The 56,926-nt window shown below is 71.3% G+C and carries 51 protein-coding genes (2 of these 51 running past the window's edge); 12 read left to right on the forward strand and 39 right to left on the reverse strand.

Annotated features, from left to right (window positions below):
- The 3 genes in view from ACFZBT_RS24145 to ACFZBT_RS24155 are tightly spaced (at most 59 nt apart) and all read right to left on the reverse strand, a layout consistent with a single transcriptional unit that may run on beyond the window.
- On the reverse strand, positions 1–452 hold the 5' portion of the coding sequence (locus ACFZBT_RS24145; RefSeq protein WP_391106779.1) for an SseB family protein. Its footprint begins 280 nt before the window's first position; 452 of the gene's 732 nt are visible here — the first part of the coding sequence; the start codon lies at positions 450–452; the stop codon falls past the left edge of the window.
- 59 nt (positions 453–511) lie between these two features.
- Positions 512–1,714: a type VII secretion-associated serine protease mycosin gene (mycP, locus tag ACFZBT_RS24150; RefSeq protein WP_391107052.1), complete on the reverse strand. Its 1,203-nt coding sequence runs from the start codon at positions 1,712–1,714 to the stop codon at positions 512–514.
- A gap of 32 nt (positions 1,715–1,746) precedes the next feature.
- Positions 1,747–3,387: a hypothetical protein gene (locus ACFZBT_RS24155; protein WP_391106782.1), complete on the reverse strand. Its 1,641-nt coding sequence runs from the start codon at positions 3,385–3,387 to the stop codon at positions 1,747–1,749.
- A gap of 794 nt (positions 3,388–4,181) precedes the next feature.
- Here ACFZBT_RS24155 and ACFZBT_RS24160 point away from each other — a divergent pair.
- Positions 4,182–5,384 carry an alanine racemase gene (locus ACFZBT_RS24160; RefSeq protein WP_391106785.1) on the forward strand — a complete coding sequence of 401 codons (1,203 nt, stop codon included), beginning with the start codon at positions 4,182–4,184 and terminating at the stop codon, positions 5,382–5,384.
- Positions 5,385–5,389: 5 nt separating this feature from the next.
- Here ACFZBT_RS24160 and ACFZBT_RS24165 read toward each other — a convergent pair whose 3' ends face one another.
- From ACFZBT_RS24165 to ACFZBT_RS24180, 4 genes are read right to left on the reverse strand one after another with little or no spacing between them, the layout of a single operon-like run.
- Entirely contained in the window at positions 5,390–6,298 is a 909-nt protein-coding gene (locus ACFZBT_RS24165) for a DUF2510 domain-containing protein (RefSeq protein ID WP_391107055.1), read from the reverse strand.
- Positions 6,299–6,327: 29 nt separating this feature from the next.
- Positions 6,328–7,116, reverse strand: a complete 789-nt coding sequence (locus ACFZBT_RS24170; RefSeq protein ID WP_391106788.1) for a 3-oxoacyl-ACP reductase — start codon at positions 7,114–7,116, stop codon at positions 6,328–6,330.
- Positions 7,113–8,486: an aldehyde dehydrogenase family protein gene (locus ACFZBT_RS24175; protein ID WP_391106791.1), complete on the reverse strand. Its 1,374-nt coding sequence runs from the start codon at positions 8,484–8,486 to the stop codon at positions 7,113–7,115. The genes ACFZBT_RS24170 and ACFZBT_RS24175 overlap by 4 nt, the downstream gene beginning before the upstream one ends.
- An 8-nt stretch (positions 8,487–8,494) precedes the next feature.
- Positions 8,495–9,859: a glutamine synthetase family protein gene (locus ACFZBT_RS24180; protein ID WP_391106793.1), complete on the reverse strand. Its 1,365-nt coding sequence runs from the start codon at positions 9,857–9,859 to the stop codon at positions 8,495–8,497.
- Positions 9,860–9,957: 98 nt separating this feature from the next.
- On the opposite strand from ACFZBT_RS24180, the gene ACFZBT_RS24185 reads away from it, so the two are divergent.
- The 3 genes from ACFZBT_RS24185 to ACFZBT_RS24195 all read left to right on the forward strand — a co-directional run bounded on the left by ACFZBT_RS24185 (position 9,958) and on the right by ACFZBT_RS24195 (position 12,986).
- Entirely contained in the window at positions 9,958–10,692 is a 735-nt protein-coding gene (locus tag ACFZBT_RS24185) for an FCD domain-containing protein (RefSeq protein ID WP_391106797.1), read from the forward strand.
- Positions 10,693–10,813: 121 nt separating this feature from the next.
- Complete coding sequence (gene eat / locus ACFZBT_RS24190; RefSeq protein WP_391106800.1) at positions 10,814–12,262, forward strand: ethanolamine permease; 1,449 nt, start codon at positions 10,814–10,816, stop codon at positions 12,260–12,262.
- Between the two features lie 46 nt (positions 12,263–12,308).
- On the forward strand, positions 12,309–12,986 hold the full coding sequence (locus ACFZBT_RS24195; protein ID WP_391107058.1) for a gamma-glutamyl-gamma-aminobutyrate hydrolase family protein: 678 nt from the start codon (positions 12,309–12,311) through the stop codon (positions 12,984–12,986).
- A gap of 205 nt (positions 12,987–13,191) precedes the next feature.
- On the opposite strand, the gene ACFZBT_RS24200 is transcribed toward ACFZBT_RS24195, so the two are convergent.
- On the reverse strand, positions 13,192–14,121 hold the full coding sequence (locus tag ACFZBT_RS24200; RefSeq protein ID WP_391106803.1) for a LysR substrate-binding domain-containing protein: 930 nt from the start codon (positions 14,119–14,121) through the stop codon (positions 13,192–13,194).
- A gap of 70 nt (positions 14,122–14,191) precedes the next feature.
- Between ACFZBT_RS24200 and ACFZBT_RS24205 the strand changes: the two genes are divergently transcribed.
- Positions 14,192–15,328, forward strand: a complete 1,137-nt coding sequence (locus tag ACFZBT_RS24205; protein ID WP_391106806.1) for a TDT family transporter — start codon at positions 14,192–14,194, stop codon at positions 15,326–15,328.
- On the opposite strand, the gene ACFZBT_RS24210 is transcribed toward ACFZBT_RS24205, so the two are convergent.
- The 4 genes from ACFZBT_RS24210 to ACFZBT_RS24225 all read right to left on the reverse strand — a co-directional run bounded on the left by ACFZBT_RS24210 (position 15,255) and on the right by ACFZBT_RS24225 (position 20,616).
- A complete protein-coding gene (locus ACFZBT_RS24210) occupies positions 15,255–15,974 on the reverse strand; it encodes a helical backbone metal receptor (protein WP_391106808.1) in 720 nt (239 codons plus the stop codon). The two genes, ACFZBT_RS24205 and ACFZBT_RS24210, sit on opposite strands and share 74 nt — an antisense overlap.
- Positions 15,975–15,982: 8 nt before the next feature.
- Positions 15,983–16,552, reverse strand: a complete 570-nt coding sequence (locus tag ACFZBT_RS24215) for a helix-turn-helix domain-containing protein (protein ID WP_391106810.1) — start codon at positions 16,550–16,552, stop codon at positions 15,983–15,985.
- A gap of 364 nt (positions 16,553–16,916) precedes the next feature.
- On the reverse strand, positions 16,917–19,532 hold the full coding sequence (locus ACFZBT_RS24220) for a glycine betaine ABC transporter substrate-binding protein (RefSeq protein WP_391106812.1): 2,616 nt from the start codon (positions 19,530–19,532) through the stop codon (positions 16,917–16,919).
- Entirely contained in the window at positions 19,525–20,616 is a 1,092-nt protein-coding gene (locus ACFZBT_RS24225; RefSeq protein ID WP_391106815.1) for a betaine/proline/choline family ABC transporter ATP-binding protein, read from the reverse strand. Before ACFZBT_RS24225 ends, ACFZBT_RS24220 begins: the two co-directional genes overlap by 8 nt.
- Before the next feature lie 198 nt (positions 20,617–20,814).
- Here ACFZBT_RS24225 and ACFZBT_RS24230 point away from each other — a divergent pair, with 198 nt between their 5' ends.
- The gene (locus ACFZBT_RS24230; RefSeq protein ID WP_391107061.1) at positions 20,815–21,744 is read left to right on the forward strand and encodes a 5'-3' exonuclease H3TH domain-containing protein; all 930 of its coding nucleotides are present in this window, start codon (positions 20,815–20,817) and stop codon (positions 21,742–21,744) included.
- A gap of 122 nt (positions 21,745–21,866) precedes the next feature.
- A complete protein-coding gene (locus tag ACFZBT_RS24235) occupies positions 21,867–22,709 on the forward strand; it encodes a siderophore-interacting protein (RefSeq protein WP_391106817.1) in 843 nt (280 codons plus the stop codon).
- A gap of 22 nt (positions 22,710–22,731) precedes the next feature.
- On the opposite strand, the gene ACFZBT_RS24240 is transcribed toward ACFZBT_RS24235, so the two are convergent.
- Positions 22,732–23,313 (reverse strand): GNAT family N-acetyltransferase, encoded by a 582-nt coding sequence (locus ACFZBT_RS24240; RefSeq protein WP_391106819.1) that lies wholly within the window; start codon positions 23,311–23,313, stop codon positions 22,732–22,734.
- Positions 23,314–23,394: 81 nt separating this feature from the next.
- On the opposite strand from ACFZBT_RS24240, the gene ACFZBT_RS24245 reads away from it, so the two are divergent.
- Positions 23,395–24,381 (forward strand): pseudouridine synthase, encoded by a 987-nt coding sequence (locus ACFZBT_RS24245; RefSeq protein ID WP_391106822.1) that lies wholly within the window; start codon positions 23,395–23,397, stop codon positions 24,379–24,381.
- On the opposite strand, the gene ACFZBT_RS24250 is transcribed toward ACFZBT_RS24245, so the two are convergent.
- The 17 genes from ACFZBT_RS24250 to ACFZBT_RS24330 all read right to left on the reverse strand — a co-directional run bounded on the left by ACFZBT_RS24250 (position 24,375) and on the right by ACFZBT_RS24330 (position 41,865).
- Positions 24,375–25,898, reverse strand: coding sequence for a cytochrome P450 (locus ACFZBT_RS24250; protein ID WP_391106825.1), 1,524 nt, complete (start codon positions 25,896–25,898; stop codon positions 24,375–24,377). The two genes, ACFZBT_RS24245 and ACFZBT_RS24250, sit on opposite strands and share 7 nt — an antisense overlap.
- Positions 25,899–25,988: 90 nt before the next feature.
- The gene (locus ACFZBT_RS24255; RefSeq protein WP_391106827.1) at positions 25,989–26,609 is read right to left on the reverse strand and encodes an ATP/GTP-binding protein; all 621 of its coding nucleotides are present in this window, start codon (positions 26,607–26,609) and stop codon (positions 25,989–25,991) included.
- On the reverse strand, positions 26,590–26,988 hold the full coding sequence (locus ACFZBT_RS24260; RefSeq protein WP_391106830.1) for a DUF742 domain-containing protein: 399 nt from the start codon (positions 26,986–26,988) through the stop codon (positions 26,590–26,592). The genes ACFZBT_RS24255 and ACFZBT_RS24260 overlap by 20 nt, the downstream gene beginning before the upstream one ends.
- The gene (locus tag ACFZBT_RS24265; RefSeq protein WP_391106833.1) at positions 26,985–27,392 is read right to left on the reverse strand and encodes a roadblock/LC7 domain-containing protein; all 408 of its coding nucleotides are present in this window, start codon (positions 27,390–27,392) and stop codon (positions 26,985–26,987) included. The genes ACFZBT_RS24260 and ACFZBT_RS24265 overlap by 4 nt, the downstream gene beginning before the upstream one ends.
- Positions 27,389–29,032, reverse strand: a complete 1,644-nt coding sequence (locus ACFZBT_RS24270; protein WP_391106836.1) for an ATP-binding protein — start codon at positions 29,030–29,032, stop codon at positions 27,389–27,391. Before ACFZBT_RS24270 ends, ACFZBT_RS24265 begins: the two co-directional genes overlap by 4 nt.
- Before the next feature lie 329 nt (positions 29,033–29,361).
- The gene (locus ACFZBT_RS24275; protein WP_391106839.1) at positions 29,362–32,211 is read right to left on the reverse strand and encodes a DEAD/DEAH box helicase; all 2,850 of its coding nucleotides are present in this window, start codon (positions 32,209–32,211) and stop codon (positions 29,362–29,364) included.
- A gap of 40 nt (positions 32,212–32,251) precedes the next feature.
- Entirely contained in the window at positions 32,252–33,142 is an 891-nt protein-coding gene (locus ACFZBT_RS24280) for a diacylglycerol kinase (protein WP_391106841.1), read from the reverse strand.
- 31 nt (positions 33,143–33,173) lie between these two features.
- Entirely contained in the window at positions 33,174–34,136 is a 963-nt protein-coding gene (tatC, locus tag ACFZBT_RS24285) for a twin-arginine translocase subunit TatC (RefSeq protein ID WP_391106843.1), read from the reverse strand.
- Positions 34,137–34,183: 47 nt separating this feature from the next.
- Entirely contained in the window at positions 34,184–34,468 is a 285-nt protein-coding gene (gene tatA / locus ACFZBT_RS24290) for a Sec-independent protein translocase subunit TatA (RefSeq protein ID WP_382833434.1), read from the reverse strand.
- Between the two features lie 259 nt (positions 34,469–34,727).
- A complete protein-coding gene (locus tag ACFZBT_RS24295; protein ID WP_184597413.1) occupies positions 34,728–34,922 on the reverse strand; it encodes a hypothetical protein in 195 nt (64 codons plus the stop codon).
- 44 nt (positions 34,923–34,966) lie between these two features.
- Positions 34,967–35,260, reverse strand: a complete 294-nt coding sequence (locus ACFZBT_RS24300) for a hypothetical protein (protein WP_391106848.1) — start codon at positions 35,258–35,260, stop codon at positions 34,967–34,969.
- Between the two features lie 211 nt (positions 35,261–35,471).
- Positions 35,472–36,539 (reverse strand): WYL domain-containing protein, encoded by a 1,068-nt coding sequence (locus ACFZBT_RS24305; protein WP_391106851.1) that lies wholly within the window; start codon positions 36,537–36,539, stop codon positions 35,472–35,474.
- A 19-nt stretch (positions 36,540–36,558) separates the two neighbouring features.
- Positions 36,559–37,536, reverse strand: a complete 978-nt coding sequence (locus tag ACFZBT_RS24310; RefSeq protein ID WP_391106853.1) for a WYL domain-containing protein — start codon at positions 37,534–37,536, stop codon at positions 36,559–36,561.
- 127 nt (positions 37,537–37,663) lie between these two features.
- Positions 37,664–38,035, reverse strand: coding sequence for an FKBP-type peptidyl-prolyl cis-trans isomerase (locus tag ACFZBT_RS24315; protein ID WP_003989113.1), 372 nt, complete (start codon positions 38,033–38,035; stop codon positions 37,664–37,666).
- Positions 38,036–38,096: 61 nt separating this feature from the next.
- Positions 38,097–39,104 carry an FKBP-type peptidyl-prolyl cis-trans isomerase gene (locus ACFZBT_RS24320; RefSeq protein WP_391106856.1) on the reverse strand — a complete coding sequence of 336 codons (1,008 nt, stop codon included), beginning with the start codon at positions 39,102–39,104 and terminating at the stop codon, positions 38,097–38,099.
- 130 nt (positions 39,105–39,234) lie between these two features.
- A complete protein-coding gene (gene pafA / locus ACFZBT_RS24325) occupies positions 39,235–40,596 on the reverse strand; it encodes a Pup--protein ligase (protein WP_391106859.1) in 1,362 nt (453 codons plus the stop codon).
- Positions 40,597–40,605: 9 nt separating this feature from the next.
- The gene (locus ACFZBT_RS24330) at positions 40,606–41,865 is read right to left on the reverse strand and encodes an MFS transporter (protein WP_391106862.1); all 1,260 of its coding nucleotides are present in this window, start codon (positions 41,863–41,865) and stop codon (positions 40,606–40,608) included.
- 89 nt (positions 41,866–41,954) lie between these two features.
- Here ACFZBT_RS24330 and ACFZBT_RS24335 point away from each other — a divergent pair, with 89 nt between their 5' ends.
- On the forward strand, positions 41,955–42,971 hold the full coding sequence (locus ACFZBT_RS24335) for a substrate-binding domain-containing protein (RefSeq protein ID WP_391106864.1): 1,017 nt from the start codon (positions 41,955–41,957) through the stop codon (positions 42,969–42,971).
- A 379-nt stretch (positions 42,972–43,350) separates the two neighbouring features.
- Here the strand turns inward: ACFZBT_RS24335 and prcA are convergent, their stop codons facing one another.
- The 5 genes from prcA to arc all read right to left on the reverse strand — a co-directional run bounded on the left by prcA (position 43,351) and on the right by arc (position 49,228).
- Positions 43,351–44,112: a proteasome subunit alpha gene (gene prcA / locus ACFZBT_RS24340; RefSeq protein ID WP_391106867.1), complete on the reverse strand. Its 762-nt coding sequence runs from the start codon at positions 44,110–44,112 to the stop codon at positions 43,351–43,353.
- A 60-nt stretch (positions 44,113–44,172) separates the two neighbouring features.
- Positions 44,173–45,018, reverse strand: coding sequence for a proteasome subunit beta (prcB, locus tag ACFZBT_RS24345; protein WP_391106869.1), 846 nt, complete (start codon positions 45,016–45,018; stop codon positions 44,173–44,175).
- Positions 45,019–45,318: 300 nt separating this feature from the next.
- Positions 45,319–45,537: a ubiquitin-like protein Pup gene (locus ACFZBT_RS24350; RefSeq protein WP_019757212.1), complete on the reverse strand. Its 219-nt coding sequence runs from the start codon at positions 45,535–45,537 to the stop codon at positions 45,319–45,321.
- Positions 45,538–45,715: 178 nt separating this feature from the next.
- Positions 45,716–47,227 (reverse strand): depupylase/deamidase Dop, encoded by a 1,512-nt coding sequence (dop, locus tag ACFZBT_RS24355; RefSeq protein WP_344985039.1) that lies wholly within the window; start codon positions 47,225–47,227, stop codon positions 45,716–45,718.
- A 234-nt stretch (positions 47,228–47,461) separates the two neighbouring features.
- Positions 47,462–49,228 carry a proteasome ATPase gene (gene arc, locus ACFZBT_RS24360; RefSeq protein ID WP_189726579.1) on the reverse strand — a complete coding sequence of 589 codons (1,767 nt, stop codon included), beginning with the start codon at positions 49,226–49,228 and terminating at the stop codon, positions 47,462–47,464.
- 246 nt (positions 49,229–49,474) lie between these two features.
- Between arc and ACFZBT_RS24365 the strand changes: the two genes are divergently transcribed.
- A complete protein-coding gene (locus ACFZBT_RS24365) occupies positions 49,475–49,780 on the forward strand; it encodes a ferredoxin (protein ID WP_391106872.1) in 306 nt (101 codons plus the stop codon).
- 59 nt (positions 49,781–49,839) lie between these two features.
- Here the strand turns inward: ACFZBT_RS24365 and ACFZBT_RS24370 are convergent, their stop codons facing one another.
- The 3 genes from ACFZBT_RS24370 to ACFZBT_RS24380 form a co-directional block, all read right to left on the reverse strand.
- Positions 49,840–50,418 carry a hypothetical protein gene (locus ACFZBT_RS24370; RefSeq protein WP_391106875.1) on the reverse strand — a complete coding sequence of 193 codons (579 nt, stop codon included), beginning with the start codon at positions 50,416–50,418 and terminating at the stop codon, positions 49,840–49,842.
- Positions 50,419–50,776: 358 nt separating this feature from the next.
- Positions 50,777–51,679: a tRNA (adenine-N1)-methyltransferase gene (locus ACFZBT_RS24375; RefSeq protein ID WP_391106878.1), complete on the reverse strand. Its 903-nt coding sequence runs from the start codon at positions 51,677–51,679 to the stop codon at positions 50,777–50,779.
- Between the two features lie 40 nt (positions 51,680–51,719).
- The gene (locus tag ACFZBT_RS24380; RefSeq protein WP_391106881.1) at positions 51,720–53,420 is read right to left on the reverse strand and encodes a site-2 protease family protein; all 1,701 of its coding nucleotides are present in this window, start codon (positions 53,418–53,420) and stop codon (positions 51,720–51,722) included.
- Positions 53,421–53,618: 198 nt separating this feature from the next.
- On the opposite strand from ACFZBT_RS24380, the gene ACFZBT_RS24385 reads away from it, so the two are divergent.
- Both ACFZBT_RS24385 and ACFZBT_RS24390 read left to right on the forward strand, forming a co-directional pair.
- Positions 53,619–54,605 carry a PD-(D/E)XK nuclease family protein gene (locus ACFZBT_RS24385; RefSeq protein WP_391106884.1) on the forward strand — a complete coding sequence of 329 codons (987 nt, stop codon included), beginning with the start codon at positions 53,619–53,621 and terminating at the stop codon, positions 54,603–54,605.
- A 14-nt stretch (positions 54,606–54,619) separates the two neighbouring features.
- Positions 54,620–55,291 (forward strand): response regulator transcription factor, encoded by a 672-nt coding sequence (locus ACFZBT_RS24390; protein ID WP_018570356.1) that lies wholly within the window; start codon positions 54,620–54,622, stop codon positions 55,289–55,291.
- A gap of 71 nt (positions 55,292–55,362) precedes the next feature.
- Here ACFZBT_RS24390 and ACFZBT_RS24395 read toward each other — a convergent pair whose 3' ends face one another.
- Positions 55,363–56,926 carry the 3' portion of an ABC transporter substrate-binding protein gene (locus ACFZBT_RS24395; protein ID WP_391106888.1) on the reverse strand. It continues 20 nt past the right edge of the window, so only the last 1,564 of its 1,584 coding nucleotides appear in the window; its start codon lies beyond the right edge, outside the window; its stop codon occupies positions 55,363–55,365.

Below are 56,926 nucleotides of genomic sequence, written 5' to 3' on the forward strand. Positions count from 1 at the left end.
GTGGTCCGGCCCTCGGCGAGCGACAGCAGGGCGGATCCCGTCAGCTCGAAGGGCACGGGCCCCGCCATGTCCAGTACGACCGTGTCCGCCTTCTCGTGGGCGGCGGCCTGGAGGGCCTGGTGCAGGGGGACGGCGACGGGGCGGGCCGCCGGGTCCCAGCGGGCGAGGGAGTCCGTGGACGTGAAGGCGGGGAGGGCTGTGCGGTTTCCGGCCTTCAGGGTCGGTACGGCCATGTCGCTGGTCTTCTCGTGGCGCAGTCCCCGCTCGTCCTCCTCGACCTCGCCGAGCACGGCCACGACGGGGACGAGAAGCCGGGCGCCCTTGAGGGCGTCGAGGACCGGGCCGACCGCGCCGCGGTCCTCCGACCAGGCGGCGAGTGCCGCGCTCAGCCGGGGGTCGGCGGAGCCGTCGTCGTCGGAGAAGCCGGAGTCGGGGATGTTCTTGTTCGCCACGGTCACCGACCCTATCGGCCGGGTGCCGCCGCTTCGGCAGCGGTTCTGACGGCGGGCTGCTAGAAGTCGTCGCGGTGCGTACGGCGGCCGCGCCACAGGACCACGGCCGCCACCAGCAGCACGCCGCCCGCGCTGCCCGCGAGCGGTGCGGCCCAGGCGGCGGTGTCGTCGCCGGAGGCCGCGTCGTCCGGGCCGCTGCCGAAGTACTTCTCGCCGTGCGACGCCGCGCGCAGGCCCTGCGGCTCGATCCCGTCGGCGGCCTTGATGGCGGCGGCCGGGTCGATGAAGCCGAAGCCCCGGGAGTCGTCGCGGCCCCCGACGGGGGCGTTGCGGGCGGTGTCCTCGAGGAGCGACTTGATCTGGGCGGGGGTGAGGTCGGGGTGGGCCGCCTTGACCAGGGCGGCGGCGCCGGAGACGAAGGCGGCGGCGGCACTGGTGCCCCAGCCCTCGTAGTACTTGTGGTCGGGGTCGGCGATGACGACGTCGACGCCGGGGGCGCTGACGGTGGCGTACCAGCGGCGGGTGGAGAAGGAGGCGCGGGTTCCGGCGCGGTCGACGGCGGTGGCCGCGATGACGCCCGGATAGGCGGCCGGGTAGGAGATGTGGTCGCCCTTCTCACCGCCGTTGCCCGAGGAGGCGACGACGACCACGCCCTTCTTCAGGGCGTACTGGATGGCCGAGTCCTCGGTGGGTTCCGGGTGCGCGGAGGCCGAGTCGTCGCCGAGGGAGAGGTTGATGACGTCGGCGCCGTGGTCGGCGGCCCAGCGGATGCCCTGGGCCAGGGCGTTGCCGCGGGTGCTGCGGGCCTTGGCGCGGGAGGGGTCGCCGTCCTCCAGGATCACGCGGACGGGGAGGATCTTCGCCTCGGGGGCGATGCCGAGGACGCCGTCGGCGTTGCCCGGGCCGTGTCCGTGGCCGGCGATGATGCCGGCCATGGCGGTGCCGTGCCGGGCCCAGGCGCGCTCGCCCGGCTCGGCTCCGAAGCCGACCAGGTCCTTGCCGGTGAGGACGTTGCCGGTCAGGTCGGGGTGGTCTGCCTCGACGCCGGTGTCCAGGACGGCGACGGTGACGCCGTCGCCCTTGGTGGTCTGCCAGGCCTCCTGGGTGTGCATGGCCTCCAGGGCCCACTGCTGGGCGCGGATGCTGTCGGCGTGGGCGGCGGGGGCGGGGAGCAGGACGAGGCCCGCGGCGAGCAGGACGCCGAGGGCTCCGGCCCGCCGGGGTGCGACAGCCCGCCTTGGCACGGAGGCCCGCCGGGGCACGAGGGCTCGCCCGGCCGGGCGGCGTGCGGCTTTCACGACGGCTGCTCCGTGGCCGAGCGGACGTTCTTGCGGAGGCCGCGTTCGACGCGGTCGGCGAGGCCCCGCGCCTCGTTGCCGAGGCCGGCCTGGGCCGGGGCGGTGGTGGCGTTCCGCTCCATGGCGTCCTCGGCGGGCTGCGGGTCGTCGACGGTGCGGCCGTCGGCCCAGCCGGAGACGGCGTAGACGACGACCGGGGCCTCGGTGAGCACGGAGACGGTCCAGGCGGCGCGCTGTCCCCTGCCGAAATCGGCGGCGGGGGTGTTCTTCGCGGCGTACGGCAGGGGCATCAGGTCGCTGCGGCGGTCCAGGCGCTCCTTGCGGAAACGGTTCGCGAGGGAGGTCATGCCCGGGGCGTCGGCCGTGGTGAAGAGCAGGCCGACGGTGGTCACGTAGCTCTGGGTGGCGTCGGTGTAGGTGGCGCGCAGGAGCCGCTCGCAGCCGACGGGGGCGAGGGCCTTGCGCAGCAGGGGGTCGAAGGCGTCCTCGCAGCCGCTGTCCGGGGCGACGGCGATACGGGTCCAGGTGCGGTCGGCGCCGCCTGGGCCGGCGCCCCGGCCCTGCACGGTGGGCGGGAACAGCTGGTCGACGGGGACGCTGTGCCAGAGGCTTCCGGCCGTGGCGAAGGTGCTGCGCGAGCCGTCCTCGCCGGAGTCCCCGACCAGCCAGCTGCCGGTGACGGCACCGGAGATGAGTCCCAGCCCGAGCACGAGACAGGCGGCGGCCGCGGCGGCCTGCGACGCGCCGCGCCGGCCGAGCAGGCGGGGCCGGGCGTCACCGTCGTATCCCTCCGGCTCACCGAACGACACGACAGGCCGGGCGCCGGTGAGTGTCCCGCCGGGGGTCAGGGGGGCGCTCGCGCTCCAGGAGAAGGCCGGGTCGGGAGAGACGCGGGCGGACTCCGGGGGCGGAGAGGCCGGGGTGGCGGGGCGGGGGCGCCGGGTGGGCGCGGGCGGCATGCGCATGGCGGGCATGGCGCCGGAACCGGCATCGGCTCCGGCGAGCGGGCCCGCGCCGGCCTGCGGCTCATGGGCGGGGCGCGGCGGGGTGCCGGGGCGTGCGGGACCGGGACGGCCGGAGGTTGCGGCGGTCTCGGCGGGTGGCGGGTCCGCGGGGATCGGCCGCAGGCGTCGGGTGGTCTCCGCCGTGTTCTCGGCGGGGGCGCCGGTGCGGCGTGGTGTGGGGAGCGGCCCGGGCCGGCCGGAGGAGCCCGGCAGGTGACGCGGTCGCGGAGGGGTGGCGGGCGGCGTGGGCCGCCTGTCGGACGCGGGCCGGGTCTCGGGGCGGACGCCGGGTGGCGTGTCCGGGAAGCGGGCGGAGGCGGGCGGCGGGGGCGGTGTCGTGGACTCGGTGCGCGCGGGCGCGGTGGCACCGAGGCTCGGAAAGCGGGGGTGCCCGTTCGACCCGCCGCCGGAACCGGAGCCGGAGGGCACGGGACCAGCCGGGCCGCCGCGCCGAGCCGTCGTTCCGGGGCCGGTGCCGTCCTCCGGCGACGAGCCACCCGTGCCGAAGCGCCCGCGGGACGAGTCCCGGTCCTCGGCGACAGAGCCGGTCGAGGTCGACTCGCGCGCCGAGGAGGGCCGCCGCGCATCGGTCGTCAGGTCACCGGCACCGAAGAATCCACGCCCGTCCGGCACCCCCCGTGCTCCGGCAACGGAAGACCCGGCCCGGTCGGCGCCCCGCTCGGCGGACGGCCACGACGACCCCGGCGTCGGACCACCGGCACCGGAGCGCCCGCGCCCGTCCGTCTGCGCCCCGGCCGACGCACGCGGCCCCGAAACACCGTCACCCGGCGATACACGCCCGTCGGGCGCACGCGTCCCGACGGCAGCAGCCCCGGCCCGGTCGGCGTCCCGCTCGGCGGACGGCCGCGACGCCGAGCCAACGGCGCCTCCGCCCCCCGGCGACACACGCCCGGTGGCGGGCCCGACCTGGTCGGTGTTCCGTGCCGGGGACGGCCGCGATGAAGCCGCCGTCGAGTCCTCGCGCCACGTCGTGGTCGACCGGCCGGTGTCAGAAGACTCGCGCCCGTCCGCACGCGGCGCGGCGTCGTCCGTGGCTGCGTCGGAGGGGGTGGCTGTCGTGTTCGCCGGGGGGTGCGGGGGACGCGGTGGGCTGGTGGGGCGTGGGGGGAAGGAGGCACGCCGCGCTTCCGTGCTCATGCACCCCCCGTTTCCTCGTGCCCGGGCCGCTGCGTTCCGCGCGGGCCGGTGGCGTCCTGCCCGAGGCCCGGCACCGAATCGTCCCGGGCACACATACCCGTACGGACGGAGCGTCATCCCGGCGCGGATCCCCGGCCGGCGCGTTCCGCCGTACGTGCGCGTCACTCTACGGCTTGTTCCTGCGCGAACGGGAACCAGTCCACGACCCCGGGGCATCTGCCCGGAACGTCCCCCTACCCTGCGGTAATCCAGTCTGGCAGGCTGCGTTCATGACTGCGCGCGCCGCCGACCGGGCCCGTTACGACCGGGCCACAGCCCATCTCGACGCCCCTCTCGCGATCGTGGACCTGGAGGCCTTCGACGCCAACGCCGCCGATCTGGTCCGCCGCGCCGGGGGCAAGCCCGTCCGGGTCGCCAGCAAGTCCGTGCGGTGCCGGGCGCTGCTGGAACGCGTTCTGGCCCGGGACGGTTTCGCCGGGATCATGTCCTTCACGCTCGCCGAGTCGCTGTGGCTGGCCAGGTCGGGGTTCGAGGACGTCCTGCTCGCCTACCCGTCGGCGGACCGTGCCGCGTTCGCCGAGCTCGCCGGTGATCCCAAGCTCGCCGCCGCCGTCACCGTCATGGTCGACGACGTGGCCCAGCTCGATCTGATCGACGCCTCGCGGGGCGGCGGTCGTGAAGTGGTGCGGGTGTGCCTGGAGTTGGACACGTCCCTGCGGCTGCTCGGCGGGCGCGTCCGGGTCGGGGCCCGGCGTTCGCCGCTGCACTCCCCCGCACAGGTCGCGGACGTGGCCAGGTCGGTGGCCCGGCGGCCCGGCTTCGAGGTCGTGGGGATCATGGCGTACGAGGGGCATGTCGCCGGTGTCGGGGACGCCGTGGCCGGGCGTCCGCTGCGGTCGCGTGCCATCCGGCTGATGCAGGCCGCCGCCAAGCGTGAACTCGCCGAGCGGCGTGCGGAGGTGGTGCGCGCGGTGCGGGCCGTCGTGCCGGGGCTGGAGTTCGTCAACGGCGGCGGCACCGGCTCGGTGCAGCACACGGCGGCGGAGGACTCGGTGACCGAGATCGCCGCCGGTTCCGGGCTGTACCAGCCGCGGTTGTTCGACAACTACACGTCGTTCAGCGGCCGTCCGGCGGCCCTGTTCGCCCAGCCGGTCGTGCGGCGGCCGGGGGTGGGCGTGGTGACCGTGCTCGGTGGCGGGTATCCCGCTTCCGGGGCCGCGGGGGCCGACCGGTCGCCCGTGCCGTACCTGCCCGAGGGGCTGCGTTACGACCCCCAGGAGGGGGCCGGTGAGGTGCAGACGCCGCTGCTGGGCTCGCCCGCCGACGATCTGCTGATCGGTGACAAGGTCTGGTTCCGGCACGCGAAGGCCGGTGAGCTGTGCGAGCGGTTCGACGCGCTGCAGCTGATCGAGGGCGACGCGGTGACGGCGACGGTGCCGACCTACCGCGGCGAGGGGCACACGTTCCTGTAACCGGGTCAGTCCGAGGGGCCGATGCTGCTGCCGACGCCGCCGCCCGTGTCCGCGTCGCCGACCGGGCGGATGCCCTTGGTGACGCGGTCCATGTCGGCGAGCGGCGGTCCGTCCTCGCCCGCGTCGAAGACGTACCGGACCAGGACGGGTGACTCCGTGCCGACGCTGGAGGGGAAGACCAGCGACTGGACGTAGCCGCCGGGTCCCTTGGCGGTGTGGACGCGCCAGCGCACGAAGTACCCGGCACGGCCCGCCACCGCGACCGGCCCGGACTCGACGACCTCGTGGGATTCCATGCCCCCGTGCGGCTTGCGGCCGATCCGGTCACGGTCGTAGGCCTCTTCGGCCGCCTCGGAGATGTCGGCCTTGGCCAGGGCCTCGGGGGACTTCTCGTCGTTGGCGGTGACCGTGCGGGAGATGACGAGGCCGTGGCGGCAGACAGTGCCGTCGCCGGGGCAGTCGTATGTGCCGTCGGTCGTCATCACCACGTCGTCCTCGGCGACGTGCTGCGGACGGACCCAGCCGTCGAGCAGCGGGAAGGTGACGCCGTTGAGCTGGTCCTCGACGACGGCCGGGTCGTCGGCGGAGGGCTCGGAGGAGGTCGTGTCGGGTGTCGGCTCCGAGGAATCCGACGCGATGGGGGCGGAGGGCGTCGGAGCCGTCCTCGTCTCAGCGCCGCTGTCGTCGCCGCCGGTGAGGACCAGGGCCCCGGTGACGATCGCCGCGACCAGGACCGCCCCGGCGGCGACGAGGGCGACCGCCTTCGCGCGCCCGGTGCCGCCGCCCGGGGGCGGGGGCACCGGGCCGGTGCCGCCCCCGGGCGCACGGCGGTGCTCGGTCCAGGCCGTGCCGTCCCACCAGCGTTCCAGATGGGGGCCGTGCGGGTCGGGATACCAGCCGGGCGGAGGCGTCATGCTCATCCCGGCACTCTAGAGCCAGGGGTCTACAGGGGTGTCACGTACGCCCCCGCGATCCCGCCGTCCACCAGGAAGTCGGTGGCGTTCACGAAGGAGGAGTCGTCGCTGGCCAGGAAGGCGACGGCGGCGGCGATCTCCTCGGCCTCGGCGAAGCGGCCGACCGGGACGTGCACCAGGCGGCGCGCGGCGCGCTCCGGGTCCTTGGCGAACAGCTCCTGGAGGAGGGGGGTGTTGACCGGGCCCGGGCAGAGGGCGTTGACCCGGATGCCCTCGCGGGCGAACTGGACGCCCAGTTCGCGGGACATGGCGAGGACGCCGCCCTTGGAGGCCGTGTACGAGATCTGGCTGGTGGCTGCGCCCAACCTGGCCACGAAGGACGCCGTGTTGATGATGGAACCCTTGCCCTGCTGCCGCATGTACGGGATGGCGGCCTTGCAGCACAGGTAGACGGAGGTGAGGTTGACCTCCTGGACGCGCTTCCATGCCTCCAGGCCGGTCTCCAGGATGGAGTCGTCGTCGGGCGGGGAGATGCCGGCGTTGTTGAAGGCGATGTCGACGCTGCCGTAGGTGTCGTAGGCGGCCTTGAAGAGGGCCTCGACCTGCTCGGGGTCGGTGACGTCGACCTTGACGAAGGTGCCGCCGGTCTCCTCGGCGGCGGCCTTGCCGCGTACCTCGTCGACGTCGCCGCAGACGACGTGGGCGCCCTCGGAGGCGAGCCGGAGTGCGGCGGCGAGGCCGATGCCGCTGCCGGCTCCGGTGACGACGGCCGTACGGCCGACCAGTCGGCGGCAGATGTTCTCCTGAGCCTGGGTCACTGTGCGGGGCCTTCCGTGCTGATGTAGACGTTCTTGGTTTCGGTGAAGGCGGCCAGGGCCTCGGGGCCGAGCTCGCGTCCCACGCCCGACTGCTTGTAACCGCCGAACGGGGTCCAGTAGCGGACGCTGGCATGGGAGTTGACGGACAGGTTGCCGGCGCGGACGGCCTGGGAGACGCGCAGGGCGCGGCCGACGTCACGGGTCCAGATGGAGCCGGAGAGGCCGTACGGGGTGTCGTTGGCCAGGCGGATGGCGTCCGCCTCGTCGGTGAAGGGAAGGAGTACGGCGACGGGACCGAAGATCTCCTCGCAGGCCGCGGGCGAGTCGGGGCTCTCGCCGGTGAGCACGGTCGGCGGGAACCAGAAGCCGGGCCCCCCGGGCGCGCTGCCGCGCAGGGCCGGGGCGTCGTCGCGCACGTAACCCCGGACGCGGTCGAGCTGCTGCCGGGAGATCAGCGGGCCCATCTGCGTCTTCTCGTCGGCCGGGTCGCCCACCACCACGGCCGCCAGGGCCTCGGCGAGCAGTGCCCGAACCTCGTCGTACACCGGCTCCTGGACCAGGATGCGGGTGCGGGCGCAGCAGTCCTGGCCGGAGTTGTCGAGGAAGGAGAAGGGGTCGACGGCGGTCTTGAGGTCGGCGTCGGCGAAGACGATGTTGGGGCTCTTGCCGCCGAGTTCGAGAGTGACCGGCTTGACCTGCTCGGCGCCGAGCGCGGCGACGCGCGTCCCGGTGCGGGTGGAGCCGGTGAAGACGACCTTGGCGACACCGGGGTGGCGGACGAGTGCCTCGCCCGCGACGGCGCCGTGCCCCGGCAGGACCTGGAAGAGGTGCTCCGGGAGGCCCGCCTCCAGGGCGAGTTCGGCGAGGCGCAGGGCGGTGAGGGGGGTGGTCTCGGCGGGCTTGAGGATGACCGCGTTGCCGGCCGCGAGGGCGGGGGCGGTGCCCCAGGCGGCGATCGGCATGGGGAAGTTCCAGGGCGCGATCACGCCGACGACGCCGAGCGGTTCGAGGATCGTCACGTTCAGGCCGCCGGGCACCGGGATCTGCCGGCCGGTGAGCCGCTCGACTCCCCCGGCCGCGTAGTCCAGCAGGTCACGGACGTTGCCGGCCTCCCAGCGGGCGTTGCCGATGAGGTGGCCGGCCTCGCGGACCTCCAGGCGGGCCAGTTCCTCCAGGTGCTCGTCGACGGTGGCCGCGAAGCGGCGCAGCAGCCGGGCGCGGTCACCGGGCGCGAGGGCGGACCAGACGGTCTGGGCCCGGGTGGCCAGGGTGACCGCCGCGTCGACGTCGGCCGGGCCGGCCGCCGCGATGGCGGCGACGACCTCCTCGGTCGCGGGGTTCAGTACTTCCAGGAGGGGCTCGGAAGACAAGAGGGGCCTCACATGCGTTCGAAGGAGCGGCGCAGCTCCCAGTCGGTCACCGCGGCGTCGAAGGCGTCCAGTTCGACCCGCGCCATGTTGCGGTAGTGCGCGACCACCTCGTCCCCGAAGGCGGCCTTGGCGATCGCGCTGTTCTCCCAGAGCTCGGCTGCCTCGCGCAGGGTGGTGGGGACGTGGGCGAAGTCGGCGGTGTAGGCGTTGCCGGGGCAGGGTTCGGGCAGCTCCAGCTTCTGCTCGATGCCGTGCAGCCCGGCCGCGACGAGTCCGGCGACGGCGAGGTAGGGGTTGACGTCGCCGCCGGGCAGCCGGTTCTCGAAGCGCAGGGAGCGGCCGTGGCCGACCACGCGCAGGGCGCAGGTCCGGTTGTCGTGGCCCCAGGCGACGGCGGTCGGGGCGAAGGAGCCGGGCTGGAACCGCTTGTAGGAGTTGATGTGGGGGGCGTAGAGCAGGGAGAAGTCGCGCAGGGCGGCGAGCTGCCCGGCGAGGAAGTGGCGCATGACGTCCGACATGCCGCCCTCGCCGTCACCGGCCATGGCGTTGCCGCCGTGCGCGTCCGCGAGCGAGAGGTGGATGTGGCAGGAGTTGCCCTCGCGCCCGTTGTACTTGGCCATGAAGGTGATCGACATGCCCTCCTGGGCGGCGATCTCCTTGGCGCCGGTCTTGTAGACGGAGTGCTGGTCGCAGGTGACCAGGGCCTCGTCGTAGCGGAAGGCGATCTCGTGCTGGCCGGGGTTGCACTCGCCCTTGGCGGACTCGACGGTGAGGCCGGCCGCCGCCATCTCGTTGCGGATCCGGCGCAGCAGCGGCTCGATGCGGCCGGTGCCGAGGACCGAGTAGTCGATGTTGTACTGGTTGGCCGGGGTCAGGTCTCTGTAGCCGGCGTCCCAGGCCTGTTCGTAGGTGTCCTTGAAGACGATGAACTCCAGCTCGGTGCCGACCTGGGCGGTGTAGCCGAGCTCGGCCAGGCGCTCCAGCTGGCGGCGCAGTATCTGGCGGGGCGCGGCGACCACCGGGGAGCCGTCGCTCCAGGCGAGGTCTGCGTGGAGCATGGCCGTGCCCTCGTTCCAGGGGACGCGGCGCAGGGTGCTCAGGTCCGGGTGCATCGCGAAGTCGCCGTAGCCGCGGTCCCAGGAGGACATCGCGTACCCGTCGACGGTGTTCATCTCGGTGTCGACGGCGAGCAGGTAGTTGCAGCCCTCGGTGCCGTGCTGGAGCACCTCGTCGAGGAAGAAGCGGGCGGCGAACCGCTTGCCCTGGAGCCGCCCCTGCATGTCGGGGAAGGCCAGGACGACAGTGTCGATCTCACCGCCCGCGACGAGGGCGTGCAGCTCCTCGACGCTGAGCGGGGGTGTGCGGTCTGCCACGGGAAGGCCTCCTAGGCTCCTTGGATCCGCTGCCTTGGATCCGCCGGGAGCCATAAGGTATTGCGGAGAACCATTGCTTGGGAAGGGGGTACGGCCACATGCCGGAGGAAGCTGGGGGCGAGGTGCGGGACGGGCTGACGCCGGTGCTGCGCCCGGTGCGCGCGGGCAACGGCTTCGAGGAGGCGCTGGAACAGATCCTCCAGGTCGTACGGCTTGGCCTGGTGGCGGGGGGCGAGCGGCTGCCGGCCGAGCGGGAGCTGGCGGAGCGGCTGGGGATCAGCCGGGTGACGCTGCGCGAGGTACTGAAGGTGCTCCAGGACCAGGGTCTCGTCGAGTCCCGGCGCGGCCGCTACGGCGGCACGTTCGTGCTGCCGCGCACGGACGCGGGCGGCGAGGACGAGTTGCGGCGGCGGATCGCCGAGGTCGACATAGAGGACGTGCTGCGCTTCCGGGAGGTGCTGGAGGTGGGCGCGGCCGGGCTGTGCGCGGCGCACGGGCTGGACGGGAAGCAGGCGGAGCGGCTCCGTGAGGCCTTGGCCCGCACGCACGACGCCCCGCTCTCCGACTACCGCCGCCTGGACACGCTGCTGCACCTCACGATCGCCGAGCTGTCCGGCTCCCCCACCCTCACGGCCCAGTACGCCGGGGTCCGAGCGAGCGTCAACGACCTGCTCGACTGCATCCCGCTCCTCGTGCGCAACCTTGAGCATTCCCAGCGGCAGCACACCGCCCTGGTGGAGGCCGTGATCGAGGGCGACGCGGACCAGGCACGGGAGATCATGCGCGAGCACTGCGGCGGCACGGCGGCGCTGCTGCGGGGGTTCCTCGGCTGAGCCAAGCCGTGTTCCGGCGCGGTGGCGCGGTGAGGATTTACGGGCGATTAACGCACGGGTCTTGCCATCACCCGTCCGTCCCCGCAATGGTATGGATCCTTTCCATTGAGGGAGTCGGCCCATGCCCCTGGAACCAACCAGCACACCACCCGCCGCCTCGGAGGCGGACGACTATCTGGAGCGCCGAGCGCTCCGCCGCGGCAGTGCCGGCTGGGTGCTGCTGACCGGCCTCGGCGTCGCCTACGTCGTCTCCGGCGACTACTCGGGCTGGAACTTCGGCCTGGCCGAGGGCGGCTTCGGCGGCCTGGCGATCGCCATGGTGCTCATGGGCGCCATGTACGCCTGCATGGTCTTCGCGCTCGCCGAGCTGTCCTCGATCCTGCCGACGGCGGGCGGCGGCTACGGCTTCGCCCGGCGGGCGCTGGGCCCCTGGGGCGGCTTCCTGACCGGTACGGCGATCCTCATCGAGTACGTCCTGGCGCCCGCCGCGATCGTCATCTTCATCGGGGACTACGTCGAGTCGCTCGGCCTGTTCGGCCTGGAGTCCGGCTGGCCGATGTACCTGGTCTGCTTCGCGATCTTCCTGGGCATCCATCTGTGGGGCGTGGGCGAGGCGCTGCGGTTCAGCTTCGTCGTCACCGGCATCGCGGTCGCCGCCCTGCTCGTGTTCGTGCTGGCGGCACTGCCCGACTTCTCCTTCGCGTCGCTGGACGACATCCCGGTCGACGCCTCGGCGGCGGGCTCGAACTCCTGGCTGCCGTTCGGTCTGCTCGGGATCTGGGCGGCGTTCCCGTTCGGTATGTGGTTCTTCCTCGGCGTCGAGGGCGTGCCGCTGGCGGCCGAGGAGACCAAGGACCCCGCCCGTACGCTGCCGAAGGCGATCCGCTGGTCGATGGGCATCCTGGTGGTGCTGGCGGTGGTCACGTTCTTCGCGGCGGCCGGAGCACGCGGTTCCGCCGCGATCCAGGAGGCGGGCAACCCGCTGGTGGAGGCGCTGCAGCCGGGCGGCGAGGCGACGACACTGAGCCGGATCGTGAACTACGCGGGCCTGGCCGGCCTGGTGGCCTCGTTCTTCTCCCTGATCTACGCGGGCTCGCGCCAGCTCTTCGCCCTGTCCCGCGCGGGTTACCTGCCCCGCTTCCTCTCCCTCACCAGCCGCCGCAAGGCGCCGTACCTCGGCCTGCTGGTGCCCGGCACGATCGGCTTCCTGCTGGCGGCGCTGTCGGGCAACGGCGCCCGCATGCTGAACATCGCCGTCTTCGGCGCGACCATCTCCTACGCGCTGATGTCCCTGTCGCACATCGTGCTGCGCCGCCGCGAGCCGGAGCTGCCGCGGCCGTACCGCACGCCGGGCGGGGTGCTGACCTCCTCGGTCGCCCTGGTGCTGGCCTGTGCGGCGCTGGTGGCCACGTTCCTGGTGGATGTGACGGCGGCGGTCATCGCGCTGGTGGTGTACGTCGTGGCCATCGGGTACTTCGGCCTGTACAGCAGGAAGCGGCTGGTGGCGAAGGCGCCGGAGGAGGAGTTCGCGGCACTGGCCGCGGCCGAGGCAGAGTTGTCACGGGACTGAGGTGGAGCGAGGCGTCGGCTGTGAGGGAGTTTCCGTGTCCAGGCCGTTGATCGGGGTCAGCACATATCTGGAGTCCGGTGCGCGCTGGGGAGTGTGGGAGCTGGAGGCGGCACTGCTGCCGGCCGGCTACCCGCGGCTGGTGCGTGAGGCCGGCGGCCTGGCCGCGATGCTTCCGCCGGACGACCCGCTGCACGCGGCCGATGTCGTGGCCCGGCTGGACGGGGTGGTCATCGCGGGCGGGCCGGACGTCGAGCCGGTCCGCTACGGAGCGGAGCGCGAGCCGCGGACCGGGCCGCCGGCGCGGGAGCGGGACGCGTGGGAGCTGGCTTTGATCGACGCGGCGCTGGCGGCGGGGGTGCCGTTGCTGGGCATCTGCCGGGGCATGCAGCTGCTGAACGTGGCTCTCGGCGGGACGCTGGTGCAGCACATCGACGGGCACGCGGAGCAGGTGGGCGTCTTCGGCGGCCACACCGTCAAGCCGGTGCCGGGGAGTCTCTACGGCGGTGTCGTACCGGAGGAGACGTTCGTACCGACGTATCACCACCAGGCCGTGGACCGGCTGGGCGAGGGCCTGGTCCCGTCGGCGTACGCGGCGGACGGGACGATCGAGGCGCTGGAACTGCCGACGCACCCGGGGTGGGTGCTGGGGGTGCAGTGGCATCCGGAGATGGGGGATGACGTGCGGGTGATGCGGGCGCTGGTGGAGGCGGCGACAACGAGCTGACCAGGGGGGCTCCGCCCCCTGGACCCCCGGCCTATGCCCACCCACCACCCGGATCGGTCGGCCGAGAAGCCGGACTCGACATACCGAGCCGAGCCCCACCCAGCCCGTCCGGCGTTTGAGGACGAGGCCGTTCAGGCCGAACGGGGGTTCAGGGGGCGGAGCCCCCTGAAGTATGGGACGGGTAGGGGCGGCGGGGGCGAAGAAACTACCCCCGCGTCAGCGACAGCAGATCCCGGGCCGGACCGGTCGGTCGATGCCCCGTCGGCCACACCGCCCGCAGATCCCGCGCCAGCGCCACCCCCTCCACCGGCACACTCACCAGCCGCCGCATCGCCAGCTCCTCCCCCACCGCCAGTTCACTCAGCACCGACGGCCCCGCCCCACTCACCGCCGCCGCCTTGACCGCCGTCGTCGAGGACAACTCGATCAGCGGCCGGGCCAGTCCCCCGAGCGCCGCGTCCAGCACCTGCCGCGTCCCGGAACCCTTCTCCCGCAGGATCAGCGGCGTGGACGCCAACTCCCCCGCGGCCAGCGGCCGTCGACGGCGGGCCCAGGGATGCCCCGGTGCCGTGACCACTATCAGCCGGTCATGGGCGATGACCACCGAGTCCAGCCCCGTCGGGACCGACAGCCCCTCCACGAAGCCCAGATCCGCCTCGTCCGACAGCAGGCGCTCCGCCACCACCGTCGAGTTCCCGGCGTGCAGCGACACCGCCGTGTCGGGCCGCTGGGCGCGCAGCGCGAGCAGCCACCCCGGCAGCAGGTACTCGGCGATCGTCATGCTCGCCGCCACCCGCAACCGCGAGTCACGGCGGTCGCGCAGCGCCTGCGCCCCCACGTCGAACGCCTCCGCCGCCTCGACGATCCGCCGCGCCCAGTCCGTCACCAGCGCACCGGCGTCCGTCAGCCGGGACCCGCGGGGCGATCGGTCCACCAGTGCCACGCCGAGCTGCCGCTCCATCGACCGGATGCGGCTGCTCGCCGCGGGCTGGGTGATGCCGAGTTCCCGCGCGGCCCCGCCGAGACTGCCGAGCCGCGCCACCGCCAACAGCAGCTCCAAGGCGCCGAGATCCGGCACCCGATGCGCCAGAGAACCGGCGATCGACGGACCGGCCTGCTCATCCATCCTGCTCATAAACCCAGCTTATGTCGCCATAGAGGCATACTCCCTGGTGGTACGGCCCCGGCGGCAGGACCGTTGGGTCATGGTCACCGCAGCCCAGCCCCTCGCGTACCCACTGTCGGTCCGTCATCTCGGGCCCAACTGGTACGCCACCGTCATGGGCACCGCCGTCGTCGCCACCGCCGGAGCCGCCCTGCCGTCGCACCTCCCCGGGCTGCGCCCCGTGCTCGCCGGTGTCTGGGCCCTCGCGTCGGTCCTGCTCCTGACCCTGCTCGGGGCCCGGGCGCTGCACTGGGCCCGCCACCGGGACCAGGCCCGCGCCCATCTCCTCGACGCGGCGACGGCCCCCTTCTACGGCTGTCTCGCCATGGCCCTGCTCGCCGTGGGCGGCGGTGCGCTCACCGTGGGCCGGGACGTGATCGGCGTACGGGCGGCCGTAGCGCTCGACGCCGTGCTGTTCGTCGCCGGTACGGCCCTCGGGCTGGCCGCCGCCGTCGCCGTGCCGTATCTGATGGCCGTACGGCACCGGGTCGAGCCGGGGCAGGCCACCCCCGTCTGGCTGCTGCCGCTGGTCGCGCCCATGGTGTCGGCCGCCGTCGGGCCGCCGCTGGTTCCCCATCTGCCTCCCGGGCAGGCCCGGGAGACGCTGCTGCTGGGCTGCTTCGCGCTGTTCGGGCTCAGTCTGCTCGCGACGCTCGTGATGCTGCCGCTGGTCTTCGGGCGGCTGCTCACCGGCGGGCCGCTGCCTCTCGCCCTCACCCCGACGCTGTTCCTGGTGCTGGGACCACTCGGCCAGTCGACGACCGCCGTCGGCGCGTTCGCGGACATCGCCCCCGGAGTCGTACCGGCGCCGTACAGCCAGGGCTTCGGTGTGCTGGCCGTGCTCTACGGCGTGCCCGTGATGGGGTTCGCGCTGCTGTGGTTCTGCCTGGCCACCGTCCATGTGCTGCGCGCCCGGCGGCACGGGATGCGGTTCGCGATGACGTGGTGGTCGTTCACCTTCCCGGTCGGCACCTGTGTCACGGGCGCCGAGGCCCTGGGGCGGCACACCGGGCTCGTGGCCTACGAAGGGCCGGCGGTCGTGCTGTACGCGGTGCTGGTCGTCGCGTGGGGCACCGCCGCCGCGGGCACCGTACGCGGGCTGCTCAGGGGCGAGCTGCTCGCAGGGCCCGCTCCAGCACCCGTGGCGCCTCGGCCAGTGACGGCCCGTACCACGTGAGGTGCCGTCCGCTGACGAGCGCGCAGGGCAGGCCGGGGAAGGCCTCGGGGCCGTCGTCGGCGGTGAAGCGGTAGGGCTCGTCCGGGAGGATCACGACGTCCGGCGCCGATGCCCGCAACTCCTCCAGCGGGACGCGGGGGTAGCGGTCGGGGTGCGCCGCGTACAGGTGGTCGATGCCGAGGCGGGCCAGGACGTCGCCCGCGAAGGTGTCACGGCCCAAGACCATCCACGGGCGGCGCCAGATCGGCACGACCGCCGTCACGCGGGTCTCCGGCCGCGGCAGGGACGACCAGGTCTGCTCCGCGTCGTCCAGCCAGCGCGGGCGCGCCGCCACCCCGCAGGCGTCCAGGACCCGGGCCAGTTCCCGGAAGGCCCCCGGCACATCGCGGATCTCCGTGACGAGGACCTCGGCCCCCGCCGCGCGCAGGGCCGCGAGGTCGGGCTCGCGGTTCTCCTCCTCGTTGGCGATCACCAGGTCGGGGGCGAGGGAGACGATCCGGTCGGGCTTCGGGTTCTTCGTGCCGCCGACGCGTAGGACGTCCAGGCCGGGCGGATGGGTGCACCAGTCGGTGGCTCCGACCAGGGCGCCGGGCGCGGACCGGGCGACGGCCTCGGTCAGCGAGGGGACCAGCGAGACGACCCTCATCGGAGCGCTCACCGGCGTGGCCGGTCCCGGACCGCCTCGATGTGCTCCGCCACGGCGACGACGATCACGCGGGTGTCCGACTCCGTGGCCCGCCAGCGGTGCCGTACACCGCCGGTGAGGTACAGCGTGTCGCCGCGGCCGAGGCGATAGGCGCGGCCCTCGGCCTCGATCTCCACCGCGCCGTCCGCGACGTACATCAACTGGTCGTTGCGGTACTGGAATTCACGGCCCGCGTCATGGTCGCCGAGGAACTCGGAGGCGTGCATCTGATGGTGGCCGCGCACCAGCGACCGGGTCCGGGGCCGGGGCAGCGGTTCGCCGTCCTCGGCGCGGACGACGTCCACGCTGCACGCCGGGTCGGCCGCGGCGAGGAGTTCCACGGCGGTGGTGCGCAGGGCGTCGGCGACCTTCTCCAGCGAGCTTCGGCTGGGGCGCGCCCGGTCGTTCTCGATCTGGCTCAGGAACGGGACCGACAGGCCGCTGCGCTCGGCCACGGCGGCGAGGGTGAGCTCCAGCGCGCGGCGCCGGCGGCGCACGGCCGCGCCCACCCGAAGGGACTGCTCTTTGTGGTCGCCCATCCGGCTCCCTCCTTCGCCCGTCGATCCGGTCCCCGTGCGCCGGTGTCCCGGCGCACCGCTCCTGTTGAGTTGTCTGCACCCTACGCATGTTCGGCAAACCGTTTCATGCGCCCGTCACATCGCCGTCATACAGGGCGATGCGCGACCTGTCACTTCGCGCCAGGGGATCCGCCGCCCCCGAGGGCGGCGTGTGGATTCCTCCTACGGGAGGAACAGGGAGTCGAGAGGGGCTCGGGGGCATGGCGTCGCGCTCTGTGGTTGTCCGGATCCCGCTCGTGGGCAGTGGTGCGGGGCGGGACGCGACACGGGCGCGGGGCGGGACGCTCGTACCGCGTCCCGCCCCGCATCCGGCCTCACCGCGACATCACTGCGGCGTCATGCGCCCCACCATGTCGGGGTGCTCCTTCAGCCACGCGGCGACGGCCTCTTCCTCATGGCCCTGACCGCGGTTCTTGATCTCGCTCTCCAGGGTGCCGAGCTCGTCCTCGGTCATCTTGAAGTTCTTGATCCACTTCGTGAGCTGCGGGTACTCCTCGGGGAACTTCTCGTTGGAGATGGTGCGGATCGTGTTGCCCTCACCGAAGGCCTTCTTCGGGTCCTTCAGCTTGGTCAGCTCGTAGTCGCTGTACGCCCAGTGCGGCGACCAGAGCGTGACGGCGATCGGCTCCTTCTTGGCGTACGCGCGCTTCAGCTCCGCCAGCATCGCGGGCGTGGAGCCGTCGACGACCTCGTACTCCTTGTCCAGGCCGTAGGCGGGCAGGACCTTGTTCTTCGCCAGGTCCATCTCGCCGGTGCCCGGCTCGATGCCGATGATCTTCCCCTTGAAGGTGCCGGACTTGCCCTTGAGGTCCTCCAGGGAGTCGACGCCCTTCACGTAGGACGGTACGGCGATCTCCAGAGAAGTCGGTTCGTACCAGGTGCCGAGGTCCTTGAGCCGGTCCTTGTTCTTGTCCCAGTAGTTCTTCTGGGCGTAGGGCAGCCAGGCGTCGAAGTTGAGGTCGATGTCGCCCGAGGCCAGGCCCGTGTAGACGGGGCCCACGTCCATCTGCTTCAGGTTCAGCTTGTAGCCGCGCCGCTCCAGGACGTTCTTCCACAGGTAGGTGACGGCGATGTCCTCGTCCCAGGGGAACCAGGCCACGTCCAGGGGCTGCTTCGCCTCGGCGGGCGTGCTGCCGCCGGCGTTCTCGACCGGGGCCATCTTGTCGGCGAAGCCCGGGTTCTGCTTCAGCCAGGCGCGCACGGCCTCCTGCTGGTTGCCCTTGCCCGCCTTGTTGATCTCGGCTTCGAGGCTGGTGAGCTGCTTCTCGTTCATCTTGAAGTTCTTCAGCCACTCGGCGACCGTCGGGTCGTCGTCCGCGAAGCCCTTGCGGGACAGGGTGTGCACGCCGTCGCCCTCGCCCCAGGCGCCCTTGGGGTCCTTGAGCTTCTTGAGGTCGTAGTCGTTGTACGCCCAGTGCGGCGACCAGAGCGTGGTGACGATCGGCTTCTTCTGGGCGTAGGCGCGCTTCAGCTCGGCCAGCATCGCCGGCGTGGAGCTGTCGACGACCTTGTACTCCTTGTCCAGGCCGTACTCCTTGAGGACCTTGCTCTTCAGCAGGGCCATCTCGCCGGCGCTGGACTCGATGCCGGTGATCTTGCCGCCGAACTCGGAGGCCTTGCCCTTGAGGTCCGCCAGGGAGTCGATGCCCTTCATGTAGGCGGGCACGGTGAGCTCCAGGGACGTCTTGTCGTACCAGGCGCCGAGGTCGTCGAGCTGCTTGCCGTACTTCTTCCAGTACTGGGCGTGGGTGGTGGGCAGCCAGGAGTCCGTCTGGAAGTCGACGTCGCCCTGGGAGAGCGACGTGTACAGCGGGCCCGCGTCGAACTGCTTGGCCTCGACCTCGTAGCCGCGCTGCTCCAGGACCTCCTTCCACAGGAAGGTGGAGGCGACGCCCTCGTCCCAGGGGATGTAGCCGATGCTGATCTTCTTGCCCTGGCCGACGTTCTCGCCGCCCGCCACGGTGGCGGAGTCGGTGCTCTTACCGAAGACACCCATGCCGCCCGCGGCGAGCGCGAGGACGACGACGCCGATCACGGCGACGACCGGGCGGGGCCGGTAGGACCAGATCTTCAGCCCCTGGGCGGCGCGCACCTTGGCGGCGGCGCGGCGGCCGAGCGGGGAGACCTGGGTGCCCAGGGCGCTGGTCATGCGGTCCAGGTAGATCGCGAGGATCACGATGGCCACACCGGCCTCGGAGCCCAGGCCCACGTTGAGCTGGCCGATGGCCTCGTTGACGTCGCCGCCGAGGCCGCCGGTGCCGACCATGCCGGCGATCGCGGCCATGGACAGGCCGAGCATGATGACCTGGTTGATGCCGGCCATGACGGTGGGCAGGGCGAGCGGAAGCTGGACGCGCAGCAGGATGCTGCGGGGCGTGGTGCCGAACGCGTCGGCGGCCTCGACCAGTTCCTTGTCGACCTGCCGGATGCCCAGCTCGGTCATGCGCACGCCCGGGGCGAGCGCGAAGATCAGCGTGGCGACGATACCGGCGGGGGCGCCGGTGCCGAAGAACAGGATCGCCGGGATGAGGTAGATCATCGCGGGCAGCGTCTGCATGAAGTCCAGGACGGGCCGGACCAGGCCGCTGACGCGGTCCGAGCGGGCCGCCCAGATGCCGACGGGTATGGAGATCACGAGCGCGATGACGGTCGCCACGAGGACGAGCGCCAGGGTGATCATCGCGTTCTCCCACAGTTCCAGGGAGTCGATGAACGCGAATCCGGCGAACGTGAGGACACCGGCGAGCGTGCCGCGCAGCCAGAAGGCGATCACGGCGAAGATGCCCGCGAGGAGCAGTGGTTCGGGGGCCTGGAGGACGGCGTTGATGCCGTCGTAGAGGCCGAGGAAGACGGTCTTGCAGAAGTCGAACAGCCACGCCATGTGCGTGGTGAGCCAGTCGACTCCGTCGTTGACCCAGCTGCCGAGCTCGATCCTAGGCACGGGCGGTCACCTTCTCTCCGCCCTTGTCCCGCGGGGAGTCGCAGGGCTGCGGGGTGGCGTCCTGCTCGTCTCCGAGGAAGCCGATCAGGCGCTGCCGGGGGACGACGCCGATCTGCTTGTTGTCCTGGTCCACGACCGAGACGGGGTGGGAGAGCCCGGCGCTGATCGCGCACAGCTCCGTGAAGGGGGTGTCGGCCGTGGCGGTCCGGCACCGGCAGCCGGGGGCGTCGGCGGTGACCGAGGCATCCATGAGCTCGCCCGCGGTCAGGACGCGGGAGCGGTCGACGTCCTGGGTGAAGGAGGCGACGTAGTCGTTCTCCGGCCGCAGCAGGATGTCCTGGGCGGTGCCGATCTGGACGATCCTGCCGTCGCGCATGACGGCGATGCGGTCACCCAGCCGCATGGCCTCGTTGAGGTCGTGGGTGATGAAGACGATCGTCTTCTTGAGCTTCTGCTGGAGCTCCAGGAGCTGGTCCTGCATGTCGCGGCGGATCAGCGGGTCCAGGGCGCTGAAGGACTCGTCCATCAGCAGCAGGTCGGCGTCGGTGGCGAGCGCGCGGGCGAGACCGACGCGCTGCTGCATGCCGCCGGACAGCTCGTCGGGCCAGGACTTCTCCCAGCCGGCCAGGCCGCACAGGGCGAGCGCCTCGTCGGCGCGGCGTACGCGCTCGGCGCGGGGCACGCCCTGCACTTCCAGGCCGTAGGCGGCGTTGTCGCGCACGCTGCGGTGCGGGAAGAGCGCGAAGTGCTGGAACACCATGCTGATCTTCTGCGAGCGGACCTTGCGCAGTTCCCGGTCGCCGAGTGTGGTCAGGTCCTGGCCGTCGAAGCGGACGTGCCCGGCGGTCGGCTCGAGCAGGCCGTTCAGCATGCGCAGCAGGGTGGACTTGCCGGATCCGGACAGCCCCATGACGACGAAGATCTGGCCGGGCTCCACGGTGAAGGACGCGTCGATCACGGCGGCGGTCGTGCCCTCGGCGCGCAGTTCCTCCCGGTCGGCTCCGTCACGGAGCCGCTCGACCGCTCGGTCCGGTCTTCTGCCGAACACTTTGTACAGGCTCTCTGCCTGAAGCCTCGCTGACACGTGCACCTCAATCTCGACGGCAATAGAACAGAGCGAGGACAGGGCCGCAAACAGTTGAATTGCGCAACCAGCCTCGCTCTGCGGCCGCGCCTCCCCCGGATCCCGGAAAGCAAACCCACAAGTGGGGCGCCTCACACAGAACGCACACACCACAACGCGCTGTGCGGCGGCGAGTGGCTGTCAGTGGCGTACGGCATGATGCGTGGCGTGACCGGACGACTGATGCTCCTCGACACCGCCTCCCTGTACTTCCGCGCCTACTTCGGCGTCCCGGACTCGGTCAGGGCCCCGGACGGCACGCCGGTGAACGCCGTGCGCGGGCTGCTCGACTTCATCGACCGCCTCGTCAAGGACCACCGGCCCGACCAGCTCGTGGCCTGCATGGACGCCGACTGGCGGCCGCACTGGCGGGTGGAGCTGATCCCCTCGTACAAGGCGCACCGCGTCGCCGAGGAGCGCGCGGCCGGGCCGGACGAGGAGGAGGTGCCCGACACACTGTCGCCGCAGGTGCCGGTCATCGAGGCGGTGCTGGACGCGGTGGGCATCGCGCGCGTGGGCGTCGCCGGGTACGAGGCGGACGACGTGATCGGCACGTTCACCGCGCGGGCGAAGGGCCCGGTCGACATCGTGACGGGCGACCGCGATCTGTACCAGCTGGTGGACGACGCGCGCGGGGTGCGCGTGCTGTACCCGCTGAAGGGCGTGGGCACGCTGCAGCTCACCGATGAGGCATGGCTCCGCGGGAAGTATGGGGTGGACGGGAGCGGGTACGCGGAGCTGGCCCTGCTGCGCGGCGACCCCAGCGACGGCCTGCCGGGCGTGCCGGGCATCGGAGAGAAGACGGCCGCCAAGCTGCTGGCCGAGTACGGGGACCTGGCCGGGATCATGGCGGCGGTCGAGGACCGGCGGTCGAAGATCACGCCGGCACAGCGCAGGCGGCTGGACGAGTCGCGCCCCTATCTCGCGGTCGCGCCGAAGGTGGTCCGGGTCGCGGACGACGTGCCGCTGCCCGATGTCACCACGGCGCTGCCCCGGTCCCCCCGCGACCCGGCGGAGCTTCAAGCGCTGGCGGCCCGCTGGGGACTGGGCGGCTCACTGGAGCGACTTCTGACCACACTGGCGGTGTGAGGAGGCGGGCCGACGACCTTCCGGAGGCCGGAGATGTTCATGAACCTCTTACTCGAGAGGTGTTAAGTGGGGGCGAGATGCTAACTTAGGTAACCCTAACTATGCGAGACAGGGAGGTCCTCATGGCAGAGCGACCCGGACGTCAGCCGCGCAAGCCGCATTCCGCTCAGGTCGTCCGCACCGAACGGCTGACTCCGCACATGCAGCGTGTGGTGCTCGGCGGCGAGGGCCTCGCCGACTTCGCGGCGGGTACGTGCACCGACCACTATGTGAAGCTGCTGTTCGCACCCGAAGGCGTGACCTACCCGGAGCCCTTCGACGTGCAGCGCATCCGCGACGAGTTCCCCCGCGAACAGTGGCCGGTGACCCGGACGTACACGGTGCGCCAGTGGGACGCCGAGCACCGCGAGCTGACCCTGGACTTCGTCATCCACGGCGACGAGGGCCTGGCCGGCCCGTGGGCGGTGCGCGTCCAGCCGGGCGAGATCGTGCGCTTCATGGGTCCGGGCGGGGCGTACGCGCCCGACGCCGACGCCGACTGGCATCTGCTCGTCGGTGACGAGAGCGCGCTGCCCGCGATCGCCTGCGCCCTGGAGGCCCTGCCGCGCGGCGCCAAGGCCTGCGCCTTCGTGGAGATCTCCGGCCCCGAGGAGGAGCAGAAGATCGACTCGGACGTGGACGTCGTATGGCTGCACCGCGGCGACCGGCCCCTCGGCGAGGCACTGGTCGAGGCGGTGCGGAACCTGGAGTTCCCCGAGGGCCGGGTGCACGCCTTCGTGCACGGCGAGGCGCACTTCGTGAAGGAGCTGCGCCATCTGCTCCGGGTCGAGCGCCAGATCGCGCGCGAGGACCTGTCGATCTCCGGCTACTGGCGGCGCGGCCACAACGAGGACGGCTGGCAGGCCTCGAAGCGGGAGTGGAACGCGCGTATCGAGGCGGAAGAGAAGAGCAGCCCGGCCGCCTGAGCGACGCGAGCGCGGCCGCCCCTCACTCCCCCCGCACGCGAGCGTGCAGATGCATGTCGTGCCAGCCGTCCGGATGCAGGGCGGCACCGCGCTTCGTGCCCTCCAGGGCGAAGCCCGTCCTGGACGCGACGCGGCAGGACACCTCGTTGCGTACGGCGTGCAGGAGTTCCAGGCGGTGGAAGCCGGTCTCGTCGAGGGCCCAGCGGGTCAGCGCGGTCGTGGCACGCACGGCGACGCCCCGGCCCCGGGCCGCCGGGACGGTCCAGTACGCCACCTCCGCCCCACCGTCGTCGAGCCGTATCTCGCGCAGCGCGACCCGCCCCAGCAGCGAGCCGGAGTCCGCGTCGGTGACCGCCCAGTGCGCCTCCCGTTCCTCCTCCCACGCCCGGTGCCAGTCGCCGATCCAGTCGGCGACCTCCTCCTCGGAGCCGGCTGCCCGGGCGTGCCACTGGTGCATCACGGAATCCTGGAAGACCTCGCACACGGCGGGCGCGTCCGCGGCCCGCCAGGGGCGCAGCAGGAGCCCGTCGCCGGTGGCGAGGGTGGGCTGCGGGCGGTGGGCAAGCGTCCCGGCGGTCAGGACCGGGCTGGTGAGGTACGGCATGCCCCGCATCCTGGCAAGGACACGAGGGTCGGTCCCAGTGGTTTTCCGTCCGGCGCACCGGGCCTCGTACGCTGGGCCGCGATGAGACGCAAGCCCCGCATCCCGCCCTCTCCCCTGCCGCAGCGCCACGGCGTGGATCCGGTGCGGGTGCGGCTGCCCGTCGCGGGGTCGTGGCCCACGGTGCGTGAGCACCTGGTGGAGCGACTGAGCGGGGCGGGTGCCGGTGTCGTCGACGGTATGTTCGACACGGGGCAGATCGTCGGGGCGGACGGACGGGCCGTGGCGGCGGACGCGCCGTACGTGCCGGGGATGTTCGTGTGGTTCCACCGGGAGCTGCCCGAGGAGGTGCCGGTGCCCTTCCCGCTGGAGGTCGTGCACCGGGACGAGCACATCGTCGTCGTCGACAAACCCCACTTCCTCGCCACCACCCCGCGCGGCAGCCATGTCACCGAGACCGCGCTGGCCAGGCTGCGCCGGGAGCTGGACATCCCCGCGCTCGGTCCCGCGCACCGCCTGGACCGGCTCACCGCGGGGCTCGTGCTGTTCACCGTGCGCCCCGAGGAACGCGGCGCCTATCAGACGCTGTTCAGCGACCGCCGGGTCCTCAAGGAATACGAGGCAGTCGCCTCGTACGACCCCGCCCTCTCCCTGCCCCGGACCGTACGCAGCCGGATCGTGAAGGAGCGCGGAGTGCTCCAGGCCCGGGAGGTGACGGGCGAGCCGAACGCCGTGAGCCGGGTCGAACTCCTCGGGCAACGCCCGGAAGGCGTGGGCGGACTCGCCCGGTACCGGCTGGTGCCCGGCACCGGGCAGACCCACCAGCTGCGGGTGCACATGACCGCGCTGGGCGTGCCGATCCTCGGCGACCCGCTCTACCCGGAGGTGACCGGCCCCGTACCGGCCGGTGACTTCCGGCGCCCGCTCCAACTGCTGGCACGGGCCCTTGCGTTCACCGATCCGGTCACGGGCGAGGAACACCGGTTCCGCAGCGGCCGCGAGCTCGCCGCGTGGGCGTCGTACGACCGGTGGGCCGCCGGGACGTACGACGGCCCGTCAGCCGGTCAGTAGCCGCGCCACCAGCTCAGGAAGCGCTGCCAGGCGCCCCTGCGGCGGGCCGGTTCCTGCGCCGCCGGCTGAACCTGTGGGTACACCGGGGCCGGCTGGGGCTGCGCCGGGGCCGGCTGCGGCTGTACGGCGGCCGGTGCCGCGGGCTGCGCGGCGATCGGTGCGGCCTGCGGCTGCGCGCTGCCGATCTGCCAGTCGGAGCGCTGCGCCGGGACCTGCTTGTGGCTCGGCGGCTCCGTCACGTCCTGCGGCGGCTTGGGCGAGAACTGCACCGGCATCGCCACCAGGTGCCGGGAGGCGATGGACGCCGTCCAGCGCAGCTCCTCCTCGTCGCAGTCGAGCTCGACGTCGGGCAGCCGCATCAGCAGCGCGTCGACGCCGACATCGGCGATGGAGCGGCCGATGTCCTGCCCTGGGCACTCGTGCGGGCCCCCGCCGAACGCGAGGTGGGAGCGGTTGCCCTGCATGCTGGCGGCCAGGTCGGGCCGTACCCGCGGGTCGACGTTGGCCGGGGCCGGGGCGAAGAGCAGTCCGTCGCCCCGGCGGATGCGCTGACCGCCGAGCTCGGTCTCCTGCTTGGCGAAGTAGGCGAAGACCGTACTGAACGGCGGCTCGTTCCACAGGGACTGCTCCACCGCCTCCGGCACGGTCATCTGACCGCCGTTGAGCTGGGCCCGGAAGCGCGGGTCGATCAGCACCGTGAGCAGCACGTTGGACAGCAGATTGGTGGTGGCCTCGTAGGCGGCGAAGAGCACCAGGCGCAGGTGCTCCCTGACCTCGTCGTCGGTCAGCCGGGCCGGGTGGGTGATCAGGTAGCTGGCGAAGTCCTCCTCCGGCTGGGCGCGGCGCCGTGCGGTGAGCCGGCTCAGGGCGTCCATGACGTAGGAGTGGCTGGCGATCGCGGTCTCGGTGCCCTTGAGCGCGTCGCGGGCTGCCTCGACGAGACGGTCGCTGTACTCGTCGGCCATGCCGAGGATCTCGCACATCACGGCCATCGGCAGATGCTCGGCGAACTGGCCGACGAGGTCGGCCTCGCCCTCCTCGCAGAAGCGGTTGACGATGGCCTGCGTGCTGCGGTTGATGTAGCGGCGCAGGCTGCGGAAGTCGATGGTCGAGATGGCGCCCTGAACCGCGCCGCGCAGCCGCTTGTGCTCGTCTCCCTCGGCGTGCGAGGCGATGGGCTGCCAGGCGATGTGCGGCATCAGCGGGTGGTCGGGCTTGACCAGGCCGTCCCTCAGCGGGGTCCAGATACGGCTGTCCCGGCAGAACTGCGAGGGCGAGCGCACCATGTGCAGGTTCTCGGCATGTCCGAGGACGATCCAGATCGGTACGTCGTCGTGGAGCAGCACGGGCGCCACGGGGCCGTGGTCCTTCCGCAGCTGCTCGTACAGCGCTCCCAGATCCTCCGACTCGTGCAGCCGGTGCAGTCCGCCGGGCCCGAGGCCGTGTGCGGGGCAGCCGGGGGGCGGGCCGAGCCGGGAGGCGTCCGTATCGGCCGGGGCATGGGATTCAGGCGTCACAGTGGTCGCTCCGAAACTGAAGTGAATCCAGGTGTCTGGTGGGGGAAAGCGGGTTGGGGAGAGTGGGGGTGGGGCGGGCAGGACGCGGGATCAGCGGCGTGCGCCCGTCATGGCGAGCGAGTGCAGAAAGCGCATGAGGGTCATCAGGACGTCACGGCTGGAGGCCCGGCGGCGTACGTCGCACTCCATGATCGGGATGTCCGGGGTGAGGTCGAGGGCCGTGCGCAGCTCCTCGAGGTCGTAACGGGGCGCGTCCGGGAAGGAGTTGACCGCCACCACGAACGGCACACCGCGCTCCTCCAGGCGCCCCATGACATCGAAACTGACCTCCAGCCGACGGGTGTCGACCAGCACCACCGCGCCGAGCGCGCCCTCGAACAGGCCGTTCCACAGGAACCAGAAGCGCTGCTGGCCCGGTGTGCCGAAGAGATAGAGCACCAGCTGGTCGGTGATGCTGATGCGGCCGAAGTCCATGGCGACGGTGGTGGCCGTCTTGGACGCGGAGCCGAAGTTGTCGTCGACACCGATGCCGGCCTGCGTCATGGTCTCCTCGGTGGTCAGCGGTGTGATCTCGCTGACCGAGCCGACCATGGTGGTCTTGCCGACGCCGAAGCCACCCACGATCACGATCTTGGCCGCGGACTGTGCCGTGTGGGGCAACTGGTCCTCGGCCCGGGGGCCCGGGATGGTGTCAGAGCCTTTGAAGTCCATTCATCACCGCTTCGAGGAGGGAACGGTCGGTGCGTGACTGGCGGACGACCGGGGCGCGCGCCTGCACCAGTTCCGCCGTCAGCAGCTCGGTGAGCAGCACGCCCATCGCGCTGAACGGCAGGTTGAGGTAGGCCGACAGCTCGGCCACGGACAGGGGGGCGGCGCAGAGCCGGAGCAGCGCCGCCTGCTCGGGGGAGGCGGAAGGCGGCGGGTCTTCGGCACGCGCCACGATTAACGTGACCAGATCGAGCTCGGCCCGTTCACCGTCCGGGCCGGCCACCACGTACATCCGCTCCGGGTTCCTGGGTTTGCCCTCGCCCTCCTGGGACGGGGGCGGTTCCGGGGCGGGGTCGCGCCTCTGGCGTTGCGGAGGCGTCATACGATCTGCCCGTTGCGCCGGGGCGGACTGGTCAGATGGCCGCCGATCCGGACGACGAGGTCACGCATCATCGCGCTCATCCGGCCGGGTTCGCACCGCACGTCGGAGAGCACCGCGAGGAAGGCGTTGGCCCCGGCGTTCATCAGATAGAAGTAGCCGCGGTCGATCTCGATCATGACGAGCTTCATCTCGCCGTCGCCGACCGTGAGTTCCTGGCAGATGCTGCCCGCGAGGGACTGCAGGCCGGCGCAGGCGGCGGCGACCCGGTCTGCCGCGTCGGGCTCGCCGCCGTGGCGGGCGATGCGCAGTCCGTCGGCCGAGAGCACCACGATCATCTGAATGCCCGGTACGCCGTCGGCGAGTTGCTTGAGCATCCAGTCGAAGTTGCCTCGCTGCTGAATCACTTGAGGTCCCCCTCCTCGTCGGCCTCGCTGGGGGCCGGGTCGTTGATCAGATGCAGGTACTTGGTCGGGTTCCTGATGAAGTCGGTCGGGTGGGTGCCGGGTTCGATGCCCTGCTTGAGTCCCTCCCAGAAGGCCTCGAGGCCCTTGCCGGGGGCGTCGGGGGCCGACATGTCGCGCAGGGGCTTCGTCTCGGGCTCCGCGACGGCTGTCCAAGGGTTGTACTCGCCCCGTTCGGCGGCCTCCCGGTCGGCCTTCTCGTTGGCGGCCTGCTGGGCGAGCCGCTCGGCGAGCGGCATCTTCACCCGGCTGCGGCGCTGCGGCAGACCGTTCGTCGTCCACTCGGTGACCTCGGGGACGTCGTCGTCCTCCAGGGAGACCGTCGCGGGGATCTTCGGCATGGTGGGGCGCCGCCTCTTGGGAGCGCGCTTCGGGCCCTCGGGAATGCCGACCTTCATGGGGATGCCGGTGGCGCCGATGCCGTGGGCGAGTCCGACGCCCGGCTCATGGGTGATCATCTCGCTCGGCACGATGAGGATGGCGCGGACGCCGCCGTACGCCGAGGCCCGCAGCGAGACCTGCATGTTGTACGCCGTGCAGAGGCGGCCGACGACGGCCAGGCCCAGACGCGGGTGCTCTCCGATGTCCTGGAGGTCGACGCCCGCCTTGGCGGCCTCCAGCATGCCCTCGATCCGGGCCCGCGCCTCCTCGTTGAGGTTGACGCCGCCGTCCTCGATCTCGATGCAGACGCCGGTCTGCACCTCGGTCGCGGTGACGTGCACCTTGGTCTGGGGCGGCGAGTAGCGCGTGGCGTTGTCGAGGAGTTCGGCGGCGGCGTGGATGACGGGCTCGACGTAGATGCCCTTGACGCTGACCTTGGCGATGGAGGACAGCTGGATGCGCCGGTACTCCAGGATGCGGGACATGGCGCCGCGCAGCGTGCTGTACAGGGACACCGGCTCGGGCCACTGCCGGCCGGGGCGGCCGCCGCCGAGGACGGAGACGGAGTCGGCGAGACGGCCGATCAGCGCGTTGCCGTGGTCGATGCGCAGCAGGTCGTCGAAGACCTCGGGGTTGCGGCCGTGGTCCTCCTCCATCTCCCGGAGCTCCTCGGCCTGCTGGTGGGCGATCGCCTGGACGCGGCGGGCGACCGTGACGAAGGAGCGAGCGGCGGCGTCGCGCATGGTCACTTCGTGGTCGACGATCCTGAGCACCGTCAGGAGTGTCTCGACCTCCGGCGCGGGGAGGTCGCGGTAGGCGGGGTTGGCCACTCCGAGCTTGCGAATCACCTCCCTGGGGGACTCTCCGGTGCGCAGCAGGTCGAGCGCGGCGGGGACGACCTCCCTTGTGAAGCGGACCAACTCGTGCTCGTGGCCGGCGATCCGCTGCTCCAGATACGCGCTGTGACGGGCGTGCTCGGCACGCTGGTTCCGCAGTGCACGGCCGCGGCGGACCGCCTCGGCTGCCGTCGCGATCACCAGCGCGGTGGCGATGCCGCCGCACCAGCCGACGGCGAGCCGGGCCGACTCCGTCACCAGGGCGACGGCGGCTCCGGATGCCGCGGCCATCGCTATGGCCGGCAGCAACAGCACGCGCGCGTAGGGAAGTTCACGGCGAACGGGAGGGGATTGAACACTCACCATGTAGGCCTTCTGACAGGAGTCGGCTGGAGTTCCACACAATTGGGGAACAAGCGCACGAATTCATCTCAAGCCGGTGCGCTGCGGGCGAGCTTAGTCCGACCGGATCATCGCCGTGTCATATTCGGCATCCACCGGAAACCGGACGCGAAGGGATAGTACGCTCGGTCGTTTACACGCTGCGACACCGTTCGAACGCCGTGCGTAACGGCGTACGTGCATACGAATGCCACTCACCGTGACGGGTGAGTGGCCTCAGGACAACGCCCCTTCAGGGGCGCGGGGAACTGCGCGAGCAACCACATCCGGGCGGACACCCGCGCAGCAAACGATCACCCCACCGACGAGTAGGCGACAACTCCCCGCAGCAACAGATCAACAGCCTTACGCGCGTTCTTGACCACCGAAGACCCCTGCGGCGCCGCCGCCGCGATCTGCCCCAGCACATCGATGACCTGCTTGCACCACCGCACGAAGTCCCCCGCCGGCATCTCCGCCTCGCGCAGCACCTCGTCCAGCCCCGCCCCGGAGGCCCACATGTACGCGGCCCAGGCGAACCCCAGATCGGGCTCACGCTGTCCGACACCCTCGGTCTGGGTGATCCGGAACTCCTCCTCCAGCGCGTCCAGCCGCCCCCAGATCCGCACCATCTCCCCCAGCGCGGCCTTGGCCTTCCCCGACGGCAGCTTCGGCGCCATCGCGTCGTCCGCCGCACGCGCCTCGTACACCAACGCCGAGACACAGCCCGCCAGTTCGGCCGGGCCGAGCCCCTCCCAGACGCCCTCGCGCAGGCACTCGCTGGCGAGCAGGTCCAGCTCGCCGTAGAGCCGGGCGAGCCGCTTGCCGTGCTCGGTGACCTCGTCTCCGCGCAGATAGTCGAGCTCGGTCAGCAGCGCCACGATACGGTCGAAGGTCCGCGCGATCGTGTTCGTACGGCCCTCGATCCGTCGCTCCAGCTGCGAGGTGTCCCGCAGCAGCCGGTGGTAGCGCTCGGCCCAACGGGCATGGTCCTCACGGTCGTCGCACCCGTGGCAGGGGTGCGCGCGCAGTTCGGTCCGCAGCCGGGCGATCTCGCGGTCGTCGGCCGCCTGGGAGCGCCGCTTGCGGTGCCGGTCGGCCGGGATGTGCCCGGCCTTGGTGCGCAACGCGGAGGCGAGGTCCCGACGGGACTGCGGGGAACGGGGGTTGAAGGACTTCGGGATCCGCATCCGCTCCAGCGGCTCGACCGGAACCGGGAAGTCGATGGACGCCAGCCGCTTCACCTGCCGCTCGGCGGTCAGCACCAGCGGGCGCGGACCGTCGTGGTGCTCGAAGCCCCGGTGGCCGTTCGAACGGCCTGCGGGCAGGCCCGGGTCCAGCACCAGTGCCAGGCCCGCGTACTTGCCGGTGGGCACGTGGATGACGTCTCCGGGCTTCAGCTTCTCCAGCGCGACGGCGGCCTCGGCGCGCCGCTGTGCCGCGCCCTGCCGGGCCAGGTCGTTCTCACGGTCCTTCAGCTCGCGGCGCAGCCGCGCGTACTCCTCGAAGTCGCCGAGGTGGCAGGTCATGGAGGCCTTGTAGCCCTCGAGCCCCTCCTCGTTGCGCTGCACCTGGCGGGAGATGCCGACCACCGACTTGTCCGCCTGGAACTGCGCGAAGGACGTCTCCAGCAGCTCGCGCGAACGGTGCCGGCCGAACTGCTCGACCAGGTTGACCGCCATGTTGTACGACGGCCTGAAGCTGGAGCGCAGTGGGTACGTGCGCGTGCCGGCCAGGCCCGCCAGGTGCTCGGGGCTGGAGCCGCGCTGCCACAGCACCACGGCGTGGCCCTCGACGTCGATGCCGCGCCGCCCCGCACGCCCCGTCAACTGCGTGTACTCGCCCGGGGTGATGTCCGCGTGCTGCTCGCCGTTCCACTTGACGAGCTTCTCCAGCACCACCGAGCGGGCGGGCATGTTGATGCCGAGGGCGAGGGTCTCGGTCGCGAACACGGCCTTGACCAGGCCGCGTACGAACAGTTCCTCGACGACCTCCTTGAAGGTCGGCAGCATGCCCGCGTGGTGGGCCGCGATGCCTCGCTCCAGGCCTTCCAGCCACTCGTAGTAGCCAAGGACGTGCAGGTCCTCGGTCGGGATGGACGACGTGCGCTCCTCGACGAGCGCGCGGACCCGCCCGCGGGCCTCGTCGTCGTTGAGCCGGAGGCCCGCGTACAGGCACTGCTGGACGGCGGCCTCGCAGGCGGCGCGGCTGAAGATGAAGGTGATGGCGGGCAGCAGCCCCTCGGCGTCGAGCCGTTCGATGACCTCGGGCCGGCTCGGTGTCCACACCCGGGAGCGCTGTCTGCGGTCGCGCTCGCGGTCGGCCTCGCGCATGGACCGGCCGCGCCGGCGGTCCTGGTACGACGGCCGGCTCGCCTCCATGCGCGCCATGCGCGTGAGGTCGGGGTTGACGGCCTTCTTGTGGCCCTCGCCCTCCTCGAACAGGTCGTACATCCGCCGCCCGGCGAGCACATGCTGGAAGAGCGGCACGGGCCGGTGCTCGGAGACGATCACCTCGGTGTCACCGCGGACGGTGTCGAGCCAGTCGCCGAACTCCTCGGCGTTCGACACGGTCGCCGACAGCGACACCAGTGTGACCGACTCGGGAAGGTGGATGATCACTTCTTCCCATACGGCGCCCCGGAACCGGTCGGAGAGGTAGTGCACCTCGTCCATGACCACGTAGCCCAGGCCCAGGAGGGTCTGCGAACCGGCGTACAGCATGTTCCGCAGCACCTCGGTGGTCATCACGACCACCGGGGCGTCGGAGTTGACGCTGTTGTCGCCGGTGAGCAGGCCCACCTTGTCCGTGCCGTAGCGGCGGCACAGGTCGGCGTACTTCTGGTTCGACAGCGCCTTGATGGGTGTCGTGTAGAAGCACTTCTTGCCCTGCTGGAGAGCGAGGTGGACGGCGAACTCGCCCACGATCGTCTTGCCCGAGCCGGTGGGCGCGGCGACCAGGACACCCTTGCCCGCTTCGAGCGCCTGGCAGGCCTCGATCTGGAAGGGGTCGAGACCGAAGTCGTACATCTCGCGGAAGGAGACGAGCGCGGTGGCCTGCTCGACAGCACGCTTGCGGGCTGCCGCGTACCGCTCGGCCGGTGAGAGGTCCTCTGTCATCGTGCTTTCGAGCGTACCGGGCCGCACTGACAACAGGACGATCATTATCCGGATCCATTCCTGTGAAACCGGGGATCGGCGCAGTTCAGGGGCCGACGACCCGCACGCCCCCGCGCACGCAGCGCACGCTCAGCGGCAGCGGGCCGAGCGGCTCCCCGTCCGCGTACCCGGTGATCCCCTCGGCGGCGATCTCGACCCGGGCCGCCCGCAGCACGGTCACCGCCGGATGCCCGGCGTGGGTCCCCCGGTACACCCTCGGAAACACCCGCAGCAGCGTCGTACGGCTGCAGTCCCCGACCACGGTGATGTCGAACAGCCCGTCGGTGAGGTCGGCGCCGGGGCAGATCCGCATGCCGCCGCCGTACGACGAGCCGTTGCCGACGGCCACCAGGGTCGCCTCGACCTCACGGACCTCGCCGTCGTCGAGCCGGATCCGGTACGGGACGGGCCGGAACGCGGCCAGTTCGGCGATCATCGCCAGGTCGTACTTGAAGCGACCGGCGGGCAACCGCATGCGGTTGCCGCGGTCGTTGACACGGGAGTCGAAGCCGGAGGCGAGGACCGTGCCGAACCAGCGGTCGCCCACCTGCCCGAGGTCGATGTCGCGGATCCGGCCGCACTTGAGGGCGTCGGCGATCATGCGGCCCGCGGCCGCCGGCTCGCGCACGGGCAGGCCGAGGGCGCGGGCGAAGTCGTTTCCGGTGCCGACGGCGACCAGGCCGAGCGGGGTGCGGGTGCCCGCGACCGCCCGCAGCGCGAGGTTGGCCATGCCGTCACCGCCGACGGCGATCAGCGCTCCGGTGCCGCCCTCGACGGCGGCACGGGCGCGGATGAGGGCGTCCGCGGCGTCCTCGCCGAGCACCGTACGCACCGAGAAGCCGGCCGCCCGCAACGCGGAAGCGGCCGGCTGCGCCGCGCGGGCGCCCCGGCCGCGGCCCGCGGTGGGGTTGACGAAGAGGGTGATCTCGCTGGTCACGCGACCGACCCTATGAGCTGCCTGGCGATCTTCAGGTCACGTCGTCATAACCGTTGACCCGGTCCGAGCGTTCCGAACTCGCCTGCTCGGGCAGGGCGGCCCGGCCCGTGGTCACGGGTTCGATCTCGCCGATGTCGTCGGGGGTGAGATCCAGCTCGGAGGCCTCGTCGTCGGCGGGGCCCAGGGCGTCACGACGGCTGCGACGGCGGTCGTTGAGCAGGGAGAAGGCGACGGCCGCGAAGTACAGGACCCAGATCGGCCCGGCGAGCATCAGCATGGTCAGCGGGTCGGTGCTGGGTGTGGCGATGGCCGCGAAGACCGTGATGCCCATGATCATGCCGCGCCACCAGCCGAGCATGCGCTTGCCGGTGAGTGCTCCGGTGAGGTTCAGCATGACCAGCAGCAGGGGCAGCTCGAACGAGAGGCCGAAGACAAGCACCATCCGCATGACCAGGTCGAGCAGATCGTCCAGCGGGAGGAGGTTGGACGTGCCGCCCGGAGTGAATTCGAGGAGCACCTTCGCCGTGGTGGGAAGCACCGTGTAGGCGAAGTAGGCGCCGATGATGAACAGCGGGGCGCCCGTGCCGACGAAGGCGTACGCGTACTTCCGCTCGTGCCGGTGCAGGCCCGGCGCGATGAAGGCCCACAGCTGGTAGAGCCAGACCGGCGAGGCCAGTACGACACCGGCCATCAGGGACACCTTCAGCGCCAGCGTGAAGGGAGTGATCAGACCGTTGATGGTGATCTGCGCACACGGCTTGGAGGACTGCCGCGACCTGGCCAGTTCCTCGAAGGTCTTGTCACAGCCGACCGAGTCGAGGATCGGCTTGGTGATCAAGTTGATGATGTCGTTGTAGAAGAAGGCGGCGACGACCGTGATGACGACGATCGCCAGCATCGCCTTGGCGAGCCGGTTGCGGAGCTCGCGAAGGTGCTCCGCGAGGGGCATCCGCCCCTCGGGATCCTTCTCCTGCTTGCGGGCAGACTTCAGCAACCCACGTTCCCATCTCGTGCGGCGGGCCGGAGGTCACCGGCCCGGCTTCAGCGCTTCGTCGTGTCCGTCGGCTCGTTGACCGGACGCGAGCTGGTCACGTCACCGGGCGCTGCCTGGATGGTGCGGTGCGAGGGCTGCTCGTCGTTGTTGGGCGGGCCGGCCGGGGTCGTGGACGACTTGCTCTCGTCCTTCATCGCCTTGGCCTCGCTCTTGAGGATGCGGGCGGACTTGCCGAGCGACCGAGCCATGTCCGGAAGCTTCTTCGCGCCGAACAGCAGGATGATGACGACGAGGATGAGAATGATCTCGGGGGCTCCGAGCCTTCCGAACATAAGTCTTTACCTTCTCACCGAGGCGGCTGGGGTGGGGTGCTGTCCGACCGGTCGGACATATGTCCGAACGGTCGTGTTGACAGCGATCGTAACGCTCAGGGGTAAACGTGAGGCAATCCCTCTGCATCCCCTGTACGTACTCCCGTCCGCGGCCAGTGCCTCGTTAACCGGGCCGCGACCAGCAGCGTACCTGTCCGAACCACGGAGGTGACAGGGCGAAGTGGCCCAAAGCGCAACTCACAGCCGCCTGCTGAACGGCTCACAGGGCGTCCACGGACCGGGCCGCGCTCCCCGCGGCCCGCTCCAGATCCTCGGCGGCCCGGTTGATACGGCGCGCGGAATCGGTGACCTGCCTGCCCAGGCGCTGTGCCTCCACGAAGACCCGGACGGCGAGCACCCCGAGCACGGCGAGACCCACGAACCCCACGGCTACCGCGAACATCGGCCAGAACATGCCGTCGAGCCTAGACCCTCCGGGAGGGGCGGACGCCCGGACCCTCAGAGGGTCGGAGCGAGTCGCAGGGTCCGCACGCCGCCGCCGGTGAGCAGCTCCACGATCCGCTCCCCCGCGGGCTTGCGGACGGACGCGCCGCACTCCGGGCAGGTGAAGGAGTAGAAGGTGGTGCGGCTGGTGGCGCCGATGGCGAGGCGCAGGGCTCCGGCGGTGAGCTCGAAGCGCTCCCGGCAGTCCGGGCAACCCGCCCGGAACACCACGGGAGCCACGCTTCTCATCCCGGCGAACGCGGACTCCACCGTCATGCCCCGCGCACCGGACGTCGCCGACTCGCTCACAGCCCTCGCTCCTCTTCCTGTGGTCGTTCGCCTACCGGGGCGGCAGGGCGGGATGCGGCCGGTGTCGCGGCTCGCTCCGCCCCTGCCCGGGGTGGAAACGCCCGGGAGTACGCGGGTGCGTCCCGTCCCCGGCGGGGCCGAGGCCGTCCGCCTGCGCGGCAGACCGCGGGCCCCTGTCCGGGCGCCCGCCGGTACCGCAGGCCGCGATGGCTCACGCGCGTCCGCCGTCCGGCCCGTCCGGGCCCGTGGGTGCCGCGGGCACCGGCTGCGGCCCTGGCACCTGGGCGGTGTCCGCCGCGGGGCCCGGCTCGATCCCGTCGTAGGCGGCAAGCGCCTCGCGGGCCGCCTGCCGGGCGCTGTCTGCCAGCTCCGGCGGCGACACGATCCGGCCGTCCCGCCCGAGCCGCAGCGCCAGGCGCCGCAGCGACGCGGGGTCGGGGGTCCGCAGCGTGATACGCAGCCCGCCGTCCGGCAGCTCGTCCGCGCTGTCGTGCGGGTAGTACTCGGCGACCCAGCGGCCGCCGGGCCCGACCTCGACCACGACCTCCGGGTCCTCGGCCGCGGGCTGCACCAGGGCCTGCGACAGGTCACGCAGCTCGATCTCCGGCGGCGCCGACGGCTCGTCCAGGATCTTGATCTCGGCGACCCGGTCGAGCCGGAACGTGCGGCGCGCCTCGGAGCGCCGGCACCAGGCCTCGACATAGGTGTGCCCGACGCTGACCAGACGGATGGGGTCGATCTCCCGCTCGGTGACCTCGTCGCGCGCGGGCGAGTAGTAGCGGATCCACAGGCGGCGGCGCTCCGCGATCGCGCGGTCGACGTCCGCGAAGACGCCGCCCTCGGACTCGAAGGTCACCGACAGCCGCGAGCTGGCGCCCGCGGTCTCGCCGGCCGCGGTCTCCACCTTGGCCGTGGCCCGCAGCAGCGCCTGGCGGTCGCTCTCACGCAGTCCGGGCAGCGTGGCCACGGCCCGGGCGGCGACCAGCAGGGCGGTGGCCTCGTCGGCGGCGAGTCTCAGCGGCTCGGCGACATCATCGGGGTTGTGCCACCAGATGCGCTCGCCGTCGGTGTCGATGTCGAGCAGATCGCCGCCCCGGAAGCTGGTGCCGCACATGGGCAGCACGTCCAGGTCGGAGACCAGCTCGTCCTCGGTGATGCCGAAGGCGCGCGCGACGTCCTCGACCCGGGCGCCGGGACGCTCCTTCAGATACGTCACCAGCGAGAGCATCCGCCGGGTCTGGTCGATGGCGTTCACGGGCCTGACCGGTTTGCCTGCCACTGTTCTGCTCCGCTCCCCCTCAGCCCTTGGCCACGGCCCGCAGCCGGTCCACCACGTCGGCCCGCAGCTCGGCGGGCTCCAGGACGACCACGTCCGGCCCGAACTCCACCAGCCAGGCGTCCAGCCCGTGGCCGTACGGAATCTCCAACTCGTCCCAGCCGTCGCCGAGTTCCCGTACGGCGGTGGCCTTCGCCCGAAGGGGGTACCCCGCGCCGGAGCGCAGCCGGATCCGGGCGGAGCGGTCGGCGATCTCCCCGGCCCAGCCCGCGACGGTCTCACGGACGGTGACGACGTCCGGCACGTCCCCTGTGTACCGGCCGCCGCGTGAGCGGACCTTGCCGGTGATCCGGGAGAGCCGGAAGACCCGCTCGGCGCCCCGGTCGCGGTCCCAGCCCGCGAGGTACCAGTGGCCGCGCCAGCACTCGAGCGCCCACGGCTCCACGTGCCGCTGCTCGGGGTGGGCGGCGGTGGCCTTGCGGTAGTCGAAGACGACGGGGCGGCGGTCCCGGCAGGCGAGCATCAGCGGCTCGAACGCCGCCTCGTGCACGGGGATCCGCGGCTCCAGCGCGCCGTGCGGCCCGTAGGGGTCGACGTCCTCGGGGAGGCCCGCCGCGCGCAGCTTCTGCAGGGCACCGCTGGCCGCGCCGGCGAGCCGGGCCTGCTGCCACACCTTGGCGGCGACCCCGAGGGCCGCGGCCTCCTCGGCGTCCAGCGTGATCGGAGGAAGGCGGTTGCTGTCGCGCCGGGCCAGATAACCGATGTCGCCGTCGAGGCTCTCGACCGTCTCGATGACCAGTCCGAGCTCGCGCAGGTCGTCCTTGTCGCGCTCGAACATGCGGTTGAAGGAGTCGTCGGATCCGCCGGCGCCGTTCCCCGGTCCGAAGGCCTCGACGTATGCCTCGATGGAGTCGCGCAGCTCACGCTTGCTGAGCGGCCGCCGCGTCCCGAGCAGACACAGCGCCAGGTTCATCAGCCGCTCGGCCTTGGCAATGGCCATCGACGCCCTTCGCCTCCCTATGGTGCTTACGACCGATGACCGTACCGCCCCGCGGTGTCCCGGCAAAGCCGAGGGCCCATGCCCGAACAGGCATGGGCCCCAGGTGATCGAGTCTGTCGGACCTTGCTCAGACCCCGAGCAGGTCGACCACGAAGATCAGCGTCTCGCCGGGCTTGATGAGCGGGCTCGGGCTCTGGTTGCCGTAGGCGAGGTGCGCGGGGATGGTCAGCTGACGGCGGCCGCCGACCTTCATGCCCTGCACGCCCTGGTCCCAGCCCTGGATGACCCGGCCGCCGCCCAGCGGGAAGCGGAACGGGGTGCCGCGGTTCCAGCTGGCGTCGAACTCCTCGCCGGTGCTGAAGGCGACTCCGACGTAGTGGACGGTGACGGTCTGGCCGGCCTGCGCGACCGGGCCGTCGCCCTCCCAGATGTCCTTGATCTCGAGGTCCGCCGGGGGCTCGCCGCCCGGGAAGTCGATCTCGGGCTTGTCGATGCTCACGTCTTAGGCTCCTGCTTGTCTGCGAAAAGGCGAACACGCACAGTCTTACATCCCCCGCACGTCAGAGCTTCGCGAGGATGTCCACCGAAAAGACCAGCGTGGAGTCCTTCTTGATGCCGCTGCCCTGCGGCGGGTTGTCGCCGTAGCCCAGCTTCGGCGGGATGACGATGAGGACCCGGCTGCCGACCTTCTTGCCGGTCAGGCCCTGCGCCCAGCCCTTGACGACCTGCTGGAGCGAGAACGACACCAGCTGCTTGTTGGCGTACGAGGAGTCGAACTCCTTGCCGCCGTCCCACAGCACGCCCTTGTACTGCACGAGGACGCTGTCGTCGGCGGCGACCTTCTCGCCGTCGCCCTCCAGGACGTACTCGGCGACGAGCTTCTTCGGGGCGGCCGCCTTGGGCACCTCGATGGAGGGCGCCTTGCCGTCGGTGTTGGTGCCGACCTTGGGCAGGTCCGCGTCGTCCTGGGCGACCTTCTCGCCGTCGGCGGAGCTCTTGGCGTTGAACGTGTCCAGCACGTCGACGACGAAGACCAGCGTGTCGGTGCCCTTGATGCCCGCCTGCGGGTTGCCCTGCGAGCCGTAGCCCCAGGTGGGCGGGACGGCCATCTCGACACGGCTGCCGGCCTTCTTGCCGGCCAGCGCGTACCGCCAGCCGTCGATGATCTGGCCCTGGGTGAGCTGGATGGCCAGGCGGGTCTTGCGGTCGTAGGAGTTGTCGAAGACCTTGGCGGTGCTCCAGACCTGGCCCAGGTAGTTCGCGACGACGAAGTCGTTCTCCGCGATGCTCTTGCCGCTGCCCGCGATCAGCGTCTTCACCGCGAGCTGCTTCGACGGCTCTCCGCTGCCCTTGGCGACCGTCGGCTTCTCGTCGAACTTGGTGCCCGCGGTGACCGCCGGCAGCGGACCGTCCACGATCTTCGGCGGCGGCGCCGAGGACGGGGCCGATGCCGAGGGAGAGGGCGAGGGGCTGTCGCTGGCCTTGCTCGAATCCGACTTGTCGTCGCCGCACGCGGCGAGTGTGGCCAGTCCTGCGGGAACAGAGATGAGAAGTGAGCGTCGGCGCACTGTGGGGGCCTCGTAATCGATCGATCTCGTTGATGGCGTGCGCGCAACTCTACGGCGTGAGCAGGGCGCCGTACTTGTAACGTACGGCGCCCGTGTGGCGTTCCGGCTGAATATCCGCCGGAGCATTTCCTCACATTCCGGCGATCAGCTTCTCCACCCGGTCGTCCACGGAACGGAACGGGTCCTTGCACAAGACCGTGCGCTGAGCCTGGTCGTTGAGCTTGAGGTGAACCCAGTCGACCGTGAAGTCACGGCGCTGTTCCTGGGCGCGCCGGATGAAGTCGCCGCGCAGCCGGGCCCGAGTGGTCTGCGGCGGAACCGACTTGCCCTCGAAGATCTTCAAGTCGTTGCAGATGCGTGCCGCCTGGCCCTTCTTCTCGAGCAGGTAGTACAGGCCACGACGGCGGTGGATGTCGTGGTAGGCGAGGTCTATCTGCGCGACCCGCGGGTGCGACATGGTCATGTTGTTCTTGGCGCGGTACCGCTCGATGAGCTTGTACTTCATGACCCAGTCGATCTCGGTGCCGATACGGTCGAGGTCCTCGGCCTCGATCGCGTCCAGTGTGCGGCCCCACAGCTCCAGGACCTGCTCGACGGTGCCGGTGCGGATGCCGCGGCGCTCGCAGAAGTCCACGGCCTTCTCGTAGTACTCGCGCTGCACCTCCAGGGCGGAGGCCTCGCGGCCGCTGGCCAGGCGCACCTTGCGCCGGCCGGTGATGTCGTGGCTGACCTCGCGGATCGCCCGGATCGGGTTCTCCAGGGTCAGGTCGCGCATCACGGTGCCCGCCTCGATCATGCGCAGCACCAGGTCGGTGGCGCCGACCTTGAGGAGCATGGTCGTCTCGGACATGTTGGAGTCGCCCACGATGACGTGCAGGCGGCGGTAGCGCTCGGCGTCGGCGTGCGGCTCGTCGCGCGTGTTGATGATCGGCCGGGAGCGGGTCGTCGCCGAGGAGACGCCCTCCCAGATGTGCTCGGCCCGCTGGCTGACGCAGTAGACGGCCCCGCGCGGCGTCTGCAGCACCTTGCCGGCACCGCACAGCAGCTGCCTCGTCACCAGAAACGGAATGAGAATGTCCGCGAGCCGGGAGAACTCCCCGTGCCGGGCGACCAGATAGTTCTCGTGGCAGCCGTAGGAGTTGCCCGCCGAATCGGTGTTGTTCTTGAAGAGGTAGACGTCGCCCGCGATTCCCTCCTCGTGCAGGCGTCGTTCGGCGTCCACCAGGAGTCCCTCGAGAATGCGCTCGCCCGCTTTGTCGTGGGTGACCAGTTCGGTCACGTTGTCACATTCCGGTGTGGCGTATTCCGGATGTGAGCCCACGTCGAGATAGAGGCGGGCGCCGTTTCGCAGAAAGACATTGCTGCTGCGGCCCCATGACACGACACGGCGGAAGAGGTACCGCGCCACCTCGTCAGGAGACAGGCGGCGCTGTCCCCTGAACGTGCACGTGACGCCGTACTCGTTCTCCAGCCCGAAAATGCGGCGGTCCATGAGGGAACATTACGCCCGATCCCCTGAACTGAAACGGGGTTCGGGGGCACGGTTTGGATCATTTTCCGAACCGGACACAACAACCGCTCCCCCGCCGGGAGCTGCGAGTACCCGTCCCGTGGCCGCCAAAACCAGCAGGGACACGCCACCCGCGGCACCCGGCACGGCGAAGCCCCACAGGGCCCCGCCCGTCTCCACGACGGGCCCGGCGACGCCCGCTCCGACCGAGTGGCCCACGGTGAACGTCGTCACCAGCCAGGAGAACGCCTCGGTGACCGTGCCGCGCGGGGCATGACGGTCGACCAGGACGAACGCGCAGGCGATGGCGGGCGCGAGGAAGACACCGGCGAGCGCGGTAAGCGCCACCATGGGCACCGCGTCCGGCATGAGGAGCAGCGGCAGGTAACACACCACCAGAAGGGCCACCAGCACCTGGAGTCGCCGCGCGGGCTCACCGGCCCACTGCCGGGCCCCGTAGACGGTGCCGCCGACCAGCGCCCCGAACCCCAGGGCCGCCATCAGCCAGCCGTACACGGCGTCACCGCCGTGCGCGTCCGCGTAAGGCACCGAGGCGACGGTGATGGACCCGAGCGCCATACCGATGAACAGGAACGCGGCCAGCAACGCCAGCAGCCCCGCCGAACGCAGCGCGCCCAGCCAGTGCGCCTCCCGCGGCGCCGACCGCCAGGCACGCGAGGGCGGCGAGACGACCACGGACAGCGCGCCCAGCACCCCGACCACGTTCAGCACCAGCAGCGCGACCTGGGCCGACCACAGGGACACGCACAGCGTCACGAGCAGCGGCCCGACGGTGAACATCACCTCCTGGGCCACGGCGTCCATGGCGTACGCCGTGTGCACCTGGTCCTCCTTCCGGAGCACCGACGACCACAGGGCCCGCAGCCCGCCCTCCAAGGGGGGTGTGAAGAGCCCCGCGGCCGCGACGGCGGCATACGCGACCGCCGGCGACCCGATCCCGGCGAAGGCGAACACGGCCATGGCGAGCCCCGACAGCACGGCCGCAGGCAACTGCACCCGCGGCTGCCCCCGCAGATCCACGAGCCTGCCCAGCACCGGCTGCCCCACGGCATTGGCGACGCCGTACACACCCGCCAGCGCCCCCGCCAGGCTGTACGAACCGCCCTCCGCCCGCACGAACAGCAGGATCGCGATGGCGCCGGTGGCATTGGGCAGCCGGCCCACGAGTGTGCCGACGAGCAGCCGGGCGGCGTGCCGCGCCCGAAGGATCTCCAGGTATCCCGTAGCCATGTCCCCGCCCTAGGTTTTACGTATAACGTCAACGAGTCATACGTACCATGTCCGCTGTTCGACAGTCCAGACGAAGGAGCGGCCCGACGGTGGCACGAGGCAGCACCCGCCCCACGAGCCGGGACGTCGCCCAGGCCGCGGGCGTCTCCCAGGCGGCGGTCTCCCTGGTCCTGGGCGACAAGTGGCGCGGACGCGTCTCGGAGACGACGGCGCAGCGGGTCCGCGAGGCCGCCCGCGACCTCGGCTACCGCCCGAACCTCGCGGCCCGCAACCTGCGCCTGGGCCGAACCCGCACGGTCCTCCTGGTGGTCCCGGCCCTCACCACGGAGTTCTTCGCGGGTGTCTACACGGGCGCCGCCCGCGTCGCCGCCGACCACGGATTCGGCGTCGTCCTCTACCCCTCCCCCGAGGGCGTCGGCCCCGCCCGCGACCCCTTCGCCTCCGCCCAGGCCGCCCTGGACGGCGTGATCGCCTCCTCCATGGCCGCCGACGCGCTCACCGCGATCCGCGGGGACCAGCTCCCGCTGGTGATGCTGGACAGCGATCCGGCAGGGAGCCTGGGTGCGGCGACGGTGAACCTGGACATCTCCGACGGTGTCCGCCAGGTCGCGGAGCACCTGCTCTCTCTGGGCCACCGCCGCTTCCTCCATCTGGCGGCGGACGTACCGTCCTGGACCTTCGAGGTGCGGGCCCGGGAACTGGCGAGCCGGCTGAGTGAAGTCCCCGGTACGTCGGTCCGCACGACCCGCGCGCCGATCTCCATCGAGGGCGCCGTGACAGCCACGGAGGCCGCCCTCTCGCTCCCCGGGCCGCGCCCCACCGCGGTTGTCTGCGACGACGACAAACTGGCCGCGGGTGCGTACAAGGCGATCCGCCGTCTCGGCCTGCGCGTCCCGGACGACGTCTCGGTCACCGGCCTGGACGATCTCGCCCTGGCCACGGCCATCGACCCGGAGCTGACGACGGTCCGCCTGGACGCGGAGCTCTTCGGGGAGCGGGGCATGCGGGCCCTGCTGGCCGTCCTGGAGGGCCGGGCACCCGAGGGCGGGGACATTCCGGTGCAGCTCGTAGTACGAGGCTCCACGGCGCCGCCGGGGCTGCCGTAACCGCTCGGCGCCGATGCTGAGGCCGGGTGGGGTCCGCAACCCGGCGGAGCGGGGTGCCGCTGCGCCCACCCGTGCCGCCCTTAGCGGCACGATTGCCCGCAGCTGGGGCGGGACGCGCCCGCACTCGCGTACGGCGAGAAGGGGCCGTGTCGGGGGGTGTCCGCCCGCAGCGGTTGTCGCGTCAACGGACAGTCAGTCGGTATCCGACCCCATCGCGACGTTCCGAGGACGGACACTCCCCGACGCGGCCCCGACCCACCACCCGCGAGATGGCGCGACGCGCACCCCTACCAAGCCCCCCAGGCCGCCGCAGGCATGCAAAACCGCGCGCCCCGGCCGCCACAGCAACCAGGACGCGCGACGTGACGATCGGGCCGAGCTACCCGGCGTCCTCGGCGTCCTCGGACGCCGTGTCCTCCGCGCCCCCGCCCCCGTCCCCTTCCGCCGCGCCCAGCAGCCGAGACAGCTGACGCCCCCCGATCCGCTTGAACTTGCGCTTCTGCGGCCGCGTACGGTCCAGCACCGCCACCTCCAGCCGCTCCGCGGGAATCTCCCGCTCGCTGCCGTTGGTGTCGCGCGACAGCGCCTGCACCGCCAGCTTCAGGGCCTCCGCCAGCGTCATACCGTCCCGGTGGCGCTGGTCCAGGTAGCTGCTGATCTGCTCCGCGTTGCCCCCCACCGCGACCGAGCCGTGCTCGTCCACGATCGAGCCGTCGTGCGGGAGACGGTAGAGCTGGTCACCTTCCGGGCTCTCCCCCACCTCGGCGACCACCAGCTCCACCTCGTACGGCTTCTCGCCCGCGGAGGAGAAGATCGTGCCCAGGGTCTGCGCGTAGACGTTGGCCAGGCCACGGGCCGTGACGTCGTCGCGGTCGTAGGTGTACCCCCGCAGGTCGGCGTACCGCACCCCACCGATCCGCAGGTTCTCGTACTCGTTGTACTTGCCGGCGGCCGCGAAACCGATCCGGTCGTAGATCTCGCTGAACTTGTGCAGCGCACGGGACGGGTTCTCGCCGACGAACACGATGCCGTCGGCAAACTGCAGCACGACCAGGCTGCGGCCACGGGCGATGCCCTTGCGGGCGTACTCCGCCCGGTCGGCCATCTGCTGCTGGGGTGAAACATAGAACGGCGTCGACACCGGTTATCCGTCCCTTTCTGTGGATGTCACTGGATCACCTTGACAAGAAACGGCCGCTGTCTACAGCAGCGAGGCCCGCGGACCGTCCGGCTGCTCCAGGCGTCGCGCCAGGACCGAGCGGGCGATCTCGGAGGACTCCTCATCGGTGAGCCGGCGGAAGCCGTCCTCGGTGATCACGGTGACGATCGGGTAGATCCGGCGGGCGACATCGGGACCGCCCGTCGCCGAGTCGTCGTCGGCCGCGTCGTACAGGGCCTGGACGACGAGGGTCGTGGCCTCTTCCTCGCTCAGGTCGTCACGGAAGAGCTTCTTCATGGCGCCGCGCGCGAAGATCGAGCCCGACCCGGTGGCCGCGAAGTTCGTCTCCTCGGAGCGGCCGCCCGTCACGTCGTACGAGAAGATCCGGCCACTGTCGCGGCCCACGTCGTACCCCGCGAACAGCGGCACCACGGCCAAGCCCTGCATGGCCATGCCGAGGTTGGAGCGGATCATCGTCGACAGCCGGTTCGCCTTGCCCTCCAGGGACAGCTGCGCACCCTCGACCTTCTCGAAGTGCTCCAGCTCGAGCTGGAACAGCTTCACCATCTCCACGGCCAGACCCGCCGTGCCGGCGATGCCCACCGCGGAGTACTCGTCGGCCGGGAAGACCTTCTCGATGTCCCGCTGCGCGATGACGTTGCCCATCGTCGCCCTGCGGTCACCGGCCAGCACGACGCCCCCGGGGAACGTCACGGCGACGATGGTGGTCCCGTGCGGTGCCTCGATCACCCCCTGGGTGGGAGGCAGTTGCCGGTTGCCGGGCAGGATCTCCGGCTGGTGCTCGGAGAGGAAGTCCATGAAGGAGGAGGACCCTGGCGTCAGGAAGGCAGCTGGTAGACGCCCGGTGCTACGAGTGTTGGCTTCCACGCGATTCCTTCCACGTATGCGACAGCCCGCCCTGTGACGTCGGGCCGATCCTTTGGAACAACCCCGGTCCGGTTGCGACCGGGGGCACGGTATGCCTCGGACCCTACCCGTCCTTCGGCGGTGATCCACATGTCCGGCGGCACCAACTCCACCGGATCGACGCCGCACTTGCGACGCCACCGACGCCCGGAGCGCCGCACACGGAGGCATCGCGTCATTCCCTGCCCCGCGCACAGCGCTCCGCGCTCCGCCCGTCCGTCACCCAGACCCGCTCACCTTCGAAATGAAGGCAAAGGCACCTTACTGGCCACCCTTTTGAACGAAGGAGCGCACGAAGTCCTCGGCGTTCTCCTCGAGGACGTCGTCGATCTCGTCCAGAACCGAGTCCACGTCGTCGCTCAGCTTCTCCTGACGCTCCTTGAGGTCCTCCGAAGCCTGCGTCTCCGCCGCCTGCTCCTCGACCTCCTCGGTGGACCGGGTGGCCTTCTGCTGTCCGCCGCCGGTGTCCTTGGTCGCCATATCCCTCACCCCGCTCGGTTCGCCCGACACAGTTGCTCGGTCAAGATCAGACCCTACTCGCCGGGTCTGACAATGGCCCCGCAGTTGCTCCAACGTACGGGGGCCACCTCGATGATTCCCGGACCTGGGATTTTCCACCCTGTCCGGCCGCCTCCTCCCGAGTACCCACTGAACGCGATCATCCGCCGGACAGGACCCTGACCAGGTCTTCCGCCGTGCGGCAGCGGTCCAGGAGCTCCTTGACGTGATTACGCGTTCCGCGAAGCGGTTCCAGGGTTGGAACCCGCTGCAGGGAGTCGCGGCCCGGCAGATCGAAGATCACCGAGTCCCAGGAAGCCGCCGCGACGTCGTCCGCGTACTGCTCCAGGCAGCGCCCGCGGAAGTACGCGCGCGTGTCCTCAGGCGGCGCCGTACGGGCCCGCTCGATGTCCGCCTCGGTCAGCAGCCGCTTCATGCGCCCGCGGGCCACCAGGCGGTTGTACAGGCCCTTCTCGGGCCGCACGTCGGCGTACTGGAGGTCGACCAGGTGCAGCCGCGCCGCGTCCCAGTCGAGGCTGTCCCGGCGCCGGTAGCCCTCCATGAGCTCCCGCTTGGCGACCCAGTCCAGCTCGCCGGCCAGGCTCATCGGGTCGTGCTCCAGACGGGTGAGGGTGTCCTCCCACCGCGACAGGACGTCCTTGGTCTGGTCGTCGGCGTCGGCCCCGAACCGCTCCTCCACGTACTTGCGGGCGAGCTCGTAGTACTCCATCTGCAGCTGGACCGCGGTGAGCGTCCGGCCGCTGCGGAGTGTGACCAGCCGCTTGAGCGACGGGTCGTGCGAGACCTGGTGCAGCGTACGAACCGGCTGGTCGACGGCGAGGTCCACCGCGATGAAGCCGTCCTCGATCATCGACAGGACGAGAGCCGTCGTACCCAGCTTCAGATACGTCGAGATCTCCGAGAGGTTCGCGTCACCGATGATCACATGCAGGCGGCGGTACTTCTCGGCGTCCGCGTGCGGCTCGTCGCGGGTGTTGATGATCGGGCGCTTGAGCGTCGTCTCGAGGCCGACCTCCACCTCGAAGTAGTCCGCCCGCTGACTGAGCTGGAAGCCGTGCTCGTGCCCGTCCTGGCCGATGCCGACACGGCCCGCCCCGGTGAAGACCTGCCGGGAGACGAAGAACGGCGTCAGATGGCGCACGATGTCCGAGAAGGGGGTCTCCCGCTTCATCAGGTAGTTCTCGTGCGTGCCGTAGGACGCGCCCTTGTTGTCGGTGTTGTTCTTGTACAGGTGGATCGGCTGGGCACCGGGCAGCTGTGCGGCCCGCTCCGCGGCCTCGGCCATGATCCGCTCGCCGGCCTTGTCCCAGAGGACGGCGTCCCGGGGGTTGGTCACCTCGGGGGCGCTGTACTCGGGGTGCGCGTGGTCGACGTAGAGCCGCGCACCGTTGGTGAGGATCACGTTGGCCAGGCCGATGTCCTCGTCGGTGAGCTGGCTGGAGTCGGCGGCCTCGCGGGCGAGGTCGAAGCCTCGCGCGTCCCGCAGCGGGTTCTCCTCCTCGAAGTCCCAGCGAGCCCGGCGGGCCCGGTGCATCGCAGCCGCGTAGGCGTTCACGATCTGGGACGAGGTGAGCATGGCATTGGCGTTGGGGTGGCCGGGGACGGAGATCCCGTACTCCGTCTCGATGCCCATTACTCGCCGTACGGTCATGCGGCCCTCCTTGCCCGGCGGCACCCTCGGTCGTGGGCGCCACTCAGATACCGCTGGCGCTCGGTTGCGTGTGCGGTGCCCGTCCCCGCACTGCGCGACTCGGCGGTACGGAAGAGCCTAGAACGCCTTTGCGCTGGTGGGGAGATCATTTGCGTCATTGCGTTGCTCCAGCCGTGGCCTGAAAAACAGTCGGCTGCGGGTACCCGCCGAGGGCACCCGCAGCCGCCCTGCCTTTTACAGGTACTGACCGGTGTTCGCCACCGTGTCGATGGAGCGTCCGGTGTCCGCGCCCTGCTTTCCGGTGATGAGCGTACGGATGTACACGATCCGCTCGCCCTTCTTTCCGGAGATCCGGGCCCAGTCGTCCGGGTTCGTTGTGTTGGGCAGGTCCTCGTTCTCCTTGAACTCGTCCACGCAGGCCTGGAGGAGGTGGGAGACGCGCAGACCCTTCTGGTTCTTCTCGAGGAAGTCCTTGATCGCCATCTTCTTGGCACGGCCCACGATGTTCTCGATCATGGCGCCGGAATTGAAGTCCTTGAAGTAGAGGACTTCCTTGTCACCATTGGCGTAGGTGACCTCCAGGAAGCGGTTCTCCTCGGACTCGGCGTACATCTGTTCCACAGCCGTCTGGATCATGCTCTGGACGGTGGACGCCTTGGAGTCTCCGTGCTCGGCGAGGTCGTCGCCGTGCAGCGGGAGGCGCTCGGTGAGGTACTTGCCGAAGATGTCCTTGGCCGCCTCGGCGTCCGGACGCTCGATCTTGATCTTCACGTCGAGCCGGCCGGGCCGCAGGATGGCGGGGTCGATCATGTCCTCACGGTTGGAGGCGCCGATCACGACCACGTTCTGCAGGCCCTCCACGCCGTCGATCTCGGCGAGCAGCTGCGGGACGATGGTGTTCTCCACGTCCGAGCTGACACCGGAGCCACGGGTGCGGAAGAGGGACTCCATCTCGTCGAAGAAGACGATGACGGGGGTACCCTCGCTGGCCTTCTCACGGGCCCGCTGGAAGACGAGGCGGATCTGCCGCTCCGTCTCACCGACGTACTTGTTCAGGAGCTCGGGGCCCTTGATGTTGAGGAAGAAGCTCTTGCCCTGGGCCTGGCCGGTCACCTCGGCGACCTTCTTGGCCAGCGAATTGGCCACGGCCTTGGCGATCAGGGTCTTACCGCAACCGGGAGGCCCGTACAGCAGGACACCCTTCGGCGGCCGCAGTTCGTGCTCCTTGAACAGGTCGGGGTAGAGATACGGGAGCTCGACCGCGTCGCGGATGGCCTCGATCTGGCCCCCGAGACCGCCGATCTGCTCGTAGCCGATGTCGGGGACCTCTTCGAGGACGAGCTCCTCGACCTCGCTCTTCGGCACGACCTCGTAGACGTAGCCGGAGCGGGGTTCGAGCAGGAGGGCGTCGCCGGGACGGATGGTGACGTCCAGCAGCGGCTCGGCGAGCCGCACCACCCGCTCCTCGTCGGTGTGCCCGAGCACCAGGGCCCGCTCGCCGTCCTCGAGGATCTCCTTGAGGGTGACGATGTCTCCGACGCTCTCGTACTCCATGGCCTCGACCACGTTGAGCGCTTCGTTGAGCATCAATTCCTGGCCGCGCCGGAGCTCGTCGAGCTCGACGCTGGGGCTGACGTTCACCCTGAGCTTGCGGCCGCCGGTGAAGATGTCGGCGGTACCGTCCTCGTTCGCCTGCAGGAAGACCCCGAAGCCGGCCGGCGGCTGCGCGAGCCGGTCGACCTCCTCCTTGAGGGCCACGATCTGGTCACGGGCCTCACGGAGCGTGTTGGCGAGCCGCTCGTTCTGCGCGGACACGCCGGCCAGATTGGTCTGCAGCTCGACGATCCGCTCTTCGAGAATCCTCGTGTGCCGCGGAGAGTCGGCGAGCTTGCGCCGCAGGACGGCGATCTCCTGCTCAAGGTAGGCGATCTGCCCGGCCGGGTCGTCGGACCCGCGTCCCGGGCGGATGCCGCGGTTCATGTCGTCGTCGTGGGCTGCCACGGTCCTCACCTCCTCCAAGGGGAGCTGGACGCTTCCAGACCCTACCTGGGCGGGTGTCGATTGAAACCCCTAGATCACAAAGACGGTCGGGGTGTGTCCGATCTTCACCCTTGCGCTCTCCCTCACGCCAGGGGAATACCCACCGAACATGAATGGAACCCAGCCGGAGGTAGGGTCGAAGCGTTCAACACCCGTCAGAGCTGGCCGGATTCCCGATACGGCTCGACGCATGAAACGGCAGGAGACATGAGCGTGCAGCAGGAAGCCGGGGTCGACGGCGAGGCTCTGGAGGTCTGGATCGACCAGGACCTGTGTACCGGCGACGGCATCTGCGCCCAGTACGCGCCGGAGGTGTTCGAGCTGGACATCGACGGTCTGGCCTATGTGAAGAGCGCCGACGACGAGCTGCTCCAGGACAAGGGCGCCGCAACGCCCGTACCGCTGCCGCTTCTCACGGACGTGGTCGACTCCGCGAAGGAGTGTCCGGGCGAGTGCATCCACGTACGTCGAGTTTCGGACAGGGCCGAGGTCTACGGACCGGACGCGGAGTGACTCCTTCCGTACACTCCGTCACTCCTGTCTGATATCTCACACGCACCGGCGCGCACGCCTCACACGCTGCGGGCGCCGGACGGTGTGGAGCGGACGAACGCGCCGTTCTGCCAACGCCATTTCACGTCGCTCTTCACGTCGGGGCAGCAACGCGGCACGTCGGCCGACGAGTAGCCGAAGAGCGTGGCCGTGACGGCGCCCTGACGTACGGCGAAGTCGCTGACGGTGTTGCCGTCCTTGGGGTCGAGCAGGGTCGCCACCACGCGCGGCTTGCCGCCGTCGGGGTCCCGGGTGAGGACGTAGACACCGTCCGGCGGGGTGCCCATCGGGGAGTCGCAGTGGACCACGGCCACCGTCTCGGGCGAGCCGTCGCCGTCGAGGTCTCCGGAAGCCCGCTTCTTCACCACGGCCTTCACCGGGCCGCACTCGATCGGGAACGTCACCGCTGCCGGGTCGGGTGGGGCGAGGGCCGCCGGGGCGCTGCGCGTCTCGGGGGCGGCCGCCTGGGCCGCCGTCGCCGCACCCGGCTGCAGGAACGAGGAGAGGGCCATGACGCCCGCGACGGCCGTGGCGGTGGCGAGCCAGTGGATGGGGCGGGCGTGGGTGTGGGCGAGCTCCGGGACGGCGGAAGGCTGCACTAGGAGTGTCTCCTGAGGGCTGTGCCGGTGGGTTGGCCAAGGGGGGGATGGCCAAGATGGTGCCACACGTCACACCACGTGGGAACGGCGGGGTGTGCACGTCCTGTGCCGGGGAAGTCAGAAGAGTTGCGGTTCCTGCCGCTGTGTCAGCGGGCCCGCTCGCGCACGGGCCGCCGCCTCCCCGCATCGCGGCGGTGGGGCGGACCCTGGATGTGTTCTGTCAGGTCAACCGATAAGCGCCGTGGTTCACCCGCTGCGGCCGTCAGGGACAACAAAAGGGCGCCGTGGCGGAGTTCCCGAAGTGGATCCGGGAACTCCGCCACGGCGCCTGTGCGTTGGATGCGGCAGCGGGGCCGCCTCAGCGGCCGGAGCCGCCGTCGGCGTTGGGTCCGGCGTAGTCCTCGCCGTAGGCGCCCTTGGCGGGGCGGCGGCGGCGCATGGGCGGCTCGACGCCGTCGGCGAGGCGGCGGGCGGTGAGCAGGAAGCCGGTGTGGCCGATCATCCGGTGGTCCGGGCGCACGGCCAGGCCCTCGATGTGCCAGTTGCGGATCATCGACTCCCAGGCGCTCGGCTCGTTGAAGCAGCCGATCTCACGGATGGACTCGACGGTCCGGGCGAGCTGGGTGGTGGTCGCCACGTAGCAGCACAGGATGCCGCCGGGGACGAGCGCCTTGGAGACGGCCTCCAGGCACTCCCAGGGGGCGAGCATGTCGAGGATGACGCGGTCCACGTCGGCGTCGGACAGGTTGTCCTGGAGGTCACCGACGGTGAGCTGCCAGGCGGGGTGCGGGCCGCCGAAGTAGCGCTCCACGTTCGCCTGGGCGATCTCGGCGAAGTCGGCGCGGCGCTCGTAGCTGTGCAGCATGCCCTGGTCGCCGATGACGCGCAGCAGGAAGCTGCTGAGCGAGCCGGAGCCCACGCCGGCCTCGACGACGCGTGCGCCGGGGAAGATGTCGGCGAAGGCGAGGATCTGCCCCGCGTCCTTCGGGTAGACGACGGCTGCCCCGCGGGGCATGGACAGGACGTAGTCGGGGAGCAGGGGGCGCAGCGCGAGATAGGCGACGTTACCGGTGGTGCGGACAACGCTGCCCTCGGGTGCGCCGATCAGTTCGTCGTGGGGGAAGGAACCCTTGTGGGTGTGGAAGTTCTTCCCGGCCTCGAGCGTGAACGTGTAGTGGCGGCCCTTGGGGTCGGTCAGCTGAACCTGGTCCCCGACCTTGAAGGGCCCGCGCCTGCGGGCGGCACCGGTCGGTTCGGACATGTGACCAGCCTACCGGTCCCCGGAGGGGGCGCCGACCACCTCAGCTGGGCCTCGCCATGGCCTTCACGAAGGCCCGCTCCACGTCGGCCGCCGACAGGACGCCGTAGATCTCGCCGGTCTCCTCGACGACGAGGTATTCGGTGGCGGGCGTCGCCCTGAGGGCGTCGAGCAGTTCCTCCCCCGACAGTTCCGCCGAGACGCGCATGCCGTCGGTGAGGTCCTGGGCGAGGCCGCTGACCGCGACCCAGGGGCGGCGGTGTTCGGGTACGCCGACGATCGCGGCCTCGCGGACCAGCGAGAGGGGCTTGCCGTCGGCGTCGACGACGACCAGGGCGCGTGCTCCGGCGCTGTTGGCGCGGCGCAGGGCCTCCGAGAGCGGGGTGTGGGTCTCGACGGGCACGGCCCGGCGGGTGAGCGCGCGGGCGCGCAGCTCGGGGAGGTGCTCGCGCAGCCGGGCCATGCGCAGGCTGTTGCCGGCACCGGTCCAGATGATCGCGGCGAGGATGGCGGCGAGCAGGGCGTCCAGGACGGTGTCCATGCCGACGTTGTCGACGGCGTCGGAGCCGAGGGCGCCGGACTGGGTGAGCAGCGGCAGGCCGATGAGGACCGAGACGGCGAGCGCGCGGCCGATCCAGGCGGCGGCGACGGTGCCGGCCATCGGCTTGCCGGTGATCTTCCAGACGACGGCGCGCAGCATCCGGCCGCCGTCGAGGGGCAGGCCGGGCAGGAGGTTGAACGCGGCCACGATGAGGTTGGAGATCATCAGGCCGGCCAGCAGGACGCCCGGGACGGTGCCCGGGTCCACGGTCTGCATGGCGGCGTAGAAGACGCCGGCGAGGGCGAGGGAGAGCAGGGGCCCGACGAAGGCGAGCCAGAACTCCCGGCCGGGGGTCTCGGCCTCCTTCTCGATCTCGGAGACGCCGCCGAAGAACTGGAGCTGGATGCGGCGGACCGGGAGCTTGAAGCGGAGGGCGGCGACGGTGTGGGCCAGTTCGTGGACGAGCACGGAGGCGTAGAAGGCGACCGCGAAGAACAGGGAGACCAGGTAGCGGGCGGCGCCGAGCTCGGGCAGGACGCGCTCCAGCTGCCCGCCGAACACCCAGGTGATCAGCGCGGCGACGAGGAACCAGCTGGGCGCGACGTACACGGGCACCCCGAAGGGCCGTCCCATGAGCAGGCCGCCCCGGGGCTCGGGGGGCCGCTGGGGGGCGGGCCCCTTGCCGTCGGCGGAGTGCGCGAGGGGACGCTCGCCGGTGCCGGGCGCGGCGGGCTCGGTGCGGCCGTCCGGGTCGGGGGTGGAGGGCTGCTGCCCGGGGTCCTGGGCGCCGCGGTCCTGGGAGGGGGACGCACCAGCGTTCCGGTCGGTCGCGGAGTCAGCTGCCGGGCCGGGCTTCCGCAACGAGGGACGGTCCCCTTCGGTTGCGCCGGAGTCCCGGCCCGCTGCGGAGTTGCCCCCGCCCGCCGGGCCAAGCCGCCGCGACGACGGACCATCCCCCTCGGACGCGCGGGAGCCCTGGTCCGCGCCGGCGTCGTCCTCGGGCCCGTCCGGTCCTGCCGGCGGTGTCGCCGTGGGTCCTGCCTCCGGGGCGTCGTCGTGCTGCTCGGAGGGGAAACGCCGTCCGTCCGTGGGCTGTTCGTCGGCGGCGGTCGGGTCGGTGGCCGGGGCCGGAGCCCCCGCGTGGCCCTCGGCCGACTCGTCGTTGCCGGACCGCGGCTGCCCGCGCCCGCCGCTCTCGTCCACCGGTGTCCCCTCATTCGAAGCGTCTCCCGCGCCTGCCGGCCGGGAGGGTCCCGAGTCGATGGTATGCGTCCGCCGAGGTGCCTTCCGCCCCGGCACCCCTGTGTTTCCCGTCCGTCCCGCCCCTTCCCCGCTCCCCGCCCCGTACGCGGCCCGACCGCGGCTGGGTCACTGTCAGTGGCGGCCCGTATGGTCTGGGGCATGGAGACGAGCACCGAGGGCGCCGCGCAGCCCGACAGCAGCCCTGCCGCGGCGGTGGATCCGCCGGTCCCGGCCGGGTCCGTGGAGGCGGTCATCGAGACGACGGTGGAGACGGCGACCGGGGACGCGCCCACCGCCATACCGCCCTCGGCACTGTCCCCCTCGCGTGCGAGCGACTTCATGCAGTGCCCGCTGCTCTACCGCTTCCGGGTCATCGACCGGCTGCCGGAGAAGCCCAGCGAGGCGGCGACCCGGGGCACGCTGGTGCACGCGGTGCTGGAGCGGCTCTTCGACGCCCCGGCGGCCGAGCGCACGGCGCCCCGTGCGAAGTCGCTGATCCCGGGCCAGTGGGACCGGCTGCGCGAGTCGCGGCCGGAGGTCGTGGAGCTGTTCGCGGACGATCCGCGGGGCGAGCGGCTGGCGCGCTGGCTGGGCGAGGCGGAGCAGCTCGTCGAGCGCTGGTTCTCCCTGGAGGACCCCAGCCGGCTGGAGCCGGCCGAGCGGGAGCTGTTCGTCGAGACCGAGCTGGACTCCGGGCTGCGGCTGCGCGGGATCATCGACCGGGTCGATGTCGCCCCGACGGGCGAGGTCCGGATCGTCGACTACAAGACGGGGAAGGCCCCGAGGCCCGAGTACTCCGAGGGCGCCCTGTTCCAGATGAAGTTCTACGCCCTCGTGGTCTGGCGACTGAAGAACGTGGTGCCGCGGCGGCTCCAGCTGGTGTATCTGGGCAGCGGTCAGGTGCTGACGTACGACCCGGTCCTCGCCGACCTGGAGCGGGTCGAGCGCAAGCTGCTGGCGCTGTGGGAGGCGATCCGGCTGGCGACGGAGACGGGCGACTGGCGGCCACGCCCCACGAAGCTGTGCGGCTGGTGCGACCACCAGGCCCACTGCCCGGAGTTCGGCGGTACTCCCCCGCCGTACCCGTTGCCGGTGAGGGCGGCGGAGTCCGGCGGGCCCGCGCAGGGCAGAATGGGGCCGGACTAGCGAAGGAGACTTACGTGGCCATCCGTGTCCTACTGGTCGACGACCAGCCGCTGCTCCGCACGGGCTTCCGGATGATTCTGGAGGCCGAGCAGGACATCGCGGTCGTCGGCGAGGCCGGAGACGGCCTCCAGGCGCTCGACCAGGTGCGGGCCCTGCAGCCCGACGTGGTCCTGATGGACATCCGCATGCCGCGGATGGACGGTGTGGAGGCGACCCGGCAGATCACGGGCCCCGAGCGGGACGGCCCGGCGAAGGTGCTGGTGCTGACCACCTTCGACCTCGACGAGTACGTGGTGGAGGCGCTGCGCGCCGGCGCCAGCGGCTTCCTGCTCAAGGACGCCCCGGCCAACGAGCTGGTGCAGGCGATCCGGGTCGTGGCCGCGGGCGAGGCGATGCTCGCGCCGAGCATCACACGCCGGCTGCTCGACAAGTACGCCACGCATCTGCCCTCCGGTGACGAGCCGGTGCCGGACACGCTGCACACGCTCACCGACCGCGAGGTCGAGGTGCTGAAGCTGGTGGCGCGCGGACTGTCCAACGCCGAGATCGCCGCCGACCTGTTCGTCAGCGAGACCACGGTCAAGACGCACGTCGGGCACGTGCTGACCAAGCTGGGTCTGCGCGACCGGGTGCAGGCCGCGGTGTACGCGTACGAGAGCGGGCTGGTGCGCCCCGGCGCGCAGTAACCCCGGGCCGGCGGACATGTGAAGGGCGCCCCCGGCCGAGGCCGGGGGCGCCCTTCACATGGGTGCGTCGGTCACGCGTCCTTGCTCAGCTCCCAGAAGCGGAACACGGTGGACGCGTCGAGGCAGTACTCCAGTCCGTAGACGCCTTCGCGCGCGACCGCGTACTGCTTGGCCTGCCACACCGGCAGGACGGGGAGTTCGTCGGCGACGATGTCCTGCAGCTCCCCGAACTCCTTGTCGGTGGCGGCGCGGTTGGTCAGGGCCGCGGTGCTCGGGATGAGGCTGCCCGTGATGGCGTCGTTCTCGTAGTTGTTGCCCAGCACGTTGCCCTTGCCGAAGAAGGGGGCCGTGAAGTTGTCGGCGTCCGGGTAGTCGGGCACCCAGCCCTTCACGTAGACGCCGTACTTGCCGGCCGCGATGTCCTTCTCGTACTGGGCGAAGGAGACCGACTTGACATCCGCGTCGAACAGGCCGCTGGCGTTGAGCTGCCCGGCGATGGCCGTCAGCTCCTGGTCGGTGGCGGGGCCGTAGCGGGACGGGGTCGACCAGAGGGTCAGCTTCACCTTGCCGGTGATGCCGTCGGCACGCAGCGCGTCGGCCGCCTTGGACCGGGAGGGACGGGCGCCGTAGGTGTCGAAGAAGGCCGTGTTGTGGCCCGCGACACCGGCCGGGATGATCGAGTACAGCGGGCTCGCCGTGCCCTGGTAGACGTCCCTGATGAGGGCTTCGCGGTCGAGCAGGTGGGCGATGGCCTTGCGTACGCCGAGCTTTCCGGCGACCGGGTCGTCCATGTTGAACACCAGGTGCTGGACCTCGGCGCTGCTGCCCTCGACGACCTCGGTGCCGGTGCCGTCGTCGGCCTTCTCCATGTCGGCGATGTCGCCCGCGGTGAGTCCGCGGTAGGCGATGTCGACTTCCTCCTTCTGGATAGCCTGCTTGAGAGCCGCCTGGTCGCCGTCGAAGAACTTGAGCGTCACGCCGGTGTTGCTCACCTTGGCGGTGCCCTTGTAGTTCTCGTTGACGGAGAAGACGGCCTGGCCCTCGTCGAACGAGTCGAGCTTGTAGGGGCCGGAGCCGACGGCCTCGCCGTCCTTGCGCAGCTTGCCCGCGTCGTACTCGTCGTGGTTGACGATGGAGCCGGCGCCGGAGGCGATCTTGCTGGGGAAGGTGGCGTCGGACGTGTTGAGGTGGAAGACGACCGTCGTCTCGTCCGGGGTCTCCACCTCGTCCAGCGTGGGGAACATGATCGCGGGCCCGTCGGGGTCGTTGATCTTCAGCATCCGCTCGAAGGAGAACTTGACGTCCTCCGAGGTGAGGGCGTCACCGTTGCTGAACTTGAGGCCGTCCTTCAGCGTGCACCGGTAGACCGAGCTCTGCGTGTCGGTGAAGGCGCAGCTCTCGGCGGCCTCGGGCTGCGGTTCCGTGGCGCCCTTGGGGAAGCTGAGCAGCGACTGGAAGACGTTGTTGAACAACAGCCAGGAGCCGGGGTCGTAGCCGGAGGCCGGGTCGGTGGCCAGGACGTCGTCGGACATCCCCACCACCACGTTGGAGCCTTCCCCGCCGGAGTCCCCGCTCTCCGTGCCGCAGCCGGTCAGCAGGCCGGAGGCGAGCCCCGCCACGATCGGCAGGACCGGC

Source organism: Streptomyces sp. NPDC008137 (assembly GCF_042957035.1).
In the GTDB taxonomy this organism is placed as follows: domain Bacteria; phylum Actinomycetota; class Actinomycetes; order Streptomycetales; family Streptomycetaceae; genus Streptomyces.

What these genes read in the sequence shown, in the direction of transcription:
- ACFZBT_RS24160 (WP_391106785.1), top strand. Translation starts at nt 4,182, where the DNA reads ATGACTGCGCGCGCCGCCGACCGGGCCCGTTACGACCGGGCCACAGCC.
- ACFZBT_RS24165 (WP_391107055.1), bottom strand. Translation starts at nt 6,298, where the DNA reads ATGACGCCTCCGCCCGGCTGGTATCCCGACCCGCACGGCCCCCATCTG.
- ACFZBT_RS24185 (WP_391106797.1), top strand. Translation starts at nt 9,958, where the DNA reads ATGCCGGAGGAAGCTGGGGGCGAGGTGCGGGACGGGCTGACGCCGGTG.
- eat (WP_391106800.1), top strand. Translation starts at nt 10,814, where the DNA reads ATGCCCCTGGAACCAACCAGCACACCACCCGCCGCCTCGGAGGCGGAC.
- ACFZBT_RS24200 (WP_391106803.1), bottom strand. Translation starts at nt 14,121, where the DNA reads ATGAGCAGGATGGATGAGCAGGCCGGTCCGTCGATCGCCGGTTCTCTG.
- ACFZBT_RS24205 (WP_391106806.1), top strand. Translation starts at nt 14,192, where the DNA reads ATGGTCACCGCAGCCCAGCCCCTCGCGTACCCACTGTCGGTCCGTCAT.
- ACFZBT_RS24210 (WP_391106808.1), bottom strand. Translation starts at nt 15,974, where the DNA reads ATGAGGGTCGTCTCGCTGGTCCCCTCGCTGACCGAGGCCGTCGCCCGG.
- ACFZBT_RS24215 (WP_391106810.1), bottom strand. Translation starts at nt 16,552, where the DNA reads ATGGGCGACCACAAAGAGCAGTCCCTTCGGGTGGGCGCGGCCGTGCGC.
- ACFZBT_RS24230 (WP_391107061.1), top strand. Translation starts at nt 20,815, where the DNA reads ATGCGTGGCGTGACCGGACGACTGATGCTCCTCGACACCGCCTCCCTG.
- ACFZBT_RS24235 (WP_391106817.1), top strand. Translation starts at nt 21,867, where the DNA reads ATGGCAGAGCGACCCGGACGTCAGCCGCGCAAGCCGCATTCCGCTCAG.
- ACFZBT_RS24240 (WP_391106819.1), bottom strand. Translation starts at nt 23,313, where the DNA reads ATGCCGTACCTCACCAGCCCGGTCCTGACCGCCGGGACGCTTGCCCAC.
- ACFZBT_RS24245 (WP_391106822.1), top strand. Translation starts at nt 23,395, where the DNA reads ATGAGACGCAAGCCCCGCATCCCGCCCTCTCCCCTGCCGCAGCGCCAC.
- ACFZBT_RS24255 (WP_391106827.1), bottom strand. Translation starts at nt 26,609, where the DNA reads ATGGACTTCAAAGGCTCTGACACCATCCCGGGCCCCCGGGCCGAGGAC.
- ACFZBT_RS24260 (WP_391106830.1), bottom strand. Translation starts at nt 26,988, where the DNA reads ATGACGCCTCCGCAACGCCAGAGGCGCGACCCCGCCCCGGAACCGCCC.
- ACFZBT_RS24270 (WP_391106836.1), bottom strand. Translation starts at nt 29,032, where the DNA reads ATGGTGAGTGTTCAATCCCCTCCCGTTCGCCGTGAACTTCCCTACGCG.
- ACFZBT_RS24275 (WP_391106839.1), bottom strand. Translation starts at nt 32,211, where the DNA reads ATGATCGTCCTGTTGTCAGTGCGGCCCGGTACGCTCGAAAGCACGATG.
- tatA (WP_382833434.1), bottom strand. Translation starts at nt 34,468, where the DNA reads ATGTTCGGAAGGCTCGGAGCCCCCGAGATCATTCTCATCCTCGTCGTC.
- ACFZBT_RS24295 (WP_184597413.1), bottom strand. Translation starts at nt 34,922, where the DNA reads ATGTTCTGGCCGATGTTCGCGGTAGCCGTGGGGTTCGTGGGTCTCGCC.
- ACFZBT_RS24310 (WP_391106853.1), bottom strand. Translation starts at nt 37,536, where the DNA reads ATGGCCATTGCCAAGGCCGAGCGGCTGATGAACCTGGCGCTGTGTCTG.
- pafA (WP_391106859.1), bottom strand. Translation starts at nt 40,596, where the DNA reads ATGGACCGCCGCATTTTCGGGCTGGAGAACGAGTACGGCGTCACGTGC.
- ACFZBT_RS24330 (WP_391106862.1), bottom strand. Translation starts at nt 41,865, where the DNA reads ATGGCTACGGGATACCTGGAGATCCTTCGGGCGCGGCACGCCGCCCGG.
- ACFZBT_RS24350 (WP_019757212.1), bottom strand. Translation starts at nt 45,537, where the DNA reads ATGGCGACCAAGGACACCGGCGGCGGACAGCAGAAGGCCACCCGGTCC.
- dop (WP_344985039.1), bottom strand. Translation starts at nt 47,227, where the DNA reads ATGACCGTACGGCGAGTAATGGGCATCGAGACGGAGTACGGGATCTCC.
- ACFZBT_RS24365 (WP_391106872.1), top strand. Translation starts at nt 49,475, where the DNA reads ATGAGCGTGCAGCAGGAAGCCGGGGTCGACGGCGAGGCTCTGGAGGTC.
- ACFZBT_RS24375 (WP_391106878.1), bottom strand. Translation starts at nt 51,679, where the DNA reads ATGTCCGAACCGACCGGTGCCGCCCGCAGGCGCGGGCCCTTCAAGGTC.
- ACFZBT_RS24385 (WP_391106884.1), top strand. Translation starts at nt 53,619, where the DNA reads ATGGAGACGAGCACCGAGGGCGCCGCGCAGCCCGACAGCAGCCCTGCC.